The following is a 56566-nucleotide window of genomic DNA, read 5'->3' as shown; positions in this document are numbered from 1 at the left end:
CGCGGCGCGGCGCCGAGCGGCGATTTCCCTGCTTTTTTAGGGGTTTTGCTCTAGATTGGACCGATTCCCGACCAGGCGTGAATCGCCGAGTAGATTGATTTTAAAGAAAAAAATTGATTGGCTCGAAGATTTCCGGAAATTCCGCATTATGGTGTTCGATTTCGTAATGCAAATTTTCTTGTGAAGTCAGCCGCGCATTCGTATAATGAGCCTCATTGGTTGTCGCGCTGCGGCAACTTCCGCATGTCTCCTCCACCCTCCTCCAAAGGTGGATTAAGCCCGAACCAGCCGTTCGGGCTTTTTTTCGTCCCGTGCAAAGATCGGCGCGCAGTTTGCGCGCGCCGAAACCACGCTTTGAACCGATTACGCGGGTTGTCGTGCGGTGGTCTGCGAGGCCGCGTCGGGCGATGCGGGTGCGGAACGGGCGGCCGGCGCGGGGGCGTGTGCGGCGGACGCATGGCCGTGGCCGCGCGCGCAGAAATGGCGCACGCGTTCGCGGACCGCGCGCAGGCGGGCAATGCGATCTTCGGCATGGGCGCCGCGGGCATCGGCGATGCGCGCATCGAGTGCGTCGAGCTTGGCCTCGCAACCAGTGCGGGCGGCGACGGCGGGCGCTGCGGCGGCCAGCAACGCGGCCGCGAGAAAGGGCGTAAGTCGTTGTTTCATCGTGTTTGTTTGTTGTTTTCCTGAGTCGACCGGCCTCGCGCGACAAGGTCCGGCGCCACGCGTCGACGGGTGCCGCCGCCGGGCGCTCGGTTCGCCAGGCTTGTCGGGGCACGATCGAATTCTGGCCCATTTCGCGCCCGCTCGGCACGGGGCGTGGATTCTCTTTGACCGCGCTGCGGTATTTCCTTTATAATTCAGGGCTTTTCCGCATTCATGCCCACGGAAAAAGAACAGGGAGAGCCTGCACCGCGCCTCGAAGCGCACACAGACAAGCAGGAAGAACACATCGGGCAAAGCATTTTTTTTGGATCGATCATGAAGACGTTTTCCGCAAAAGCCCATGAGGTGACGCGTGAATGGTACGTGATTGACGCGACGGATAAGGTTCTCGGCCGTGTTGCCAGCGAAGTGGCACGCCGTCTGCGCGGCAAGCACAAGCCTGAGTTCACCCCGCACGTCGACACTGGTGATTTCATCATCATCATCAACGCAAGCAAGTTGAAGGTCACGGGCAACAAGACTCTGGACAAGAAGTACTACCGTCACTCGGGCTACCCGGGCGGTATCTATGAAACGACGTTCGGCAAGATGCAGGAACGCTTCCCGGGCCGTGCGCTCGAGAAAGCGGTCAAGGGCATGCTGCCGAAGGGCCCGCTCGGCTACGCGATGATCAAGAAGCTGAAGGTCTACGCTGAAGCGACGCATCCGCACTCGGCTCAACAGCCGAAGGCGCTCGAGATCTAAGGGGAGCCCACATGATCGGTAACTGGAACTACGGTACGGGCCGCCGCAAGAGCGCAGTCGCACGTGTCTTCATCAAGGCTGGCAAGGGCGACATCATCGTCAACGGCAAGCCCATCGCTGACTACTTCTCGCGCGAAACGTCGCTGATGATCGTGCGTCAACCGCTGGAACTCACGAACCACGGCCAGACGTTCGACATCAAGGTCAACGTCAACGGCGGCGGCGAAACGGGTCAGGCAGGCGCAGTGCGTCACGGCATCACCCGCGCGCTGATCGACTACGACGCAACGCTGAAGCCGTCGCTGTCGAACGCAGGCTTCGTCACGCGCGATGCACGTGAAGTCGAGCGTAAGAAGGTTGGTCTGCGCAAGGCACGTCGCGCAAAGCAGTTCTCGAAGCGTTAATTTCGCTTCCTGGCCGCGCCGCTTTCGGGCGGTGTTCGCCGAAAAAACCGCCAGTTTTCGCACTGGCGGTTTTTTTATGTCCGTGCGGCGGCGAGCCATGGGCGGCGCCCCGGATTGAAATCAACAAGAACCTATTGATTTCATGGACATCAGCACGATCTTCTGATCGGCCCTACAATAGCGGCTAAAGCTTTTTGGAGAGTTCGCATGAACGCTGTTACCGAATCCGCAGCAACGACCGCCGAAATGCCGGTACCGTTCGTCTTTACCGACGCCGCGGCCGACAAGGTCAAGCAACTGATCGACGAAGAGGGCAATCCCGACCTGAAGCTGCGCGTGTTCGTGCAGGGCGGCGGCTGCTCGGGTTTCCAGTATGGCTTCACGTTCGACGAGGAAGTCAACGAGGACGATACCGTGATGAACAAGAACGGTGTCCAGCTCCTGATCGACTCGATGAGCTACCAGTACCTGGTCGGCGCCGAGATCGACTACAAGGACGACATCAACGGCGCGCAGTTCGTGATCAAGAACCCGAACGCCACGACCACCTGCGGGTGCGGCTCGTCGTTCTCGGTCTGAGCGCACGACGGATCCTGTCCGGTTTCACCGGAATGAAAAACGGGGCTTGATGCCCCGTTTTTTTTCGCCTGTCCGCGGGATAACCGCGCGAGATGCGCGTCAGCGCGGATACAGCGCGCCGAGCACGCGTTCGCCGGCGGCACCGGTCACGCTCGCGAGATTGCCGGGCTGGCGCGCGATGAAGCGGTACCCTAGCCACGCGAACGCGAGCGCCTCGACCTGTTGCGGCGGCACGCCGAGCGCGGCCGTCGTGTCGACGGTCGCCGGTACGCCGGCTTTCTGCAGCGCATCCCTGAGCGCCGCGAGCAGCACCGGATTACGGGCGCCGCCGCCGCACACGAACACGGCCTTGCAGCCTGCCGCGTGCTGTGCGATCTCGCGTGCGACCGAGACGGCGGTGAGCGCCGTCAGTGTCGCCTGCACATCCTCCGGCGCAACCTGCGCAAAACCGGCGAGCTTCGCGTCCAGCCACGCGGGGTTGAACAGGTCGCGCCCGGTGCTCTTCGGCGGCGGTGCGCTGAAGTACGGCTCGTCGAGCAGCGCGTCGAGCAGCGGCGCATGCACGGTGCCGCGCGCGGCGAACTTGCCGCCGTCGTCGTACGCCTTGCCGAGGTGACGGGTTGCCCACGCATCGATCAGCGCATTGGCGGGCCCGCAGTCGAAGCCACGCACGTCGCCGCCTTCGCCGGGCAGGATCGTGATGTTGCTGATGCCGCCCAGGTTGCAGACGACCCGCGTCTCGCCCGGCGCGCCGAACACCGTCGCGTGGAACGCGGGGGCGAGCGGTGCGCCATGGCCGCCGGCGGCTACGTCGCGGCTGCGGAAATCGGCGATCACGTCGATATGGGTGAGCTCCGCGAGCAGTGCCGGATTGTTGAGCTGGCGCGTGTAGCCGCGCTCCGGCCGGTGCCGCACCGTCTGGCCGTGCACGCCGATCGCGCGGATCTCGTCGCGCGACAGCCCGGCGGAGCGCTGCAGCTCGTGGCAGCACACCGCGTAGCGTGCGACGAGCGCGTTCGCCGCGACCGATTCGCGGTCGATCTCGTTGTCGCCGGGCTGCTGCAGCGCGAACAGCGCGTCGCGCAGCGATTGCGCGAAGCCGACGAACGCTTCCGCGAGCACGACCGGCGCGCGGCCAGTCTCGAAACGCACGGCGACGCCGTCGACGCCGTCCATGCTGGTTCCCGACATCAGCCCGAAATAGATGCCGTCGGCAGGATGGGCGGGTTGCGGATGTCGTTGCGGCACGTTGGGTTCTCCTGGATCGTGCGGCGCGGGCCTATGCCGCGCGCCTTGCGCCCGATTATCCGCGCAACCTGATGCGTCGTTAAGCGATGCGCGCGCAAGTTATGGGAAAATCCCTGTTTTTGCGACATTCTTCCTGGCACCGATGAGCACCGAACCCAGTTCCAAGCCTGTTTTCCCGATCACCGACGAAGTCCGGCATGCGCTCGCCGTCACGAAGCGCGGCGTCGACGAACTGCTGATCGAGGAAGAGTTCGCGCAGAAGCTCGCGCGCAGCGCGGCCACCGGCACGCCGCTTCGTATCAAGCTCGGCCTCGATCCGACCGCGCCGGACATCCACATCGGCCATACGGTCGTGCTGAACAAGATGCGTCAGCTGCAGGACCTCGGCCATACCGTGATCTTCCTGATCGGCGATTTCACGTCGCTGATCGGCGATCCGTCCGGCCGCAACGCGACGCGCCCGCCGCTCACGCGCGAGCAGATCGAATCGAACGCGAAGACCTATTTCGAACAGGCCGCGCTCGTACTCGACCGTGACAAGACCGAGATCCGCTACAACAGCGAATGGTCGATGCCGCTCGGCGCGGACGGGATGATCAAGCTCGCGTCGCGCTACACCGTTGCGCGGATCCTCGAGCGCGAGGACTTCACGAAGCGCTTCCAGGGCGGCGTGCCGATCTCGATCCACGAATTCCTGTACCCGCTGATGCAGGGTTACGACTCGGTCGCGCTGAACGCCGATCTCGAACTCGGCGGCACCGACCAGAAGTTCAACCTGCTCGTCGGCCGCGAACTGCAGAAGCAGTACGGCCAGGAACAGCAGTGCATCCTGACGATGCCGCTGCTCGAAGGCCTCGACGGCGTCGAGAAGATGTCGAAGTCGAAGGGCAACTACGTCGGCATCAGCGAGAAGCCGACCGACATGTTCGGCAAGCTGATGAGCATCTCGGACACGCTGATGTGGCGTTACTTCGAGCTGCTGTCGTTCCGCAGCCTGGACGAGATCGCCGGCTTCAAGCGCGACATCGAGGGCGGCCGCAACCCGCGCGACTTCAAGGTGCTGCTCGCGCAGGAAATCGTCGCGCGTTTCCATTCGCAGTCCGACGCCGAGCGTGCGCTGGAGGACTTCAACCACCGCGCGAAGGGCGGCGTGCCGGAGGATATCCCGTCGGTCACGCTCGCGGGCGCGCCGCTTGCGATCGGCCAGTTGCTGAAGCAGGCCGGCCTCGTGCCGTCGACCAGCGAAGCGCTGCGCAACATCGAGCAGGGCGGCGTGAAGATCGACGGTGCCACCGTGTCCGACAAGGGCCTGAAGGTCGAGGCCGGCGAGTTCGTCGTTCAGGTCGGCAAGCGCCGCTTCGCACGGGTCACGCTGACCGCATGATCGCGCTGATCCAGCGCGTGAAGCGCGCCGACGTGCGCGTCGGCGACCGCACGACGGGCGAGATCGGCGCGGGGCTGCTCGCGCTCGTCTGCGCGGAGCGCGGCGACACCGAGGCCGCGGCCGACAAGCTGCTCGCGAAGCTGCTTGGCTACCGCGTGTTCAGCGACGCGGCCGGCAAGATGAACCTTCCGGTATCGAACATCGACGGCGCGGGCCATGCGGGCGGGTTGCTGCTCGTGTCGCAGTTCACGCTCGCGGCCGATACCAACAGCGGGCTGCGGCCGAGCTTCACGCCGGCCGCGCCGCCGGACGAAGGCGCGCGCCTGTTCGACTATTTCGTCGCGGCCGCGCGTGCGCGTCATCCGGTCGTCGAGACGGGCGAGTTCGGCGCCGACATGCAGGTGTCGCTGGTCAACGACGGCCCCGTGACGTTCTGGCTGCAAGTGCGGCCCTGATTCTTCCCCGGAGACGTGCCGCGATGGCCACCACGCAGATTCTGTTCATTCGCCACGGAGAGACGGCCTGGAACCGCATCAAGCGCATCCAGGGCCATATCGACATTCCGCTGGCCGACTCGGGGCTCGCCCAGGCGCAACGGCTTGCCGCCCGGCTCGCGCGGGAAGCGCGCGAAGGCCTGCGGCTCGATGCGGTTTACTCGAGCGACCTGATGCGTGCGCAGCAGACCGCGCACCCCTTTGCCGATGCGCTCGGGTTGCCGCTGCTATTGCGCGAAGGGCTGCGCGAACGCGCGTATGGCGCGTTCCAGGGGCATGACAGCACCGAGATCGAGGCACGCTTTCCGGATGCCTATGCCGCATGGCAGACCCGCGACCCGGGCTTCGCACCCGACGGCGGCGAGTCGCAGCGCGAGTTCTATCATCGTGTGCTGCATGCGCTCGAACCGATCGTCGCCGCGCATCCAGGCGGCCGGATCGCGTGCGTCGCGCACGGTGGCGTGCTCGATTGCGTGTACCGCTTTGCAAACGGTCTCGACCTGTCGGCGCCGCGCAGCTATCAGCTGCTGAACACGAGCATCAACGTCGTCGATTACGTCGATGGCCGCGCGCAGGTCGTGCAGTGGGCCGACGTGTCGCATCTCGATACCGAGAGCGACGACGACGGGTATCGCAAGGTACTTTGATCGTACCGGCCCCGCCCGGCGCAGCCGGCCGGGGCCACTTCCTCGCAGTGCTTACTGCGGCAGCGCGTGGCGCGCCTTGTAGTCGAGCGCGTACGCGATCTTGCCGGGCTTGTCGGCCGTGATCGGCTGGCGCAGCTTGTCGAACTCCCCCTTGTTGTATTTCTTCCCGCCGTTGATTGCATCGGCGCGCCCGAGGTCGGCGCCCGTCTTGCCGTCGATCACCGGGTCCGTTGCCGCGACCATGAGCGTCGACGCATTCCAGACCGCGTTCAGGTAGCCGGTGTCGGCCTTGGCCGGATCGGGATCGGTCGTGCCCGCGCGCGTCACCTCGTAGCTTGCGAGCGAGAACGTGCCCGGCTGCGCGCGCAGCCAGTCGGCCCAGTAGAACTCGAGATAGTCGGTGGATTGCGCGGGCTTGCTGTAGCCGATGTCGCGCGTGAAATAGACGAGCGAACGATAGCGGTCGTTCGTCATCCCGAGCTTCAGGCCTAGGCCGCTCGGCAGTTGCGCGGTCGTGATCGGTTTGCCTTCGCCGTTCTTCAGGCGCACGTAGCCGCGGTTTTGCATCTGCTGCCAGAACGCGTCGCCCGAGTAGTCGCTCAGGTTGTCCTTCACGACGACGTGCACATGCAGCGCAGCACCGCCATCGGGCGTCTCGTAATAGGTCGACAGACCGTGATGGCCGTCGGTCAGGTACAGCGTATCGCCGTTCGGGCCGATCACGACCGGGTTCAGCACCGAGCGGTCGCGTGCGTTCGCGTCGGTCGTCGTGCACGTGTAGCTCGCCGTGTCGCGCAACGTCGACTGTGCCGTGTAGCCGCTCGATGCGACGCCGCCGAGGCCTTCGTCCGCGCAGAAATCGTCGAACTTCTTGTCCGGCTGCAGTTCGTAGCGGCCGAGCTTGTAGTAGATCTGGTCGTAGCCGATCGCGCCTTGCGTCGGGTGCAGGTCGCCGAGCGTCACGTCGACCAGGTCGCCGGCGCGCGCAGTTTTCCATTTGCCCGGTTGCGGCGTGACGGTGGCGGGCGGCGTGGGCGTCGCGGCGTTGCCGTCGGACGGGGTTTGGGTGTCCGTATGCGCGACGGCGGCGACGTCGTCGCCTCCGCATGCGGCGAGCGCGAGAAGGGCGGACAGGCTGGCGGCCAGGGCAAAACGGATCGGCGGACGTGACATCGCGGGCATCGGGAATCGGTCGGGTTGGCGAAACGCCGCGCGGACGATTGACGTGATGAACGTGCGACCGTGCGCGGGTGCGAGCCCGTTAGCTTGTCACAAGTATTTGACAGCAAATTGAAATGATCGGAAGGATCGTCAGCCGGGCTGGTTGCCGCCGGGCGGCGTGGCGCTTGCGCGGCGCCGCGCCCGTTTCGAGACGCCGTTGACGAGCGCCCAGCGCAGCACCGGCGCGACGGCCCGCACGCCGGGCCGCACCAGCACACGCCGCAGCGGCGCGAACGTCGACAGGCCAAGCATCTGTTGCGCCCACGGCGGCAACAGGTCGATGCCGGCGTGCATCACCAGCGTTGCGGCGGGCCGCAGCGCCGGCTTCGCGACGGGGGCGTTCAGCAGGATGCGCATGACTTCAAAGGTGCGCGGGCCCGCGTCGAGTTCGGGCTGCATGCGCTCGAGGTACGCGGCGACTTCCGCGCACGAGCGCGGCACGGCCAGCGCGCCGAGCCGCTCGGCGATCTGCGCGGTTTCCGCGTAGTAGCGATCCTGAAGTTCGCCCGGCAGCGCTGGATTCACATAGCGCAGGTGCGCGGAGAGGAAGCTCGACACCTCGGCGACGTGGACCCACGTGAGCAGCGCCGGATCGTCGGCCCGGTACGTGCGGCCGTCGGGCGCAGTGCCGGACACGCGCATGTGAATCGCCTTCACGCGCTCGAGCAGCGCGAGCGCGTCCGCGCGGCTGCCAAACGTGGTGCCGGAAATGAACGTTGCGGTGCGCCGCAGCCTGCCGAGGATGTCGGTGCGAAACGACGAGTGATCCCAGACGCCCGCGAGCGCGAGCGGGTGGAGCGCTTGCAGCAGCAGCGCGGAGACGCCGCCCGTCATCATCGACGCGAAATCCGCATGCACGCGCCAGCAGACGGCATCGGGGCCGAACAGCCCCGGGTCGCCCGGCGGCGACGAATAATCGAGCGACGGGCCGCTGCCGGTGGTCAGATGCGTGATGCCGGCCGCGACGCGCTTGCGGATCGGTTCGACCCAGCGCGGGCCCGGAGCGGGCGCGGCGGGGTGAGGGCTGGGCGGCGTGGTCATGGCTGAACGATCGTGCTGCCGGTTACTTGCCGGCGGGCGCGTCCCACATTCCGCGTTCGGTGCTGCCGGCGTCGGGCGCGGAAAGCCCGAAGTGGCGGTAGGTGAGCAGCGTCGCGATGCGTCCGCGCGGCGTGCGCTGCAGGAACCCCTGCTGGATCAGGTACGGTTCGAGCACGTCTTCGATCGTGTCGCGCTCTTCGCCGATCGCCGCGGCGAGGTTGTCGATGCCGACCGGGCCGCCGTCGAACTTGTGCAGGATTGCCTCGAGCAGCTTGCGGTCCATCAGGTCGAAGCCGACCGGATCGACGTCGAGCATCGCGAGCGCGGCGTCGGCGACGGCGGCGGTGATCTGGCCGTCGGCCTTCACTTCCGCATAGTCGCGCACGCGGCGCAGCAGCCGGTTCGCGATCCGCGGCGTGCCGCGCGAGCGCTTCGCGATCTCCAGCGCGCCGTTCGGGTCGATCTGCGCGTTCAGCAGCGACGCGGAGCGTCGCACGATGCGCGACAGCTGATCGGCGTCGTAGAACTCGAGGCGCGAGACGATCCCGAAACGGTCGCGCAGCGGATTGGTCAGCATCCCCGCGCGCGTGGTCGCGCCGACGAGCGTGAACGGCTGCAGGTCGAGCTTCACGCTGCGGGCGGCCGGCCCTTCGCCGATCATGATGTCGATCTGGTAATCCTCGAGCGCCGGATACAGGATTTCCTCGACGACCGGCGACAGCCGGTGGATTTCGTCGATGAACAACACGTCGTTCGCTTCGAGGTTGGTCAGCAGCGCGGCGAGGTCGCCCGCGCGCTCGAGCACGGGACCCGACGTCTGGCGCAGGTTCACGCCCATCTCGCGCGCGATGATGTGTGCGAGCGTGGTCTTGCCGAGGCCCGGCGGCCCGAACAGCAGCACGTGATCGAGCGGCTCGGAACGGCGCTTCGCGGCTTCGATGAAGATCTCGAGCTGGCCGCGCACCTTTTCCTGGCCGACGTAGTCGTCGAGCTGGCGCGGCCGCAGCGCGCGTTCGAACACCTCCTCGTGGGACGAGGCGGGCGTGGCGGCGATGATCCGCTCGGTGGCGAGTTTGTCGGTTTCAATCATGCGGCCATTGTACCGCGCACCGTCATCCGGCCGAACTGGCCGAACGGCAGACTGGCGCGCACCGCACGGCGGCGCGACACTGGCCCGGACAGCGCGTTGGAGCGGCCGTTACGCCTTCGACAGGGCCTTGAGCGCGAGCTTGATGCCTTCGGATACGCCGGTGCCGGCCGGGACATTCTTGATCGCCGCGAGGCCTTCCTTTTCGGAGTATCCGAGCGCGAGCAGCGCGTTGAGGATGTCGGTCGCGTGGTCGGACGGCGACGCGGCGCCGGCAAGCGCACCGAGGTCGGCGCCGAGCTTGCCCTTCAGCTCGAGCAGCAGGCGCTCGGCGGTCTTCTTGCCGATGCCGGGCAGGCGCGTGAGGCGCGCGGCGTCCTGCATCGTCACCGCCTGCGCGAGCTCCTGCACGCTCATGCCTGACAGCACGGCGAGCGCCATGCGCGCGCCGATGCCGGTGATCTTCAGCAGTTCGCGGAAGGTTGTGCGCTCCTGTGGCGTCAGGAAGCCGTACAGCAGGTGGGCGTCCTCGCGCACGATCTGCTGCGTGAGCAGCACGACGCGCTCGCCCGTTTGCGGCAGGTTGTAGAAGGTGCTCATCGGCACGTCGATTTCGTAGCCGACGCCGTTGCAGTCGACGAGCAGGTGAGGCGGATTCTTTTCGAGCAGGATGCCGGCGATGCGACCGATCATGGATGGCGGGAAGCGAGGAAGAAAGCGCGAGTGTAGCGCAGGTGCGGCGCGATGCCGACGGATTGGCCGTCAGGCGGGGGCAATGCGTAGCGGGGCGGAGGGCGGGCCCGGCCGGGTGGTCGCGAGGTGTGCGGCATGCGATGCGAATGTCCGCACGCCGCGCCGGCCGATTGCGTGCGACTGTCAGCCGACGAGTCGTCCGCGCCGCACGCGCAGCCCTTTCTTCGCAAGCGCCGGCGCGAGGCCGCTGATCGTGCCGAGCGTGTTGCCGCTGTGCGCGTGGCAGATCGCCATGCCGAGCGCGTCGGCCGCGTCGCTGCCGGGCTGGCCGGACAGGTTGAGCAGCCGCGTGACCATCTCCTGCATCTGCGACTTGGTCGCGCGGCCGTAGCCGACGACGGCCTGCTTCAGCTGCAGCGCCGTGTATTCGGCGACCGGCAGGCCGCCTGCGACGAGCCCGCAGATCGCGGCGCCGCGCGCCTGGCCGAGCAGCAGCGTCGACTGCGGGTTCACGTTGACGAACACCTGCTCGATCGCGGCCTGGTCGGGCGCGTGCTCGCGCACGAGCGTCGAGACGCCCTGGAAGATCGTGCCGAGCCGGGTGGCCAGGTCGGCCGTCGGTGTGCGGATCACGCCGCTGGCGACATAGGCGAGCCGGTGGCCGCTGACGTCGATGACGCCGAAGCCGGTAACGCGCAGGCCGGGGTCGATGCCGAGAATTCGCATGAGTGAGGACAAAAACCTGATGCAGCGATACTACAACGAATGGTGCGGCGCACCGGCCGCGCGGCCGCATGCGCGGGCGCCGCGCAATAAAAAACCCGGCGGGTGCGATGCCGCCGGGTTGTCGTGCCGAGGCCGCGCGGGCCGCGTTCGATCAGTGACGGAAGTGGCGCACGCCCGTCAGGACCATCGCGATGCCGTGTTCGTCGGCCGCGGCGATCACTTCGTCGTCGCGCATCGAGCCGCCCGGCTGGATCACGCAGGTCGCGCCTGCCGCCACGACGACGTCGAGACCGTCGCGGAACGGGAAGAACGCATCCGATGCGACGGCCGAACCCGCCAGCGTGAGGCCCGCGTTCTGCGCCTTGATGCTCGCGATGCGTGCGGAATCGACGCGGCTCATCTGGCCTGCACCGACGCCGAGCGTCATGCCGTTGCCGCAGAACACGATCGCGTTCGACTTCACGTACTTCGCGACGCGCCATGCGAACAGCAGGTCGTCCATTTCCTTCGTGCTCGGCTGGCGCTTCGTGACGACGCGCAGCTCGCTCGGCTGCACGTTGCGCGAATCGAGCGATTGCACGAGCAGGCCGCCGCCGACGCGCTTCAGGTCGAATGCGTTATGGCCGTCGCCGAGTGCGATCTCGAGCAGGCGCACGTTCTGCTTCGCGGCGAACACCTGCTTCGCTGCGTCCGAGAACGACGGTGCGATCAGCACTTCGACGAACTGCTTCGCGACGGCTTGTGCAGCCGCTTCGTCGACTTCGCGGTTGAACGCGATGATGCCGCCGAACGCCGACGTCGGGTCGGTCTGGAATGCCTTCGCGTACGCATCGGCCGAATCGTTGCCGACCGCGACGCCGCACGGGTTCGCATGCTTGATGATCACGCAGGCCGGTGCGTCGAACGTCTTCACGCATTCCCACGCCGCGTCCGAATCGGCGATGTTGTTGTACGACAGTTCCTTGCCTTGCAGCTGGCGGTAGTTCGCCAGCGCGCCGGCCGGCGTCGCGAGGTCGCGGTAGAACGCGGCGCTCTGGTGCGGGTTCTCGCCGTAGCGCAGGTCCTGCACCTTGTCGAACGCCATGTTCAGCGTGGCCGGGTAGGCGCTGCGCGATGCGTGCTGCAGTTCGTCGGTCAGGCTCGTCAGGTAGTTCGTGATCGCGCCGTCGTATTGCGCGGTGTGCGCGAACACCTTCGTCGCGAGACGGAAGTTGGTCGCGTAGCCGACCGCATTGCCGTTCGCCTTCATTTCGTCGAGCACGACTGCGTAGTCGGCCGGGTCGACGACGACCGTCACGTCGCGGTGGTTCTTTGCCGCCGAGCGCAGCATCGTCGGGCCGCCGATGTCGATGTTCTCGATTGCGTCGGCGAGCGTGCAGTCATCCTTCGCGATCGTCGCGACGAACGGATACAGGTTCACGACGAGCAGGTCGATCGTCGGGATGCCGTGCTGCTCCAGCGCCTGCATGTGCTCGGGCAGGTCGCGGCGGGCGAGGATGCCGCCGTGCACCTTCGGGTGCAGCGTCTTCACGCGCCCATCGAGCATTTCCGGGAAGCCCGTGTAGTCAGCCACTTCGGTCACGGGCAGACCCGCGTCGGCGAGGAGTTTCGCGGTGCCGCCCGTCGACAGCAGCTTGACGCCGAGGTCGGACAGCGACTTCGCGAAGTCGACGATGCCGGTCTTGTCGGAAACGGAAATGAGCGCTTGCTTGATCATGATGGAACCACCAATAGCCAGGGAAACGGGGACGGGACGGCTGCCTACAGCAGGCCGTGCTGCTGCAGCTTCTTGCGCAGCGTATTGCGATTGATGCCGAGGTACTCCGCGGCGAGCGACTGGTTGCCGCCTGCCTGTACGAGCACGACCTCGAGCATCGGCTTTTCGACGCAGGACATCACCATTTCATAGACGTCGTGCGGATTGGAGCCGTCTAGATCCCGGAAATACACGTCCAGGCTCTCGCGGACACATTGTTCGATGTTGTGCTTGCTCATGCTGCTAACTGGTTATGGTCGTCCGACTCGCCCTGGCCGTTTTCCTCTTCGTCATCGACGTAGACGAGGTGGTCCGACAGCGCCTTTTGCGCCTCGAAGAATGCATTGACGGCGGCGAGCTGCTCGCGGGTGGAATCGAGCGTGTTCATTCGGTGCCGGAAGCCATTGGCACCGGAAAGGCCGCGAGTGTACCAGCCGATGTGCTTGCGCGCAGTACGGACTCCCGTGAATTCGCCGTAGAACGCATAGTGGTCTTCCAGGTGTTCGTTCATCACGTGCTGGATCTCGTCGATCCGCGGCGGGGGCAGCAGCTCGCCGGTTTGCAGGAAATGATCGATTTCACGGAACAGCCACGGCCGACCTTGCGCTGCACGACCGATCATCAGCGCGTCGGCGCCGGTTGCATCGAGCACGGCCTTCGCTTTTGCCGGCGACGTGATGTCGCCGTTTGCGACGACGGGAATGCGCACGGCCGCCTTCACGGCCGCGATCGTGTCGTACTCGGCGTCGCCGCGGTAGAGGTCGGCGCGCGTGCGGCCATGCACGGTCAGCATCGAGATGCCGGCGGCTTCGGCCAGGCGCGCGACGGTGATCGCGTTCTTGTGTTCGCGATCCCAGCCGGTGCGGATCTTCAGCGTGACGGGCACCGCATCGGGCCCGGTGCCGACCGCCGCGACGACGGCCTCGACGATCCGCTGCACGAGCGGCTCGTTCTGCAGCAGCGCGGAGCCGGCCGCGACGTTGCAGACCTTCTTCGCCGGGCAGCCCATGTTGATGTCGATGATCTGCGCGCCGTTGTCGACGTTGTAGCGGGCCGCTTCGGCCATCATCGCCGGATCGGCGCCCGCGATCTGCACCGCGATCGGCTCGACTTCGCCTTCGTGGTTCGCCCGCCGCATCGTCTTCGCGCTCTTCCACAGTTGCGCGTTGGACGCGACCATCTCGGACACGGCGTACCCGGCCCCCAGCCGTTTGCACAGCTGGCGGAACGGACGATCCGTCACGCCGGCCATCGGGGCGACGAACAGGTTGTTACGCAAAACGTGAGAGCCGATAACGGGCATCGCAATGGCACCGCCCGCGAGCGCGGGGCGTCGCGGGCCAAAAAGGGCGGAGGGAAAACGCGCATTTTACCGTATTCCCATGCCCCGCCGATTTGACCCGGTTTGAGTGGCCCGGCCGCGCGCAATGCGCGGCGCGTCGCGCGTCAGTTGCGCTGGCCGAACATCATCTGGCGCGCGATGGCCTTCTTGAGCGGCGGCACGAATTCGAGCGCGGTGAGTGCCGCGCCACGCAGCAGCGGAAGCGGGCCGGTATCGACCGTGAACAGGCGCGCGAGCGTGTCGGTCGCGCCGATCGTGAAGCGGCGGTCGAGCGCGCGCCGTGCGTTGAAGGTGGCGAGCGCGGTTGCTTCGAAGCCTTGCGCGGATAGCGCATCGACGAGCGTGTGCGCATCGCGCAACCCGAGGTTGAGCCCCTGGCCCGCGACCGGATGCAGCGTTTGCGCGGCGTTGCCGACAATCGCGATGCGTCCGCTGACGAGCGTTTGCGCGGCATTCAACCCGAGCGGGAACGACGCGCGCCCCGCGATCGCGACGAACTGGCCCATGCGCTCGCCGAATGCCGCGCCGAGTTCACGCAGAAACGCGTCGTCGGGCAGGGTGGCGCGGCGTGCCGCCTCGTCGGGCGTGCAGCACCACACGAGCGAGTATTTCTCCTGGCGCGGGCCGCCGAGCGGCAGCAGCGCGAGCGGGCCTTCGTGCGTGAAGCGTTCCCATGCGACGTGCGGGCGCGGTGCCGAGACCGTGACGGTGCCGACGATCGCGGTCTGTCCGTAGTCGCGCTGGTGTTTGCCGGTGTCGGCCTGCTGTTCGTGGAACAGCCCGCCTTCGGCGTTGACGACGAGGCGCGCGCGCAGCGTGCGCTCGCCTTGCGGCCCGTCGAGCGTCAGCGTGACGCCGTCGGCGTCCTGCTGCGGTGCGCGCGCGGTGGTCGACGTGAGCCAGTCGACGCGCGTGCCGTGCACCGCGCTCGCAAGCGCCTGCACGATCGAGCCATAGCGCACGACGTAACCGAGCGCGGCAAGGTCGTGCTCGTCACGGTCGATCAGCGTGCGGCCGAAATGGCCGCGCTGCGAAACGTGGATGTGTTCGATCGGCGTCGCATCGCCGGGCCACGCGAGCGTGTCGAGCAGCACGCGACTGCCGTGCGACACGGCGATCGCGCGCGGATCGTTCGCGCTCGCGGCCGGTTCGCGTGCGTCGATCAGCGCGATCGACGCACGCTGCGTCGCGCTGCGCCGCGCGAGCCAGCCGGCGAGCGCGAGCCCGACGGGGCCCGCGCCGACGATGGCGAGGTCGTAGTCCGGCGTGGCCGGGGAGGAAGCGGTCGTCATCAATGTTCGTGAAACAGGGTAACGGTCAACGGCAGCCGACGGCGGTCCGCTGCCGGCTGACGAAGGCGCGGCGGCCGGCTCATGCGCCGTGCGCCGCGCCCGCGCGCATCAGCGCCTCGATCTCGGCCGCCGCAACGGGGACGTCGCGCGTAATCAGCTCGCAGCCGTGCTCGCGCACGATCGCATCGTCCTCGATCCGGATGCCGATGTTCCAGTATTCGGACGGCACGTCGTCGGCGGCGCGCACATACAGGCCCGGCTCGACGGTGAGCGTCATGCCGGGCTTCAGCGTGCGCCACGGCAGCATGCCGTTCGCGTCGCGCGCGGCGAGCCGCTCGCGGTAGTCGCCGCAATCGTGCACGTCCATCCCGAGCCAGTGGCCGGTGCGGTGCATGTAGAAGCGCGCGTACGCGCGCTCCGCGATCACGTCATCGACGTTCGCAAAGCGCGTTTTCGGAATGATGCCGGTGTCGAGCAGCCCCTGGGCCAGCACGCGCACGGCCGCGTCGTGCGGCGCCTCGAACGGCACGCCCGCGCGCGTCGCGTCGATCGCGGCCTGTTGCGCGGCGAGCACGATGTCGTACAGCGTGCGCTGCGCGGGCGAGAAGCGCCCGTTGGCGGGGAAGGTGCGCGTGATGTCCGACGCGTAGCCGTCGAGTTCGCACGCGGCGTCGATCAGGATCAGGTCGCCATCCTGCGCGGCCGCGTTTCCGGCCGGGTAGTGCAGCACGCATGCGTTCGCGCCGGCCGCGACGATCGAGCCGTACGCGGGCGCCTGCGCGCCATGCTTGCGGAACGTATACAGCAGCTCGGCCTCGAGTTCGTATTCGCGGACCCCCGGGCGGCAGGCCTGCATCGCACGGCGATGCGCGAGCGCGGAGATGTGCGCGGCACGCATCATGGTCGCGAGTTCGTGCTCGTCCTTCACGAGCCGCATGTCGTCGAGCAGCGGCGTGAGGTCGAGCAGCGCGTCCGGCGCTGCGACGCCCGTGCGGGCCTGCGCGCGTACCGCGTCGACCCAGCCGGCGAGCTGGCGCTCGAAGTCGGCCGACGCGCCGAACCGGTAGTGCACGGTGCCCGCGTCGGCGAGCAGGCGCGGTATCTCGGTGTCGATCACGTCGACCGCGTAGGCCGAGTCGAAACCGAATGCGTCGCGCGCGGCTTCGGGCCCGTAGTGGAATCCTTCCCAGATCTCGCGATCGGCATTCTTCGCACGGCAGAACAGGATCGACTCCGGCGCGCCATGCGACGCGGCCGAGTTCAGCACGAGCACGGCATCGGGCTCGGCGAACCCTGTCAGGTAATGGAAGTAGCTGTCGAACCGGTACGGAAATGCCGTATCGCGGTTGCGCAGCACTTCCGGCGCGGTGGGGACGATGGCGACGCCGCCGCCCGCGGCACGCAGTGCGGCAAGCACGCGTTCGCGGCGCTGGCGGTAGACGTCGACGGCGATGGCGGTATCGAGGGGCGCATTCATCGTGCGATTGTAGCGCCGCCGGACGCGGCGCGTGAGAGCGGCGGCCGCGAGCCGCGCCGGCAGGGGCCGAGCGGCGGCTGTTGCAAACCATCCACAGGCCGGACGGGCGATTTTCTACCCGGCCGCGCCTGCCGGTTATGATCGGCGACAACGTATACTCTCGGCAGTTCCCTTAGAAAGGCAGATGATGAAATTAATCGGTTCGCTCAGCAGCCCGTTCGTCCGAAAGGCGCGGATCGTGCTCGCCGAAAAGAAGATCGACTACAAGCTGGAGCTCGAGAACGTGTGGGCGCCGGAGACGGACATTCATGCATCGAACCCGCTCGGCAAGGTCCCGTGTCTCGTGATGGAGGATGGTGCTGCGGTATTCGATTCCCGCGTGATTTGCGAATACGTCGATACGCTGTCGCCGGTCGGCAAGCTGATTCCGCCGTCAGGGCGCGAGCGCGTCGAAGTGCGTTGCTGGGAAGCGCTGGGCGATGGTGTGCTCGATGCCTCGGTCGCGATCCGTCTCGAATACACGCTGCGCGACGAAGCGCAGCGCAGCGCGAGCTGGATCGCACGTCAGCAGCGCAAGATCGACGACGGCCTCGTCGCGATGTCGCAAGGCCTCGGCGGCAAGACGTGGTGCGTCGGTAATCATTACACGCTCGCCGACATCGCACTCGGCTGCGCGCTCGGCTACCTCGACTTCCGGATGCCCGAGCTCAACTGGCGCGACCACCACCCGAATCTCGACAAGCATTTCGCGAAGCTGTCGCAGCGCCAGACGTTCGCCGACACGCTTCCGCAAGGCTGAGCACCGCCGGCTGCGTATTGAGCAGACAAAAAAGCGCCCCGCGGGGGCGCTCTTGTTTTGGTGCGCCCGGCAGGGCGCACTCACTAGGAGGTGAAAGTCCTCTACACGCCCGGCAAGGGGAAGTGTTAGCCAATGGCAAGGGCGTCGCGGGCGACTGCGAGTCTGAAGGAAGCCGGAGGCAAAGCGCTGGCCTGACGAACAGGAAGCGGATAAGAGACGACGCGTTGGGGTGAGGCGGCCCAAACAGCCAAAGCCCGAAACTTGCACGGTCCGACGCGGCGTATATCCGACAGGCATAAGCGTGAAGGTGGGTGCGCAATACCCGGGGAGATCTGCACGGTTGCCGAAGTGCTACTGGCGTCGAGAGGCGTCGGGCGGGGGCGTCCATTCCATTAGCAGAGGGCATGGTAGGCCGCGAGGCTGAAGGCCCGAACATGAAGGACCGCGATTAGGACGGTGGAGGCTCGATGCGAGCCGATGAAGCGCAAGCCCGTGAGAGCGGGGCCATGACGCAGGAGCCGGGGCGGAACCGCACGTACGGTGGTGTGGGAGGGCTGAGGGGGTGACCCCTCTCCCTACCCGATGCGGCCCGCCCGGGCGACGGGCAATCCTGCGCATCCGCCGTTACTCGATCGATGCGTAGACGGTCTCGCCGAGCACGAACGAATCGCTGCGCGAGATCGGCCACCACTTGTCGTACAGCGTATAGCCGCAGGTCTGGCCGTCGAGCAGCGCGCCCGGCTTCAGGTACTTAAGCAACTGCGACATCAGCCGCACCTCGTGCGGCGCGACGCGCTGCACGATGTGATGCGCGCGCAGCTCGGACGGATGGCCGAGGCCGGCCGCCTGCACGAGTTCCTGCAGCGCGTGCAGCGTGTTGCGGTGGAAGTTGTACACGCGCTCGGCCTTGTCCGGCACGACGAGCGCGCGCTGGCGCACCGGGTCCTGCGTGGCGACGCCGGTCGGGCAGCGGTCGGTGTGGCAGTGCTGCGCCTGGATGCAGCCGACCGCGAACATGAAGCCGCGCGCCGAGTTCACCCAGTCCGCGCCGATCGCGAGCGTGCGCGCGATGTCGAACGCGGTGATGATCTTGCCGCTCGCGCCGATCTTCACGCGGTCGCGCACGCCGATCCCGACGAGCGTGTTGTGCACCAGCAGCAGCCCTTCCTGCAGCGGCACGCCGACGTGGTCGGTGAATTCGAGCGGCGCCGCACCGGTGCCGCCTTCCGCGCCGTCGACGACGATGAAGTCCGGCACGATGCCGGTTTCGATCATCGCCTTCGCGATCCCGAAGAATTCCCATGGATGGCCGATGCACAGCTTGAAGCCGGTCGGCTTGCCGCCCGACAGCGTGCGCAGCCGCTCGACGAATTCGAGCAGCCCGCGCGGCGTCGAGAATTCCGAGTGCGTGGCGGGCGAGATGCAGTCCTTGCCCATCGGCACGCCGCGCGTCTCGGCGATCTCGGGCGTGATCTTCGCGGCCGGCAGCACGCCGCCGTGACCCGGCTTCGCGCCCTGCGACAGCTTGATCTCGATCATCTTGACCTGCGGCTCGGCGGCCTGCTTCGCGAACTTGTCCGGGTTGAACGTGCCGTCGTCGTTGCGGCAGCCGAAGTAGCCCGACGCGATTTCCCAGATGATGTCGCCGCCGTTTTCGCGGTGGTACTTCGACAGCGAGCCTTCGCCGGTGTCGTGCGCGAAACCGCCCCTCTTGGCGCCGAGGTTCAGCGAGCGGATCGCGTTCGCGGACAGCGAGCCGAAGCTCATCGCCGAGATGTTGAAGATCGAGATGTCGTACGGCTGCGCGCGGTTCGCACCGACGCGGATGCGGAAATCGTGGTTCGGCAGCTTCGTCGGCGCGAGCGAATGGCTGATCCATTCGTGCGCGACGGCCTTCACGTTCAGTTCGGTGCCGTACGGACGGTTGTCGGCGACGTTCTTCGCGCGCTGGTAGACGAGGCTGCGCTGCGCGCGCGAGAACGGTTTTTCGTCGGTGTCGTCCTCGACGAAGTACTGGCGGATTTCAGGCCGGATGAATTCGAACAGGAAGCGGAAGTGGCCCCAGAGCGGGTAATTGCGCAGGATCGCGTGACGGTCCTGGTTCAGGTCGTACACACCGAGCGCGACGAGGGCGACGGGGATGATGATCCACAGCCAGGAAAGCATGTGGGCAGACGCGAGTGCGGCCGCCGCGACGAGCAGCAGGACGGCACACCACATCGCGAGGTAGCGTCGAGAAAGCATGGGGACTCCGTAAGAAAAATGCCGCCATGCGTACGCTGTGAAGGCGGCGCGCCGGCCGCGGCGCAATCGTGTTCCGCCGGGCGCGGCGTGCCGCAAGTCTAAACCGAATGGATGTCAGCGTGCGTCGGCGAGCGCCGGCACATGGCCTTCCGCTGCGGCCCGGCCGGGCTGGCCGGTGGCCGCGGACTCGATGATGCCGCCGCCTAGGCAGATTTCACCGTCGTACAGTACGGCCGACTGGCCGGGCGTGACCGCCCATTGCGCATCGTCGAACGCGAGCGAGAAGCGTGCTTCGCCTGCCGGGCCGGGTGCCGCGACGCCGAATGCGCATGCCGCATCGGCTTGCCGGTAGCGCGTCTTCGCGCCGCACGAGAAGCCTTCGGCCGGCGGCTCGCCCGCGACCCAGCTCACGTTGCCGGCGACGAGCTGCCGCGACAGCAGCCACGGATGGTCGTGGCCCTGCACGACGTACAGCGTGTTCGACGCGATGTCCTTCGCGGCGACGAACCACGGTTCGCCGCTGCCGTCCTTGCTGCCGCCGAGGCCGATGCCCTTGCGCTGGCCGAACGTATAGAACGCGAGGCCGATGTGCTCGCCGATGACCTTGCCGTCCGGCGTCTTCATCGGGCCGGGTTTCGTCGGAAGATAGCGGTTCAGGAAGTCGCGGAACGGCCGTTCGCCGATGAAGCAGATGCCGGTCGAATCCTTTTTCTTCGCGTTCGGCAGCCCGATCTGCGCGGCGATTTCGCGCACCTTCGTCTTCGGGATCTCGCCGAGCGGGAACATCGTCTTCGACAGCTGCGCCTGGTTCAGCCGATGCAGGAAGTACGACTGGTCTTTCGTATGATCGAACGCCTTCAGCAGCTCGAAGCGACCGTCGCGCTCACGCACGCGCGCATAGTGGCCCGTCGCGATCATTTCCGCGTCGAGCGACATCGCGTGATCGAGGAACGCCTTGAACTTGATCTCGGCGTTGCACAGCACGTCCGGGTTCGGCGTGCGGCCGGCCGAGTATTCGCGCAGGAATTCGGCGAACACGCGGTCCTTGTATTCGGCCGCGAAATTCACGGCTTCCACGTCGATGCCGATCAGGTCGGCCACCGACACGACGTCGATCCAGTCCTGGCGCGTCGAGCAATATTCGCCGTCGTCGTCGTCTTCCCAGTTCTTCATGAACAGGCCGACCACGTCGTACCCCTGTTCCTTCAACAGCCACGCGGTCACCGACGAATCGACGCCGCCCGACATGCCCACTACTACACGGCGCTTGCTCATTTGTTTACCGCCTGACGGTCGAATGCGTCCGGACGCGGCGCGACCGAATGCGTGTGCACGAAATCGAGCGGAATGCGCCGCCCGGCGAGATAGTCGTCGACGCAGCGCATCACCGCGGGCGAGCGATGCCGCTCGCTGCATGCGCGCAGTTCGTCGGCGCTCATCCACAGCGTGCGGACGATGCCGTCGTCGAGCGCGTGGCCCGGCAACGGCTCGCCGACCGTGCCGCAGAACGTGAAGCGCAGGTAGGTCGCGCCGGCGGTGCCGGGGCGCTCGTAGTGCGCGAGATAGACGCCGACGAGCGCGTCGGGAGCGAACGGATGCGCGGTTTCCTCGAGCGTCTCGCGGATCACGGCGTCGGCGAGCGTCTCGCCGGCTTCGAGATGGCCGGCCGGCTGATTGATGCGCAGGCCCGTCGAGGTTTCTTCCTCGATCACGAGAAAGCGGCCGGCGCGCTCGATCAGCGCTGCAACGGTCACGTGCGGGGTCCAGATTTCGGGTTTCATGGTTCAGCATTTTACCGGTTGCGCCCGGTCGCTGCCGGCCATGTGGTTAGACGAATCCGACCCTGATCGTTCGTCCGGCGCAGGCGGCTCGCCTGCATCGTCGCGCCGCGAGCGGATGGCCCGGCCTGCCGGTGGCAGCGGCGAGCCGGGGGCACGGGAGCCGGATTCGCAAGCCGAATCTTGCCCTGTTTTTCACGGTGCGACGATCCGGGCGATGCACGCGGCGATCGTATCCCGCACGCGCACGATCGCCGGGTCGCGCTGCGTGCTCGTGCGCCAGCCGATCTCGACCGGGTAGCGCGGCAGCTCGACCGGGCACGCGAGCGCGCGCAGCGACGTCGAGCGAGCGATGGCGCGGGCGGCGTGCGCCGGAATCGTCGCCACCGCATCGGAGCCGGCGAGCAGGTACGGCAGCGCGGCGAAATGCGTGGTCGACGCCGCGACGCGCCGCTTGTGACCGAGCGCGGCCAACGCCTCGTCGACGATTCCGATCACACCGCCCGACGACACGAGCAGGTGGTCGCGCTGGAGGAAATCGTCTAGCGCCAGCGTGCGCGGCGCGCGAGCGCGGCCGGCCGGATCGATCAGGCACGCGTAGCCGCCGGTGGCGACCGCCCGCCGGCTGAGCCCGTTCGCCGAAAACCCGCCCGACGCGATCGCGAGATCGACGCCGTGCCGCAGCAGTGCGTCGCCGGCGATGCCGCTGTGCGTCTGCCGGAAGATCAGCCGGATCCCCGCGGCTTCCTGCGCGACCGCGTCGATCAGCGCACGGCCGAGCGCGATCTCGAAGTCGTCCGACAGACCGATCGAGATCGTGCGGCCGATGCGTTCGCCGCCGTCGGCCGCGATCGCGAGGCTTTCGCGGCAGCGGTCGAGCGCATCGGACAGGATGGGCTTCAGTTCGTCCGCGCGCGGCGTCGGCGCGAGCCCGCGGCCGGTGCGCACGAACAGCGGATCGGCATAGATCACGCGCAGCCGCGCAAGCGCCGCGCTGACGGCGGACTGCGTGAGACCGAGCCGCAGCGCCGCGCGGCTCGCGCCGCCTTCCTCGTACAGCGCCTCGAACACTTTCAGCAGGTTCAGATCGAGGTCGGCGATATCATCTGAATTCATGTCAGTTATCGTTGTATCGATTTGATCGATGACATCATATCGATAAAGATGGCGTCACCCCATTCATCTGGAGACGCCCTCATGTCCACCTCAGTCATCGCCGCGCTGCAGATCGGCGCCTCGCCCGCCGGCACGCGCGCCACGCTCGACACGATCCTCGGCTACGAAAGCGCGATCCGCGACAGCGGCGCATCACTTGTCGTGCTGCCCGAGGCCGTGCTCGGCGGCTATCCGAAAGGCGAGATCTTCGGCACGCGGCTCGGCTACCGGTTGCCCGAGGGGCGCGATGCGTATGCGCGCTACGCCGCGCAGGCGATCGACGTGCCGGGGCCGGAAACCGACGAGCTGGCCGCGCTGTCGCAGCGCACGGGCGCGAGCCTCGTGGTCGGCGTGATCGAGCGCGGCGGCAGCACGCTGTACTGCACGGCGCTCTTTTTCGATCCGCGTGACGGGCTCGTCGCGAAGCACCGCAAGCTGATGCCGACCGGCACCGAGCGGCTGATCTGGGGGCAGGGCGACGGCTCGACGCTGCCGGTGGTCGACACCGCGGCGGGCCGCGCGGGCGCCGCGATCTGCTGGGAGAACCACATGCCGCTCCTGCGCTGCGCGATGTACGCGAAAGGCGTGCAGATCTGGTGCGCGCCGACCGTCGACGAGCGCGATCTGTGGCAAAGCTCGATGCGGCACATCGCGCACGAAGGGCGCTGCTTCGTCGTGAGTGCATGCCAGGTGCAGCCGTCGCCGCGCGCGCTCGGCATCGACGTGCCGGGCTGGGATCCCGAACGGCCGCTGATCCGCGGCGGCAGCGTGATCGTCGGGCCGCTCGGCGACCTGTTGACGGAGCCGCTGATCGGCGAACCCGGGCTCGTGACCGCGCGTATCGATACCGACGAACTGGTGCGCGCGCGTTATGACTTCGACGTGGTGGGGCACTATGCGCGCGCCGACGTGTTTTCGCTGCACGTCGACGAGCGGCCGAAGCGTCCGGTGGTGTTCGGTGAATGACGGGCGTTGCCGGGGCTCGCGGGCGCCGGCGAACGAACAGCGGCAGCGGCCGACGTGCGTGTCAGCGCATCGGCGCTTCCGCGATCCGCATGTAGTCGGCGATGCGCCTTCCTTCCATGTCGGGAAACTGCTCGTGCACGGTGATGTCGCCCATTCGCGCGATGTCGAAGGTGCGGAAGTCGTCGCGCAGCTCGCACCACGCGCCGATCGTCCAGCGTCCGCCCCAGTAGACGAGCCCGAGCGGCCACACGCGGCGTTGCGTATGGGCGCCGAGCCGGTCACGGTAGCCGAAGCTGACGACGTGGCGCGTGTCGACCGCCTGGTGGATCGCGTCGACCTTCCCGCAAAACGTCTCGTCGATGTGGAACGACGGGGCGAACACCGGCAGGCGATCGAGCGCCGTGCGCTTGTCGGCCGGCATCGCTGACGCAATCTTCGCGAGCGCCGAGCGGGCGCCGCCGGCAAAGCGCGCGCCTCCCCAGGTTTCGAGCATGCGTGCGCCCACCGCGAGCGCCGCGAGCTCCTCGGCGGTGAACGTGAGCGGCGGCAGGCTCGCGTTGCGGTTCAGCCGGTAGCCGATGCCGGCTTCGCCTTCGATCGGCACCCCTGACAGTTGCAGGTCGCGCACGTCGCGATAGACCGTGCGCGGCGACACCGACAGCCAGTCGGCGAGCTGCTGCGCGGTCGTCAGACGCCGTCCGCGCAACAGCTCGGCGATCTGGAACAGACGGTCGGCACGGCGCGTCATGGCTGCACCTCGACTCCAACGGCTACGGGGACTTCGCGATGATAGCGCCGCGCCGGCCCGGTCGTCGGTGCGCTCAGTGGCATTTCGGCGCGTGCAGGCCGACGCGGTTGCCTTCGGTATCGATCAGATAGCCGATGTAACCATAGTTGTTCGGCAGCTCGACGACCGTACCCTGCACGATGCCGCCCGCGCGTTTCACGCGTTCGAGCGCCGCAACGACCGATTCGCCGGCGTTCAGGTAGACGAGCACGCCGTTCGCGCTCGGCTTCATCTGCTGCGGATCGAACACGATGCTGCCGCCCGTGCTCGACGCTTCGTGATCGAACATGGCCATCGGCACGCCTCCGATGACTTCGCGCTGCAGCGTGGTTTGCAGCACGGTTTCGTAAAAACGGATCGCGCGATCGAAATCCAGGGATGGGATATCGAACCACGCGATCGCGCGTTCCAGGGTTGCGGTTGCAGTTGCGGACGTCACGACGAGCTCCTTGTTGTTCGGGTTCTTGATGGAAACCAGCCTTGCATTGCGCCGGGATTGCAGTGTGATCGCGTGCTGCTGACAGCGTGCTGTCAGTAGTCATCGCGGCGCTGACACGAGGCGATTCCGGTGGGCAGCTTCGGCGGGGGCCGGCCGGGGGCGCCGTGCAGGGGCATCGAAGGGGACTGGTGCGGCACCGCGAGCATCGGCGCCGCGCAAAGCAAAACGCCCGGCGGGAGCCGGGCGTCGTCAGGATATCAGCAGGCGGCCGCAGCGGCCGTCCGGCGAGTCTCGTGCGTCACGCGTCGCCTTCCGGCGTAGCCGGGCGCGCCTTCACGCTGCCGGCGATCAGGTCGAAGCGGAACAGCCGGCATTCGAGCGCGCCGTTGAACAGCGGCGTCTTCGCCGATTCACGCAGCCGCAACTGGCCCGGCAGCGAACGGTCCGACGTCAGCAGGAACGCCTGCCAGCCGGTGAAGCGTTGCTTGAGCGCATCGCCGAGCGCGTTGAAGAACTCGCTGTCCGGCGCGTCGGTGTGCGTACGGCGGAATGCGTCGTCGTTGCCGCGGTTGCGGCCCGTTTCACGCACCTCGCCGCGCGCGCTGCGACCGCGCACTTCGATCCGCTCGCCGTACGGCGGGTTCGCGAGGATGATGCCCGGGCCGTCGCACGGCGGCGTCATCCCGCGCGCGTCGACCTGCTTGAGCCATACCGACGGCACGCCCGCGCGTTCGAGGTTCGCGCGTGCCTTCTCGAGCATGTCGCCGGAGATGTCGCTGCCGTACACGCCGAGCGAATCGCGCTTGCCGCGCGCCGCGCGCTTCGCGTCGAGTGCGGGGACCTTCAGGCCCTGCCATGCGGTGATGTCGTATTGCTTGAGCTTTTCGAAGCCGAAGCGGCGCTCGACGCCCGGCGCCACGCCGAGCGCGATCTGCGCGGCTTCCGCGAGGAACGTGCCGCTGCCGCACATCGGGTCGTACAGCGCCGTGCCGGGCGTCCAGCCCGTCAGGCGCAGGATGCCGGCCGCGAGGTTCTCGCGCAGCGGAGCCGCGCCCTTGTCGAGACGCCAGCCGCGCTTGAACAGCGGCTCGCCCGACGTATCGAGGTACAGCGTGCATTCGGTGGCCGTCAGGAACGCGAACACGCGCACGTCCGGCGCACCGGTGTCGATGCTCGGCCGCGAGCCGGTCTTCTCGCGCATCCGGTCGCAGATCGCATCCTTCACGCGCAGCGTCGCGAATTCGAGGCTTTTCAGCGGCGACTTGATCGCGGTGATGTCGACGCGCAGCGTCTGCGTCGATGCGAACCAGCGTTCCCACGGCTGCTCGAGCGCGAGCGCGTAGACGTCCTGTTCGTTGCGGTACGGGCGGTGCGCGATCTTCAGCAGGATCCGGCTCGCGATCCGCGAATGGAGGTTCGCGGCCATGCCGGCAGCCCAGCCGCCGCGGAAATGGACGCCGCCCGGCACCTGCGCGCCCGCGGTGAACGGCGCGCCGTCCAGATGACGGCCGGCGATCTCGGCCAGCTCGGCGGCAAGCGCCGCTTCGAGGCCGCGCGGGCAGGGAGCGAAGAATTCGTACAGGGTGGGCGAGGACATAAGGCGGGTGAGGACGTGCAAAAGTCCACTATTGTACGCGGCGCGGGCGGCGGGAGCCGGCGTTGCGTCCGATTCGGGACGCGGGCGGCCGATATGCAGGCCGCGCGGGCGCGCCGGGTGGCCCGCGCGGCGATGCCCGGCGGGGCGCCGCGCGGGCGTCGGGCGGTCAGTGCGAGCCGGGCTGGCCGGCCTGCGCTGCGGGGCCGCCGGCCGGCCAGAACAGCGCGGACGGCTTCGACAGCACCGTGCGGACGATCGCGGCGACCAGCGCGCGCACCTTGGTGCGGCGCAGGCTGCGCGAGCGCACGGCCATCGTGAACGCGAGCGCGAAGCTCACGAGCACGTTGAGGATCGCCATGCTCAGCACGCCGGCGCACGCCCACCACAGCTCGGGCGTGCTCAATGCGTTCTTGCCGAGCACACCGAGCGCGACGCCGATCGAGCCGGCCGACAGCGTCACGTGCCGCACTTCGAACGGGAACAGGAACACCGTGACGATCGCCGGGATCAGGCCGAGCATCAGGCCGAGGCCGACGTTCGCGACCACGCCCGCGACGTTCGAGCGGCAGAAGTGCGCGAGTTTCGCGGCGCCGGCCGCGCCGAGCGTGAGCCGCAGCCGGCGGTTGTACGCGAGCGCGTCGCCGACCCGGTGCAGCACGAACCAGTTGTCGGCCCAGCCCGCGAGCAGGCTCGACGCCCACAGCAGCACGCCCGTGAGCGCCGCATAGAACGGTGTCGGCCCCATCAGCGAGAACGAGTGCAGCGTCGCGTGCGCCTTCTCAGGCGAGATCAGGTTCGCGTGCAGCACGTTGCCCGCGAACAGCTGCACGAGCAGGCAAACGGGGAGCACGACGAGCACGTTGCCGGAGATCGCCGCGGCCTGGGTGCGGATCAGTGCGATCACCGACGCGACGAACGCTTTCACGCCTTCTTCGTGGGCGGTGTCGTCGAGCTCGCGCGCGAGCGTCGGTGCGGTCATCGCGGGCTGCTTGGTCGCGAGCGTGAAGTGCAGGAAGTGCATCAGCATGAAGCTCGCCGCATAGTTGACGCCGGCGAGCAGCCCTTCGAGCATCGACTGCAGGTGCGCGCCCGTGATCGCGAACTTCACGCAGACCGTCGCGACGGTGACGAGGCCGCCGCCCGCGGCCATGCGCAGCATCTTTAGATACTCGGCGCGGCCGCGCGAGATGTAGTGCTCGCCGGTATCCGCGTTCGTCTCGACGAGCTTGCGCGCGAACAGCGAGAAGTTGCTGCGCACGAGGTGCGACACGCTCTGGCTGTTCTGGTTCGCGTCGACGAGTTCGGCGGTCAGGCGCGCCATGCCGCGCAGGTCGTCGCGGGCCATCCACGCGTTGAGCAGCATCTCGGCGCGCAGGATCCGCATGCGCATGCGCTCGACCTGGAACACGATGTCGACCGACACGCCGTTGCGGTACAGGTGCGCGAATACGTCGTCGACCGCGATCCGGCATTCGTCGAGCAGCACGCGCAGGTAGTTCACCTCGTGCAGCAGCTTGTTCTGGTCGCCGCCGTCCTCGACGGCCGCGTGCGCGGTCTCGACCGCGAGCATCGCACGCGTGAGGCGGTAGAACGGCTGCGTTTCGAGCGGCTTGCGCGCGTCACCGTCGGACAGGCGGCTGCGCACCGTCTGCGACAGGCCGGTCGAGCTGATCTGGCAGGTCAGGTTGTGCAGCGCGGCCAGCAGGTCGCGCGAGAACGAGCCGGGCTCGTGGCGCTCTTCTTCGGTGACGTCGAACGAGATCAGCTCCGCGAGGCGTGCGAGCAGGTCGTCGGGCAGCGCGTCGATCCATTGCGCGTCTTCCGGCGTCGGGAACATCAGCGTGAACAGCGCCGTCAGCTCGCGGCGGTTCGGCGCGGGCGGGATCAGCGACGAGTCGATCCGCTCGAACAGCGCGCCGAAGAAACCGGAGTGCACCGGCATGCCGGCGTCGCACAGCAGCGAGATGCCGTCGCATTCGCGCAGGACGCCGCGCACGATGCGCGCCGCGTGCGACTTCCACGCGGGATTGCGCTCGAGCACGTGGAACAGATAGCGCAGCCGGGCGTGCGCCGGATACGCGCGTGTGCCGGCGTCGCGTTCGGCAGGCGCATCCTGCGCGGCCTGCATCGAACCGTTGCGGCGCAGCCAGTGCGCGAGCTCGATCAGCCATTCGCTGCGCTCGGCGTACGACGCGTCCGCGTCGGCGTGCGCGAGCAGGGCGTCGAGCTGGTGGGCCGCATTGCGCGACGCGCGCCACTTCTTGATCAGGGTCGTCAGGGAACGAAACATAAACGGAATAGCGAAAGCCCTGGACGGGCGGGTTCGGGATGCCGGCCGGAAATGCGGCGCGGCGCCGGGAGAACGGATGAGGCTGGCCGGGTTGCCGGGCGATGCGCGGCAACCCGCGATGCGGCTGCCCCGACGCGGTGCACGCGGACACGCGTGCGAGCCTCGGGAGACACGACGATCGGACCGGACGCGGCCCGATTGCCGCTGGCTGACGCGCACGACCGACGGGCGGCGCGAGCCTGGAAGTGCGTAGGATCGTCAATCGGGCGCGAAAACGCAAGCTGACCGCGTTGCGTGGTGCCGGTTCCGGCGGATTTTGCCAAACAATGCAAAGCGGTCGTTCGGCCGATGCGTGCCATCGGATGCGCGGCGGGGGCCGCAGCAGCCACACGGGCGAACGCATCGCACGTTCGTCCGTGTGTCGCGCGCTTACGCGCCGGACTTGCCCGTCGCGCCCGCGTCGCTGCCGGCCATCGGGTTGGCCGGGCACGGCACGACGGGCGCCGTGGCCGTCTTGCTGCCGGATGCAGTTGCCGTACCGCGCCGTGCCGCCATGGCGCGCACGCCGGCCGCGGCCTGCGATGCAATCACGTCGAGCGCGCGCCGGTGGCCGGCGACGAGCGCGTCGTAACCGTCGGCGACGGGTTCCGCGACGCTCGTGCGGCACGTCATCACCGCCTGCGTGGCGAGCGAACGCACGCTCCACACCGCATCGATCGCCGCCCGCTTGCCGGGCCACGATTCGAAGCGCTGCACGTTCACGCTGATGCGATAGACGGGCACGCCGGGCGGATACGCGGAGTTCGCGACGTCGATCGTGCCGAGCTGCGCGGCGAGATCGTCCGACAGCGCGCGGCGGATCTCGTCGGCGGGCGGCGCGGCCCAGCGCTCCTGTTCGAGCACGTCGACCTGCGCGGCATTCTTCTGCACGACCAGCTGGTTCTTCGCGACCTGTTCGGGCACGCCGACGGACGGCACCTCGATCAGGAATGCCGGATTGGCGGGCGCGGTGCGCACGGCCGTCGTGGCGTCGGCCGGGCTCAGCGTATAGAACCGCGCGGGCGGCGAGCTGCATGCGGCGAGCGCGAGCGCGGCGCAGATTGCCGCCGCGCCGCTCGCGAGCGCGTTCATGCGGGTCGTCGTCATTGTTGATCTCCTGGCTTGCCCTTGATCAGCGATTCGGGATGGCGCTCCAGATAGTCGGCGAGCGCATTCAGCGATTGCAGCGTGCGCGTAAGTTCCTTCAGCGCGCCGCGCACGTCGGATTGCAGCGGCGAATCCTGCTGCAGCGTCGCCTCGGCGGTCGAGAAGGTCTGCTTCGCGGCCGACAGCGTGTCGCGCGCTTCCGGCGCGACCTGCGTGTCGAGCTGCTTGAACAGCTTGTCGGCGTTCGACAGCGCGCTGTTCAGGTTCGCGCCGATCTGGTCGAACGGCACCTTGTCGAGTTTCTTCGCGATGTCGGCGACCTGCAACTGCAGCTCGTCGAGCGTGTTCGGCACGGTCGGCAGCTCGAGCGGCTGGCGCGTCGCGTCGATCTTCGCGGCCGGCGCCTTCGGGAAGAAGTCGAGCGCGACGTACAGCTGGCTCGTCAGCAGGTTGCCGGTGCGCAGCTGGCCGCGCAGCCCGTGCTGGACCAGACGCTCGACGATCTCGCGGCGGGCCGGTTCGCCCTTGCTCTCGATCGCTTCGCGGAAGCGTCGGCCAAGCCGCTCCGGATACACGTTCATCGTCACCGGCATCAGGAAGTTCTTCGTCTTCGGATCGTAGTCGATGCCGATGTTCGTGACTTCGCCGAGCACGATGCCGCGGAAGTCGACCGGCGCACCGACGCCGAGCCCGCGCAGCGACTGATTGAAGTTCATCACGACCTGCAGCGGCTGGCCGTCCGGGTCGCGCATCGCGTCGGTCTCGTCTGAGCCGAGGCGGAACGTCGTGTTGTTCGGCGCGGTGGCGCCGCTGTCCTGGTTCGGCGGCGTCTGGAACGCGATGCCGCCGAGGATCACCGTCGCGAGCGACTGCGTGTTCAGCTTCAGCCCGCTCGAATCGAGCCGCAGGTCGACGCCGCTCGCCTGCCACCAGCGCGAGTTCATGCCGACGTACTGGTCGTACGGCGCATTGACGAACACGTTGAACGTGACGCCCGTGCCGTCCTTGTCGAGCGAGAAGCCGACCACCTGGCCGACCTGTACGCGGCGGTAGTAGATCGGCGAGCCGATGTCGACGGAGCCGAGCGAATCGCCACGCAGTACGTACTGCGTGCCCTTCTGGTCGCCCGTCACGGCCGGCGGTGTCTCGAGGCCGGTAAAGTCGGTCTGCGAGTCCTGCCCGTGGCCGGCGTCGACGCCGATGTATGCGCCCGACAGCAGCGTGCCGAGCCCGGACACGCCGGTCGCACCGACGCGCGGCCGCACGATCCAGAAGCGCGAGCCCTTGACCGCGAAGTCCTCGGCCTCCTTTTTCAACTGAACCTGGACGAGCACGCGCGACAGGTCTTTCGACAGCTTGATCGTCTTGACCATGCCGATCTCGACGTCCTTGTACTTGACCTGGGTCTTGCCCGGCTCGAGCCCTTCGGCGCTGTGGAAGCTGATCGAGATTTCCGGGCCGCGCTCGCGCACGGACTTGATCACGAGGCCGATGCCGATCAGCGCGGCGATCAGCGGCACGAGCCAGACGAGCGACGGCAGCCAGCCGCCTTTCGTCGAGATCGTCGGATCGGGCGGCCGGGACGCGTCGTTCTGCGGGCCTTGCGGACTATTCATGGTGTTTCCCTGAGGTTTCGACTGGATCCCAGATCAGGCGGGGATCGAACTGCATCGACGCGAGCATCGTCAGGATCACGACCGAGCCGAACGCGAGCGCGCCGGGGCCGGCCGTGATGACGGCGAGCGAGCGGAAATGGACGAGCGCGACGGTGAGCGTCACGACGAAGATGTCGAGCATCGACCAGCGACCGATGCGCTCGACGATCCGGAACAGGCGCGTGCGTTGCAGCGGCCGCCAGGCGGTACGTCGCTGCGCGCTGATCACGAGGATCGTCAGTACGCCGAGCTTGAGCATCGGCACGAGGATGCTGGCGACGAACACGACGACCGCGAGCGGCCAGTCGCCAGTGGTCCAGAACAGCACGACGCCGCTCATGATCGTGTCTTCCTGCGAACCGACGATCGACGACGTGCGCATGATCGGCAGCAGGTTTGCCGGAATGTACAGAATCACTGCCGCGAGCAGCAGCGCCCACGTGCGCATCAGGCTGTTCGGCGTGCGGAAATGGAGCGCGGCGCCGCAGCGCGTGCAGTGCGCGTGCGGTGCATCGATCGTCTGCACGAGCCCGCAGACATGGCAACTGGCGTAACCCTCGCGGGCGGCGGTGGGCGTCGTCATCGGCGGGCGGCTTCCGGCAGCGGCGCGGCATCGTCGGGCGCGGCGGGCGAGCGGCCGGCGCGCAGGTCGTCGGCGATGTCCCACAGCGTGCGCGGATCGAACATCAGCACGACGGCGATCATCAGCGTGAGCGCGCCGAACGCGAACAGCGCGGCTTCCGGCACGACGCGCGCGAGGCTTACCATCTTGACGATCGTTACGAGGATGCCGAGCATGAACACCTCGATCATCCCCCACGGGCGCACGAGCTGGATCGCGCGCAGCACGGCATTGAAGCCGGGCGGCACGACGCCGCGGCGCATCGGCAGCAGCAGGTACAGCAGCGCGGCCATCTCGACGAGCGGAAACAATACGGTCGAGCAGAACACCATCACGCCGACGATCGCCATGTCCTGGCGCCACAGCGAATCGATCGCGCCGATCAGCGTCGTCTGCACGCGATTGCCGTTCACGTCCATTTCGAGGATCGGAAACGTCTGCGCGATGACGAACGTGATCAGTGCGGCGAGTGCGAGTGCGCAGATGCGCTCGAGTTGCGCGGCGCTGTTGCGGTAAAGCAGCGCGTCGCAGCGCGGACAGCGCGCGATTTCACGGCCGCTGAGACGCGGTTTATGCAACAGTGCGTCGCATTCGTGACAGGCAATCAGGTCGTATCGTTGCATGGGAGAAGCGGTTGTGCGACGGGCGGGGGGACGCGTCGACGGGGCCGGAACCCGCGCCAATCTTACCAAAACGCCTTTTTCGGCGTGTCAACGTTCGGTTACCGGGTGACTGGTCGGTAACATGGCGTAAACATGGCGGCCCGCTGACATGCCTGTCGTCAGAGTCCGCGCCCTTCAAAAGGTTGCGGTAGCATGGCGCCCTTGACGAGCGTCGGATGCATTTTCCGGCGCAGCCGTTCGCTCAACTGAGGAATCCAGGATGACATCGAATCCGCTGTCGGCCAAGCCGACACGTTATACGCAGACGGCGATCGCGTTGCACTGGCTGATCGCGCTGCTGATCGTCTGCGGCTTCGCGCTCGGCTGGGTGATGACGGACATTCCCGGTTTCACGCCGACGAAGCTGAAGTACTTCTCGTGGCACAAGTGGATCGGCGTGACGGCGTTCGCGCTGGCCGTCGTGCGCGTGCTGTGGCGCGCGACCCACGCGGCGCCGCCGCTGCCGGGCAGTACGCCGGCGTGGCAGCGTGCGGTGTCGCATGGCGTGCACATCCTGCTGTACGTGCTGATGCTCGTGATTCCGGTCACCGGCTACCTGTACAGCTCGGCGGCGAACATCCCGGTCGTCTACCTCGGCGTCGTGCCGCTGCCGCGCCTGATCGATCCCGATCCGGTGCTGAAGGAAACCTTCAAGACGCTGCACGTGTCTTTGAATTACATTTTGCTTGCACTCGTCTCGCTGCACGTGCTCGCGGCGATCAAGCACCAGGTGTTGGACCGCGACGGCCTGCTGTCGCGAATGCTTCCCTTTGCCAAATGAAGGATCTCATGAAAGTGTCTTTCTCCCGTTCCATGCTGACCGCGTTCGCCGCGGTGTCGCTTGTCGCGTCGGCCGCGGCGCACGCCGACGTCGATCTCGCGAAGAGCAAGGTGTCCGCCGTGTCGAAGCAGATGAACGTGCCGACCGAAGGCGTGTTCAAGAAATTCTCCGCGCAGGTGAAGTTCGACCCGGCGAAGGCCGCGCAGGGCAGCGCGCAAATGACGATCGACGTGGCCAGCTACGACCTCGGTGACAAGATGTACAACGACCAGGTCGCGGGCAAGGACTGGTTCGACGCGAAGACGTATCCGCAGGCGACTTTCGTGTCGTCGGCGATCGCGCCGGCGGGCGGCAACAAGTACAACGTGACCGGCAAGCTGACGATCAAGGGCAAGGCCGAGACCGTCACGGTGCCCGTCACCGTCACGCAGAACGGCGCGACGCAGACCTTCGACGGCGTGCTGCCGATCAAGCGTTCGACGTTCAACGTCGGCACCGGCGAGTGGAAGGACACGTCGGTCGTCGCGGACGAAGTGCAGATCAAGTTCCATCTCGTCGCCACGAAGTAAGCGACGAGTGTCGCATGACCCGAATGCCGCGCGAGGGCGCGGCGCCGTTCCAAGGAGAAAGAGTTGAAAAAGCATCTGATCATCGCAGCGGGCGCGCTGGCTGCTTCGCTGTCGTTCCCGGCCTTCGCCGATAGCGCGACGTACCAGTTCGATCCGAGCCATACGTACCCGAGCTTCGAGGCCGACCACTTCGGCGGCCTGTCGGTCTGGCGCGGCAAGTTCGACAAGTCGAGCGGCACCGTGACGCTCGACCGCGCGGCGAAGACCGGCACGGTCGACGTGACGACCGACATCGCGTCGATCCACACCGGCAGCGCGAAGCTCGACGAGCACCTGCAGACCGCCGATTTCTTCGACGCGGCCAAGTACCCGCAGGCGAACTACAAGGGCGCGATCAAGTTCGACGGCGACAAGCCCGTGGAAGTGGTCGGCAACCTGACGCTGCATGGCGTCACGAAGCCGTTGACGCTGAAGATCGATTCGTTCAAGTGCATGCCGCATCCGATGCTCAAGCGTGAAGTGTGCGGCGTCGACGCGGTCGGCGAATTCAACCGCGACGATTTCGGCCTCGACTACGGCAAGCAGTACGGCTTCAAGATGAAGACGAAGCTGCTGATCACGGCAGAAGCCATCAAGCAGCAGTAACGCGCCCGGCCGGGCCGGCCGTTGCACCAGATCGCCGGCCCGTCGCATGCCAGCCGCCGCGCTTCCTTTCCCGGGGGGCGCGGCGGTTTTTTTGCGCGCCTATAATCGTCGGCACAGTTCGCGGCGCGACACCGGGCGCGTCGTGCAGAACATACAACGACAAGGAGATCGCCGATGCACGCCGTCATGCAATCCAGCTCCGTTGCCTCGTCGCCGCGCGTGTGGCGCGCGGTGGTCGCCGCGTCGATCGGCAACGCGCTCGAGTGGTTCGATCTCGTCGTCTACGGCTTCTTCGCGGTCACGATCTCGAAGCTGTTCTTCCCGTCCGGCAACGACACCGTGTCGCTGCTGCTCACGCTCGGCACGTTCGGCGTGTCGTTCTTCATGCGCCCGCTCGGCGCGATCGTGCTGGGCGCGTACGCCGACCGCGCGGGCCGCAAGGCCGCGCTCACGCTGTCGATCCTGCTGATGATGGCCGGCACGCTGATCATTGCGGTGCTGCCGACCTACGGGACGATCGGCGTCGCGGCGCCGCTGATCCTCGTCGCCGCGCGGCTCATGCAGGGCTTCTCGGCCGGCGGCGAATTCGGCAGCGCGACCGCGTTCCTCGCCGAGCACGTGCCTGGCCGGCGCGGCTTCTTCGCGAGCTGGCAGGTCGCGAGCCAGGGGCTCACGACACTGCTCGCCGCCGGCTTCGGCACCGTGCTGAACGCGCAGCTCACAGCCGACCAGATGGCCGCGTGGGGCTGGCGCGTGCCGTTCTTTTTCGGGCTGCTGATCGGGCCCGTCGCGTACTACATCCGCTCGAAAGTCGACGAGACGCCCGAATTCCTCGCGGCCGAAAGCACCGCGAGCCCGTTGCGCGACACGCTCGCGTCGCACAAGGCCCGACTCGTCGCCGCGATGGGCGTGGTGGTGCTCGGCACCGTCGCGACCTATCTCGTGCTGTTCATGCCGACCTACGGCGTGAAGCAGCTCGGCCTCGCACCGTCCGCCGCGTTCGCGGCGATCCTCGTCGTCGGCGTGATCCAGATGGCGTTCGCGCCGCTCGTCGGCCACTGGTCGGATCGTTACGGCCGCGTGCGCGTGATGCTCGCGCCGGCGGTTGGCATCCTCGTGCTGATCTATCCGGCGTTCGCGTATCTGGTCGCGCATCCGGGCTTCGGCACGCTGATCGCGCTGCAAGTGCTGCTCGCGTTCCTGATGACCGGCTATTTCGCGGCGCTGCCGGGCTTGTTGTCCGAGGTGTTTCCGGTGCAGACGCGCACGACCGGGATGTCGCTCGCGTATAACGTCGCGGTGACGATTTTCGGCGGCTTCGGGCCGTTCATCATCGCGTGGCTGATCCGCGCGACCGGGATGAAGACCGCGCCGAGCTTCTACCTGATGTTCGCGGCCGTGCTGAGTCTCGCGGCGCTGATCGTGCTGCGCCGGCGGTTCGGGTTCCGGTGATCGGGCGCGCGGCGGCGCGTCAGCTGTCGCCGCGCTCGCAGACCGGCCGAGCCGGCATCAGTTGCGCGGGCGCGTCGATGGTCTGCACCGGCCGGCCGGCGAGCGCAGCGAGCGCCTGCTGCAACTGCCAGTCGGCGGCCGTGCCGAATTCGCGTTGCGGCAGCGCCGCGCTCTTCGCCGTATCGACCTTTGCGCGCGTTCGCTCGTCGCGCAGCTTCTGCCGCGCGGTGCGCACCTGCGCGAATGGATCGGGCGCCAGCCGGTCCGCATACGGCGCGCGGGCGAGATCGACTTCCCGGTACCACAGCAGCACGCCGTCGACGTCCGCGTCGCGGCGCGGCGGCACGAGCCAGTCCGGCACGACACCGTAGCCGTCCATCGGGCAGCCGTTCGGCCGCAGGTTGCGCGCGAACGTGAAATTGAGCCGCGTGCCGTCGATCAGGTCGACACCCGTCTGCGCCAGCCCCTTGCCGTAGGTCGGCATCCCGAGCAGCCGCGCGCGGCCGAGATCCTTCAGTGCGGCCGCGGTCGCTTCGGCGGCCGATGCGCTCTGGCCGTCGACGAGCACGACGAGCGGCACGGTACGCCACCAGTCGTCGGCCTGCAGCGGCGCAAGCGGATCCTGGCCGTGCATCACCGGCAGCTCGTAGTCGGGCCAGTTGGTCGTGAAGCGGCGGCGTTTCGTCCCGTCGCGTTCGAGCGTCACCATCGCGGTACGGTCGCGTCCGGCGAACAGCGCGGTGATGCCGATCGCCGCATTCAGCGCGCCGCCGCCGTTGATGCGCAGGTCCAGGATCACGCCTTTCACCGGCGGCCCCGCGCGGCGGGCGGCCTGCACCGCGTCGATGTAGCTGCCGACTGCAGGCTCCGGGAAGCTCGACAGCCGCGTGTAGAGGATGTCGCCGTCGAGCCGCTTCGCGGTCGCCGGATGCGGCCTGACGATCGCTCGCACCGGCGCGAAGGTCAGCGTGGCAGCGTCCGGGCCGCGCCGGACCGTGAGCTTCAGCGGCACGCCCGCGTCGCCCTTTGCGAGCTTCACGACTTCGCTGCTGTCGACGCCGACCACGCTCTGGCCGTTCATCGCGACGACGAGATCGTCGGGCCGCACGCCGGCCCGCTCGGCGGGCGCGTCGGGGATCACGTCGATGATGTGCATGCCGTCGGGCCGTGTCTCGAACACGATGCCGATGCCCGGCGTGCCGTCGCGTGCGCGGCGCTCGTCTTCGAGCTGTTGCAGGCGCTCCTTCGCGTTGAAGAAGCGAGCGTACGGCAGCGTCTTGATCCCGTCGTGCACGGTGGCGTCGAGCAACGCGCCGATGTCGACGTTGGTCAGGTGCTGCTTCTTCAGCACCTCGACGGCGGCCTTCAGTTCGCAGAGCTGCGGTTCCCAGTCGGGCGGGCAGGGTGACGGTTGCGGCGCGGCAGCAGGCGGGGAAGCGGGGGGCAGGGTTGCGGCGGGTACGGACGCGGGTTGCGCCCGGGCAGCCGATGCGCATGCAACGAACGCAGCCGCGGCGGCGGCACCGGTACTCCAGGCGACGATGCGACGAACGACACGTGTGGCAGGCATCATGAGACCGCGGCTTTGACGGGTGGCGTGGCGGGATGGTCACGCGATTGTAGCCGACGGCCCGTGCCGGCGCGCCGGGGGCAGCGGGCCGCGGCGCGCGCATGAAAAAAGGCCGGCCCACGCGGGACCGGCCTTCGGGTATCCGTCGAAACGGCGCGGCGCTTAAACCTGCGCGCCCGCGTTCGGATCGTCCGGATCGTGAGCGGCCTTCTTTTCCTTCAGCAGGTCTTCGCGCTTGATGCCGAGCCACATCGCGAGCGAGCCCGCGACGAACACCGACGAGTAGATACCGAACATGATGCCGACCGTCAGCGCGAGCGCGAAGTAGTGCAGCGTCGGGCCGCCGAAGAAGAACATCGACAGCACCATCATTTCCGTCGACGTGTGCGTGATGATCGTACGCGACATCGTGGTCGTGATCGCGTGGTTGATCACTTCCTGCACGTTCATCTTGCGTTCGCGGCGGAACGTTTCGCGGATCCGGTCGAAGATGACGACCGACTCGTTGACCGAGTAGCCGAGCACTGCGAGCACCGCCGCGAGCACCGCCAGCGAGAACTCCCACTGGAAGAACGCGAAGAAGCCGAGAATGATCACGACGTCGTGCAGGTTGGCGATCACGCCGGCGACCGCGTACTTCCATTCGAAGCGGAACGACAGGTAGATGACGATGCCGATCACGACGCACGCGAGCGCGAGCAGGCCGTCGGTCGCGAGCTCCCGGCCGACCTGCGGGCCGACGAACTCGACGCGCTGCAGCGTGACGTCCGGACTCTGCGCCTTCAGCGCGCTCATCACCTGGTCGCTCTGCTGCGCGGACGTGAGGCCCTGCTTCAGCTGCAGGCGGATCAGCACGTTGCGCGACGTGCCGAAGCTCTGCACCTGCGCGTCGGCGTAGCCGAGCTTGCCGAGCGTATCGCGCACGGGTTCGAGCTGCGCGGCCTGCGGGTACTGCACCTCGATCACCGTACCGCCGGTGAATTCGACGGACAGGTGCAGCCCGCGGTGGAACAGGAAGAACACGGCGGCGAGGAACGTGACCAGCGAGATCACGTTGAACACCAGCGCGTGCCGCATGAACGGAATGTCTTTACGGATGCGGAAAAATTCCATGGCTTCTTCTCCGGGGCCTTATTGGGTCGAGCCCGGTTTCTTCGGCGACACGCCGTGCTGCGCGCGATTGCGCAGCTGCGGCTTGCCGGCGCGCGGTGCGTTGCCCTTCGCGGGAGCGGCGAGCCTCGCGGCGCGTGCCGTGTCGGTCGATTCGTCCGCCGCGGCGAACGACGCGCCGGCAGCGGCGCCTTCCGGCTTCCACACCTGGCCGATCGCGAGCGACTTCAGCTTCTTGCGGCCGCCGTACCAGAGGTTGATGATCCCGCGCGAGAAGAACACCGCGGAGAACATCGACGTCAGGATGCCGAGGCAGTGCACGATCGCGAACGCGCGAACCGGGCCCGAGCCGAACGCGAGCAGCGCGAGGCCGGCGATCAGCGTCGTGACGTTCGAGTCGAGAATCGTCGCCCATGCATGCGCGTAGCCGGCCTGGATCGCGAGCTGCGGCGGCTGGCCCGCGCGCAGTTCTTCACGCACGCGTTCGTTGATCAGCACGTTCGAGTCGATCGCCATACCGAGCGCGAGCGCGATTGCGGCGATACCCGGCAGCGTCAGCGTCGCCTGCATCAGCGACAGCACCGCGACGAGCAGCAGCAGGTTCACCGACAGGCCGATCACCGACACCACGCCGAACAGCATGTAGTACGCGATCATGAACACGGCAATAGCGCAGAAGCCCCAGATCACCGAGTGGACGCCCATCTTGATGTTGTCCGCGCCGAGGCTCGGGCCGATCGTGCGTTCCTCGATGATCTCCATCGGGGCGGCGAGCGAACCGGCGCGCAGCAGCAGCGCGAGGTCGGCGGCGGCCTGCGGCGTCGGCTGGCCCGTGATCTGGAAGCGGTCGCCGAGTTCCGACTGGATCGTCGCGACCGTCAGCACTTCGCCCTTGCCCTTCTCGAACAGCACCATCGCCATCGGCTTGCCGATGTTGTCGCGCGACACCGAGCGCACGGCGCGGCCACCGGCCGAGTCGAGGCGGATGTTGACCGACGGACGCTGGTGTTCGTCGAAGCCGGCCGACGCGTCGATAATGCGGTCGCCGGTGAAGATCACGTCCTTCTTCAGCAGCACGGGCACCTGGTTGCCCTGCGTGAACAGTTCGTCGCCCGGCGGCACCGGGTCGTTCGGGTTCGGGTGCGTGTTGAGCGGGTCGGCGAGACGCGCTTCGAGCGTTGCGGTGCGGCCGATGATGTCCTTCGCCTTCGCGGTGTCCTGCACGCCCGGCAGTTCGACGACGATGCGGTCGCTGCCTTGCTGCTGCAGGATCGGCTCGGACACGCCGAGTTCGTTCACGCGGTTGTGGAGCGTCGTCAGGTTCTGCTTGAGCGCGGCGTCCTCGACGGCCTTCTGCACGGCCGGCGTGAACGTGCCGACGACTTGCGTGCCGCCGCCGCCGGGCTGCGTCGCCCATTGCAGTTCGGTGACCGATGCGGCGAGCACCTTGCGGGCGTCGTCCGCCGTTTGCTGGTCGCTGAAGTTGACGACGACGGACTGGTCGACGCGGCTCACGCCGCCGTCGCGGATGTTCTTGTCACGCAGCAGCGTGCGGGCGTCGGACGCGTCGGAGTCGAGCTTCTTCGTGAGCGCGCCCGTCATGTCGACCTGGAGCAGGAAGTGCACACCGCCGCGCAGGTCGAGGCCGAGATACATCGGCAGCGCGTGCAGTGCGGTCAGCCAGCGCGGCGACGCGCTCTGCAGGTTCAGTGCGACGACGTACTGCGGATCGTTCGGGTCGGCGTTCAGCGACTTCTGCAGCAGATCCTTGACGCGCATCTGCGTATCGGTGTCCTTCACGCGCACGCGGATGTTCGCGTTGGACGCGGTGTTCTCGAAGGTGACGTCGTCCGGTTTGATCTGCGCGGAGGCGAGCGCGGATTCGACCTGGGTCAGCGTGGTCGAGTCGAGCTTGACCGTGGCCTTGCCGCTCGACACCTGCACCGCCGGCGCTTCGCCGAAGAAATTGGGCAATGTGTACAGAAGGCCGATGGCGAGCGCCACGACCATCACGACATATTTCCAGAGTGGATAACGATTCATGAGGGGGCCGAACGGGTGGTTGGCGTGAAAGCGTCGCGTCCGGCGCCGCGGCGGCCCGCTCTCTCAGGCAGGCACGGCGCGGGGAGCCGGACGCTCGGTGAAAGCCTTACAGCGACTTGATCGTGCCCTTCGGCAGAATGGTCGTGACAGCAGCCTTCTGCACGGTGATTTCGGTGCCTTCGGCGATTTCGACGCCGATGTAGCCTTCGCTGACCTTCGTCACCTTGCCGACGAGGCCGCCGCTCGTGACGACTTCGTCGCCCTTCGCCATGGCCGCGAGCATGTTGCGGTGTTCCTTCTGGCGCTTCATCTGCGGGCGGATCATGATGAAATACAGCACCGCGAACATCAGGATGAGCGGCAGGAAGCTCATCAGGCTCGATTCGGCGCCACCGGCACCTTGCGCGAAGGCATTGGAAATGAACGGCACGTTGGTCTCTCCGTAGGGGAAGATCGAAAAATAAGCCGGTTATTCTACCACCGGCCCCATGTGCAAACGGCGTGGCAAATGCGCTTTCGGATCAAGCTGTTAAAGCGCGAACCGGCACCGTCGCGACGCGTTTGGAAAGGCGATTGTAATATTCGGCGGTCGTGACCGGCACGTGGAACGCATTATTTAGTACGCGTCCTATGTGGCGGACCGCCGCGCGAGCCGCGGGCAGCGGGCCCGTCAGTCGACCCCTCTCGCGCGATCCTCCGCGAAGCGCTGGCGGAACGCGTCGAACGTGTGGGTTTCGATCGCGTCGCGCATTTCGCTCATCAGCTGCAGGTAGTAGTGCAGGTTGTGGATCGTGTTCAGCTGCGCGCCGAGGATTTCGCCGACGCGGTGCAGGTGGTGCAGGTAGCCGCGCGAGAAGTTCCGGCACGTGTAGCACGTGCAGGTGGAATCGAGCGGCTTCAGCGAGTTCTTGTGCGTCGCGTTGCGGATCTTCACGTCGCCGAAGCGCGTGAAGAGCCAGCCGTTGCGCGCATTGCGGGTCGGCATCACGCAGTCGAACATGTCGACGCCGTTCGCGACGCCCTCGACCAGATCCTCCGGCGTGCCGACGCCCATCAGGTAGTGCGGCTTGTTGGCCGGCAGCTTCGGGCCGACGTGCCGCAGCACGCGCATCATGTCTTCCTTCGGCTCGCCGACCGACAGCCCGCCGATCGCGAGGCCATGGAAGCCGAGTTCCGACAGGCCCGCGAGCGATTCGTCGCGCAGGTCCTCGAACATCCCGCCCTGGACGATCCCGAACAGCGCGTTCGGGTTGCCGAGCCGGTCGAACTCGTCGAGCGAGCGCTTCGCCCAGCGCAGCGACATGCGCATCGAGTCGGCCGCTTCCTTGTGCGTCGTCGGCACGCCGTTGGTGGCGTACGGCGTGCATTCGTCGAACTGCATCACGATGTCGGAGTTCAGCACCTTCTGGATCTGCATCGACACTTCCGGCGACAGGAACAGCTTGTCTCCGTTGATCGGCGACGCGAACGTGACGCCGTCCTCGGTGATCTTGCGCAGGTCGCCGAGCGAGAACACCTGGAAGCCGCCCGAGTCGGTCAGGATCGGCTTGTTCCAGCCCATGAAGCCGTGCAGCCCGCCGTGCGCATCGATCGTGTCGAGGCCGGGGCGCAGCCACAGGTGGAACGTGTTGCCGAGGATGATCTGGGCCTTGATCTCGTGCAACTCGCGCGGCTGGATCGCCTTCACGGTGCCATACGTGCCGACCGGCATGAAGATCGGCGTTTCGACCACGCCGTGGTTGAGCTTCACGCGGCCGCGGCGCGCATGGCCGTCGGTCGTCAGCAGTTCGAATTCGAGCCCGTTGGCGGGGCGGTCCTGCACGGGAGCGTGTGTATCGTGGGATGAACCTTCGGTCATCGCGTCATTCTCCTTGCTACCGGAAATGCTTTGCATGGGACCGGAGTATGCGCTAAAGCGCTGACTCCGGATCGACAAGTCCGGCGCATGTTGGAAGCGCCGCCGGCAAGCCGGCGGCGGGGAAAAGCGGATGCGCGCCATCGTAGCGCGCAGCGGGAAAACGGGTGTCGCGGCACGATGGCGGACGCGCGTGCGCGGGCCCTCGTGCCTGCCGCGCTTACGCGCCCGGCGCTTCCGGCGTGTCGCGTCGCGTGAGCAGCATCGCGTCGCCGTAGCTGAAGAAGCGGTAGCGCGCGTCGATCGCGTGCCGGTACGCGGCGCGGATCGTCTCGACGCCCGCGAACGCGGACACCAGCATCAGCAGCGTCGACTTCGGCAGGTGGAAGTTCGTGACGAGCCGGTCGACCACACGGAAACGGTAGCCGGGCGTGATGAAGATGTCGGTCTCGGCCTGTGTCGCCGCGAGCGGGCGGCCCGCTTCGTCGGCGCTGCGCGCCGCGGCTTCGAGCGCGCGCATCGACGTCGTGCCGACCGCGATCACGTTGCCGCCGCGCGCGCGGGTCGCGGCGATCTTGTCGACGAGCGATTGCGGCAGGTCGTACCACTCGCTGTGCATCTTGTGCTCGGCGATGTTCTCGACGCGCACCGGCTGGAACGTGCCGGCGCCCACGTGCAGCGTGAGCGTCGCGCGCTCGACGCCCATCGCGTCGAGCTTCTCCAGCAGCGGCTGGTCGAAATGGAGCCCGGCCGTGGGCGCGGCGACCGCGCCCGGGTTGCTCGCATAGACTGTCTGGTAGCGTGTCTCGTCGTTCGCGTCGGGGTCGTGCTCGATGTACGGCGGCAGCGGCAGGCGGCCGTACTGCTCGATCAGCGTGAGGCACGGCTCGGGGAAGTGCAGCGTGAAGAACGGCTCGACGCGCTCGCCGACCGTCACGTCGAACGCATCGGCGAGGCGCAGCGTCGTGCCGGCGCCGGGCGACTTGCTCGCGCGGATTTGCGCGAGCGCCGTGTGCGTGCCGGTCACGCGCTCGATCAGCACCTCGATCTTGCCGCCGCTGGCCTTCTGGCCGAAGAAGCGGGCCTTCAGCACCTTGGTATCGTTGAAGACGAGCAGGTCGCCGGGTGAGATGCACGACGGCAGCTCGGCGAAACGGCGGTCGACGAGGCGCGCGGGCTCGACGGTGCGATCCACCTCGAGCAGGCGGCTCGCGGTGCGATCGGGCAGCGCGGTTTGCGCAATCAGCTCGGGCGGCAGATTGAAATCGAAATCGGAAAGCGTGAACATGCGGGCTGGTTCGAAACGGCCGGCGGGCGCCGCCGACAGGGCGGAAACGCATAAATGGGGCGCGCGAGCCGCTATGATGGCGGGATGCGCGGCCTGGCCGGCGTCGTTCGTTCGGACGACGTGAAAGCCGCTATTGTACTTGTCTTGCGAAGCCCCCAGACGATCCGATGCCTGTGTCACCACGACGTTCCACCGCCGCCGTTGCAGATTCCGCCGATCCGTTCGACGCGGAGGATGCCGCGCTACCCGCGCGAGGCGCGGGGGAGCGCGGTTCCGTGGAGCGCGCGGAGCCGCGCAGTGCCGCACCGCGTCGCGCCGGCCCGAAGCGCGGTGCCGACGGGCGGCTCGCACAGCCGGCGGCCGTCGCGCCCGACGTCGAACCGGGCACGGGCGGCGACGAAGCGGACGCGTCCGGCGCATCCGGCACGAAACGCAAGAAGAAGCCGGCTGCCGACAAACCGGTGAAGACCGTCGACAAGCTCGCGAAGCTGGGCCTCACGCGCTCGATCGATCTCGTACTGCATCTGCCGATGCGTTACGAGGACGAAACCACGCTCACGCCGATCGGCGAACTGCTGCCCGGCGGCATCGCGCAGACCGAAGGCGTCGTGTTCGACAACGAGGTCGCGTACCGGCCGCGCCGCCAGCTCGTCGTGAAGATCCAGGATGACGACGGTGAGCATCTCGTGCTGCGGTTCCTGAATTTCTACGGCTCGCAGGTCAAGCAGATGGCCGTCGGCCAGCGGCTGCGCGTGCGCGGCGACGTGCGCGGCGGCTTCTTCGGGATGGAGATGGTGCATCCGGCGGTGCGCGTGGTCGAGGCCGACGCGCCGTTGCCGCAGGTGCTTACGCCGGTCTATCCGAGCACGGCGGGCGTGTCGCAGGCGTATCTGCGCAAGGCGATCGAGAATGCGGTCGAGCGTACGCCGCTGCCCGAGCTGCTGCCGCCGGAGATCGTGCGCGACTACCTGAAGCCGCTCGGCGTGCCGTCCCTCGAGCAGGCCGTGCGGATCCTGCATCACCCCGGCGTCGATTCGGACGAAGCCGCACTGATGGACGGCTCGCACCCGGCGTGGACGCGCATCAAGTTCGAGGAGCTGCTCGCGCAGCAGTTGTCGCTCAAGCGCGCCCACGAGGAGCGCCGCACGCGCGCCGCGCCCGCGATGCCGCGCCGCACCGCGAGCGACGCCGACGCGCTCACCACGCGCCTCTACGCGGCGCTGCCGTTCACGCTGACGGGCGCGCAGGCGCGCGTCGTCGACGAGATCGCGCACGACCTCACGCTCGCGCACCCGATGCAGCGGCTGTTGCAGGGCGATGTCGGCAGCGGCAAGACGGTCGTCGCGGCGCTGGCCGCCACGCAGGCGATCGATGCCGGCTACCAGGCCGCGCTGATGGCGCCGACCGAAATCCTCGCGGAGCAGCACGCGCGCAAGCTGCGCGCATGGCTCGAGCCGCTCGGCGTGACGGTCGCGTGGCTCGCGGGCAGCCTGAAGGCGAAGGACAAGCGCGCGGCGATCGAGGCCGCGGCGCTCGGCACCGCCCAGCTCGTGATCGGCACGCACGCGATTATCCAGGACACCGTCGAATTCGCGCGGCTCGGCCTCGTGATCGTCGACGAGCAGCATCGTTTCGGCGTCGAGCAGCGTCTCGCGCTGCGTGCGAAGGCGGCGAATGCGGCCAACGGCGCACGCGATTTCCAGCCGCACCAGTTGATGATGTCGGCCACGCCGATCCCGCGCACGCTCGCGATGACGTATTACGCGGATCTCGAGGTGTCGACGATCGACGAGCTGCCGCCGGGCCGCACGCCGGTGCTGACGCGCCTCGTCGGCGACGCGCGGCGCGAAGAGGTGATCGCCCGCGTGCGCGAAGCCGCGCTGACCGGCCGCCAGGTGTACTGGGTGTGTCCGCTGATCGAGGAGAGCGAGACGCTGCAGTTGCAGACCGCCGTCGAGACCTACGAGACGCTGGCCGCCGCACTGCCCGAACTGAAGGTCGGCCTCGTGCACGGCCGCTTGTCGCCGGCCGACAAGGCGGCGGTGATGGAAGCGTTCACGCGCAACGAGGTCCAGCTGCTGGTCGCGACGACCGTGATCGAAGTCGGCGTCGACGTGCCGAACGCATCGTTGATGGTGATCGAGCACGCGGAGCGCTTCGGCCTCGCGCAGTTGCACCAGTTGCGCGGCCGCGTCGGGCGCGGTACCGCGGCGTCGGTGTGCGTGCTGCTGTACACCGGTCCGCTGTCGCTCACGGGCCGCGAACGGCTGAAGACGATGCGCGAGACGACCGACGGCTTCGAGATCGCGCGGCGCGACCTCGAAATCCGCGGCCCCGGCGAATTCCTCGGCGCGCGCCAGTCGGGCGCGGCGATGCTGCGCTTCGCGAACCTCGAAACCGATGGCTGGCTGATCGACCCGGCCCGCGATGCCGCGTCGCGGCTGATTGCCGCGTATCCCGACATCGTCACGCAGCATCTCGCGCGCTGGCTCGGCGCGCGCGAGCAGTATCTGAAGGCCTGATTCGCCCATTCAGGGTTGGATCCGCGCCGCCGGCGGGCGTATCCCGATGCAGAGAAACTTGGCGAACCGGTGTCAGTAGGTGTATAAATTAAACCTATCGCCTGTATATCCCTGATTGACCCACAATGACGCTGACTGAATTGAAATACATCGTCGCGGTCGCGCGCGAGCGGCATTTCGGCCGCGCGGCCGAAGCATGCTTCGTGAGCCAGCCGACGCTTTCGGTGGCGATCAAGAAGCTGGAAGACGAGCTCAACGTGCAGATTTTCGAGCGCGGCGCGAGCGAGGTGAGCGTGACGCCGATCGGCGACCAGATCGTCACCCAGGCGCAGCGCGTGCTCGAGCAGACCTTCGCGATCAAGGAGATCGCGAAGCAGGGCAAGGATCCGCTCGTCGGCCCGTTCCGTCTCGGCGTGATCTATACGATCGGGCCGTACCTGCTGCCGACGCTCGTCAAGCAGATGATCCAGCGTGTGCCGCAGATGCCGTTGATGCTGCAGGAGAACTACACGCTGAAGCTGCTCGAACTGCTGAAGCAGGGCGAGATCGACGCCGCGATCATGGCGCTGCCGTTCCCCGAAACCGGCCTGATGGTGCGGCCGCTGTACGACGAGCCGTTTGTCGTCGCGCTGCCGGCAGGACATCCGTGGGAGAAGCGCGAGGAGATCGACGCCGAGGATCTGAAGCAGGAAACCATGCTGCTGCTCGGCAACGGCCACTGCTTCCGCGATCACGTGCTCGGCGTGTGCCCGGAGTTGATGCGTTTCTCGCAGACGGCCGACGGCATCCAGAAGACCTTCGAAGGCTCGTCGCTCGAGACGATTCGCCACATGGTCGCGAGCGGCGTCGGCATCACGGTGCTGCCGCGCATGTCGGTCGCCGAGATCGGCCCGCGCGCGAACGGCCCCGATGCCGAGCTGTTGTCGTACGTGCCGTTCAACGAACCGGTGCCCGATCGCCGGGTCGTGCTGGTTTGGCGCAAGAGCTTCACGCGGATGCCGGCGATCGACGCGATCAGCGAGGCGATCGCCGCGTGCGATCTGCCGGGCGTCGCGAAGCTCGACATGCCGGCGACGATGAACTGACCCTGACCGGGCACGGCGAGTACCAAGGCCGGCCGGTGAACGGGGTCTTGCGACCCCGTTTATTTTTCCCTATCGCATAGATGAAATTAATTAAATTCAAATATTCGATAGATGAACATAGAATCTTCCATATGGATCGGCGTTGCAGCGAAGGCCGATCCGCACGCTGAATGCAAGCGTCAAAGGAGGATGTCATGATGCGGTCGGTATTGCAGCACGCGCAGCGGAACATCCCGTCGCGCGACGAGGTCGTAAATCGAGCCAGGGCCGCGGCCCGCAGCCTGCGCCCGATTGCGTTCGCGTATCTGGCGGATCGTGTGTATGGCGGATGAGTGCCGCCGCACGCCGGTCCCGTGTTCCCCCGATTCACCCGCGATCCAGCCATGAGGGAGCCTTGCATGTCCGAAGTCACGAAACCCGCACCGAAGGCCGCGCCTGACACCCCGTAGCACGACAGGACCAACCTGTTCCGTTTCACCCCCGCAATGCTCCACGAACCGTGCCACGGCACGTGGGGGCCTACGAGCAAGCAAAGGAGAAAAAGCATGTCGACCGAATCGAAATGTCCGTTCAACCATACGGCGGCCGGCGGCACGTCGAATCAGGACTGGTGGCCGAATCAGCTGAACCTGAACATCCTGCACCGGCATTCGGCGTTGTCCGACCCGATGGACAAGGATTTCGACTACGCCGAGGCGTTCAAGAAGCTGGACCTTGCGGCGGTGAAGCGGGATCTGCATGCGCTGATGACTACGTCGCAGGACTGGTGGCCGGCCGACTTCGGCCACTACGGCGGCCTGTTCGTCCGCATGGCATGGCACAGCGCCGGCACGTACCGGATCGCCGACGGCCGCGGCGGCGCGGGCGGCGGGCAACAGCGCTTCGCGCCGCTCAACAGCTGGCCGGACAACGTGAGCCTCGACAAGGCGCGCCGGCTGCTGTGGCCGATCAAGCAGAAGTACGGCCGCAACATCTCGTGGGCCGACCTGCTGATCCTGACCGGCAACGTCGCGCTCGAATCGATGGGCTTCAAGACCTTCGGTTACGCAGGCGGCCGCGTCGACACGTGGGAGCCGGACGACGTCTACTGGGGTTCGGAAAAGATCTGGCTGGAACTGAGCGGCGGCCCGAACAGCCGTTACTCCGGCGACCGCAATCTCGAAAACCCGCTCGCCGCCGTGCAGATGGGCCTCATTTACGTGAACCCGGAAGGCCCGGACGGCAATCCCGACCCGGTCGCCGCGGCGCGCGACATCCGCGAGACGTTTGCGCGGATGGCGATGAACGACGAAGAGACGGTCGCGCTGATCGCGGGCGGCCATACGTTCGGCAAGACGCACGGCGCCGGTCCGGCGTCGAACGTCGGCCCCGAGCCGGAAGCCGCAGGCCTCGAAGAGCAGGGTCTCGGCTGGAAGAGCACGTTTGGCACGGGCAAGGGCAAGGACGCGATCACGAGCGGTCTCGAAGTCACGTGGACGTCGACGCCGACGAAGTGGAGCAACGACTTCTTCAAGCACCTGTTCAGCTACGAATGGGAACTGACGAAGAGCCCGGCCGGCGCGCACCAGTGGGTCGCGAAGGGCGCCGACGAGGTGATTCCGGATGCGTTCGATTCGTCGAAGAAGCATCGCCCGACGATGTTGACGACCGACCTGTCGCTGCGTTTCGACCCGGCCTACGAGAAGATCTCGCGCCGCTTCTACGAGAACCCGGCCGAGTTCGCCGATGCGTTCGCGCGCGCCTGGTTCAAGCTCACGCACCGCGACATGGGTCCGCGTACGCGTTATCTCGGCCCGGAAGTGCCGGCCGAGCATCTGCTGTGGCAAGACCCGGTCCCGGCCGTCGACCACAAGCTGATCGATGATGCCGACGTCGCGGCGCTGAAGGCGCAGATTCTCGCGACGGGGCTGACCGTGTCGCAGCTCGTGTCGACCGCGTGGGCGTCGGCCTCGACGTTCCGCGGTTCGGACAAGCGCGGCGGCGCGAACGGTGCGCGCATCCGCCTCGCGCCGCAGAAGGACTGGGAAGTGAACCAGCCCGCGCAGCTCGCGACGGTGCTCGAGAAGCTCGAAGGCGTGCAGAAAGCGTTCAACGACGCGCAGACGGGCGGCAAGAAGGTGTCGCTCGCCGACCTGATCGTGCTGGCCGGTGCGGCCGGTGTCGAACAGGCCGCGAAGCACGCGGGCGTCGCGGTGACGGTGCCGTTCGCAGCGGGCCGGACGGACGCATCGCAGGAGCAGACCGACGTCGAAGCGATGGCCGTGCTCGAGCCGGTGGCGGACGGTTTCCGCAACTACCTGAAGCACGCGTACAAGACCCCGGCCGAAGCGTTGCTGGTCGACAAGGCGCAGTTGCTGACGCTGAGCGGGCCGGAGCTGACGGTGCTCGTCGGTGGCCTGCGTGTGCTCGGCGCGAACGTCGGCGAATCGAAGCATGGCGTGTTCACCGATCGTCCGGGCGCGCTGACCAACGACTTCTTTGTGAACCTGCTCGACATGGGTACGGAGTGGAAGCCGGTGTCGGCCGCGAACGACGTGTTCGAGGGGCGCGACCGCGCGACGGGTCAGGTGAAGTGGACCGGCACGCGCGTCGACCTGATCTTCGGCTCGCACTCGCAGCTGCGTGCGCTCGCCGAGGTGTACGGCAGCGCGGACGCGAACGAGAAGTTCGTGCGCGATTTCGTCGCGGCCTGGAACAAGGTGATGAACCTCGACCGCTTCGACCTCGCGTGAATGTCGCGATGCGGTAGTGCAGTCACGTTGTAACGTGAAACGGCCGGTCGCACGACCGGCCGTTTTTTCTTCCACTGTTTCTTGAAGGAGTGACGACCATGACGCAAATGATGCTGCACATGCGTGCCGCGGCTGCGGCGCCCATCCTGCGATCCCCGGGTGAGCTGGCGCGGCGCATCGTCGGTTTCGCGATCGTCATCGGCGGCGCCGCGGAGCTGATTGCGCATGCGCTGCACGCGATTGCGCCGCTTTCCGGCGGCTGAGCGCGGCGATCGCCCCGCCGGCCCGCCACGCCGGACTGGCAAGTCGCGAACGAATGCCGCGCGACGCGGCACGCGGATTGCTCGACGCATTTTCGCCGGTTCAACATTTCGAATGAGGAGTCCCGAAGATGGCCAAGAAAGGCAACGCAACGCAGATCAACATCGGCATCAGCGACAAGGACCGCAGGAAGATCGCGGACGGCCTGTCACGCCTGCTGGCCGATACGTTTTCGCTGTACCTGAAGACCCACAATTTTCACTGGAACGTCACGGGTCCGATGTTCAACACGCTGCACCTGATGTTCGAAGAGCAGTACAACGAACTGTGGCTCGCGGTTGATCTGGTCGCGGAGCGCATTCGCACGCTCGGCGTCGTTGCACCCGGCACGTTCGCGGATTTCGCGAAGCTGTCGTCGGTGCCGGAAGCGAACGGCGTACCGGCAGCCGAAGAGATGATCCGCCAACTCGTCGAAGGGCACGAGACGGTCGTGCGCACCGCGCGCGAAATCTTCCCGGTCGCCGACGCGGCGAGCGACGAGCCGACCGCCGACCTGCTGACGCAGCGCCTGCAGACGCATGAAAAGACCGCGTGGATGCTGCGGTCGCTGCTCGCGTAAGCCCGCGCCGTCCGGCCGCGATGCGCGGCCGGACGGCGCGGCGCGGGCCCCTTCAACACTCAAGCCCGGGCCGGCTTGCATTCCGGCCGCGCACACGCTGCGCCGCAGGCCATCTGTCCCTTGATCGACCCGTACCGCGGACGGTCCGCGCGCGGCGGCTTCAAGGGACTCCAATGGGTCTCAAGGGGTCTCACCGGGCCTCCGGCGGCTCATGCGGGCCCGGCGGCAACCGGGCGCGAGCCGTGTCGACATGACGCGAACCACCGCTCGGCTCTAAAATGCCGGGATTATCTTCCCGGTGCTTCACCATGCTTGCCCGCTTCCCCCTGTACCTGCGGCTCGTCCGGATGGACAAGCCGATCGGCAGCCTGCTGCTGCTGTGGCCGACGCTCAACGCACTGTGGATCGCGTCGGACGGCCATCCGCGCTGGTCGCTGCTCGTGATCTTCGCACTCGGCACGCTGCTGATGCGCTCGGCCGGCTGCGCGATGAACGATTACGCCGACCGCGATTTCGACCGCCACGTGAAGCGCACGGCCGACCGGCCGCTGACGTCGGGCAAGATTCGCGCATGGGAAGCCGTCGCGATCGCGGTGGTGCTGTCGTTCATCGCGTTCCTGCTGATCCTGCCGCTCAATACGCTGACGAAAGAGCTGTCGGTGGTCGCGCTGTTCGTCGCCGGCTCGTATCCGTTCATGAAGCGCTTCTTCGCGATTCCCCAGGCGTATCTCGGCATCGCGTTCGGCTTCGGCATTCCGATGGCGTTCGCGGCCGTGCAGGACACGGTGCCCACGCTTGCGTGGGTGATGCTGATCGCGAACATTTTCTGGTCGGTCGCGTACGACACCGAATACGCGATGGTCGATCGCGACGACGACATCAAGATCGGCATTCGCACGTCCGCGCTGACGTTCGGCCGCTTCGACGTCGTGGCCGTGATGGCCTGCTATGCGGCGACGCTCGGCATCTACGTGTGGATCGGCGTGACGCTCGGCTTCGGGCTCGCGTACTGGGCCGGCTGGGCCGCGGCGGTCGGCTGCGCGCTGTATCACTACACGCTGATCAAGGACCGCGAGCGGATGCCGTGCTTCGCGGCATTCCGGCACAACAACTGGCTCGGCGGCGCGCTGTTCGCGGGAATCGCCGCGCATTACCTGCTGACGGGCATGGCAGGCAACTGACGCGGCCCCGCGCCGCGCGCAGCCAACAAAAAAGCAGCCTTGGGCTGCTTTTTTGTTGGCGCTGCCGGGCGAGCCCGGCGGACGTCGTAACGCTTATGCGCGACCGAGTTCGTCGCCCATTTCCTTCGCGCGCGCTTCGGCTGCGAGCGCGCCGCGCACGATCGCTTCCTTCACGCCCTGCGCATCGAACGATGCGAGCGCGGCGGCCGTCGTGCCGCCCTTCGACGTCACGCGCTCGCGCAGCACGCTCGCCGGCTCGCCCGATTGCGCGGCGAGTTGCGCGGCGCCCGTGAACGTCGCGACCGCGAGCGCGCGGCCCTGTTCGTCGTTCATGCCGAGACGGCGTGCGGCTTCCTGCAGCGCTTCGATGAAATAGAACACGTAGGCCGGGCCGCTGCCCGAGATCGCCGTGACCGCGTCGAGTTGCGCTTCGTCGTCGAACCATACGATCTCGCCGACCGCGCCGAGCACGTTCGATGCGAGTTCGCGACCGGCCGGGTCGACGCCCGGCAGCGCGGCGAGACCCGTCACGCCCATGCCGACCAGCGCGGGCGTGTTCGGCATCGTGCGCACGACGCGGGCGTAGTCGCCGAGCCAGCGGGCGAGATCGGTGGCGCGGATGCCGGCTGCGATGCTGATCACGAGCTGCGACTTCAGATGCGGTGCGAGCGCCTGCGCGACGTCCTTCAGCACTTGCGGCTTCACCGCGAGCACGATCGCGTCGTACTCCGCGAGCGTCGCGTCGACGGCCGCGCCGGTGCGGATGCCGAATTGCTGCGCGGCGCGCGCGCGGACGTCTTCGTTGACGTCGATGGCATACAGGCCGTCAGCGGCCACACCGCGTTTGATCAGGCCGCCGATCAGGGCCGCGGCCATGTTGCCGCCGCCGATGAATGCGATTTTCATGATGTCGAATTGAGCGAGTAGGTGAACGGAAAAGAGCGTGGGGTTCAGTGCGAATAGTCGCGCGCGCCGAAGATCGCGGTGCCCACGCGCACGATCGTCGCGCCTTCGAGCACGGCCGCTTCGAGATCGGCGGACATGCCCATCGACAACGTATCGAGCGGCAGCCCGTCGGCGCGCAGCGTGTCGAACAGCGCGCGCAGCGCGCGATGCGGCGCGCGTTGCGCGTCGGTGTCGCCCGCCGGTTCGGGAATCGCCATCAGGCCGCGCAGGCGCAAGGTTGGCAGCGCGGCGACCGCGCGCGCGACGTCGGCGACCTCGGCCGGCGCGACGCCGCTCTTCGACGCCTCGCCGCTGATGTTCACCTGCACGCACACGTTCAGCGGCGGCAGGTGAGCGGGGCGCTGTTCGGCGAGGCGCTGCGCGATCTTCAGCCGGTCGACCGAATGAACCCAGTCGAAGCGCTCGGCTACGGGGCGCGTCTTGTTCGATTGCAGCGGCCCGATGAAATGCCATTCGAGTGCGGCGCGCAGGTCGGCGAGCGCGTCGATCTTGTCGATCGATTCCTGCACGTAGTTCTCGCCGAACGCGCGTTGTCCGGCCGCATGCGCGGCGCGCACGTCGTCGGCGGGAAACGTCTTCGATACGGCGAGCAGCGAGACGGTGGCGGGATCGCGGCCGGCCGCGCGGGCGGCGTCGGCGATGCGGCGATGAACGGATTCGAGACGGGCGGCGAAATCGGGCATGACGGACACGGAGGCTGGCACGGGAAGCGAATGCGGCACGGCACGCACCGCATCGATCCGACCATTATACGGACGGGGCGCCCGGCGGGGCCGGCCGTCCGCGCTAGCCGTACAGCAGATGCTCGACGAGCTGGATCCAGTGCGCGACCGGAATCTGCGTGCCGCTTTGCAGGTGCGCGATGCAGCCGATGTTGCCGGACACGATCATCTGCGGCTCGAGCGCCTGGAGCTTCAGCAGCTTCTGCTTGCGCAGCCGGTACGACAGCGATGGCTGGGTCAGCGAATACGTGCCCGCGGAACCGCAGCACAGATGGCTGTCGGCCGGCAGCCGCACATCGATGCCGAGCGTCTCGAGCAGGCGCTCGACCTTGCCGCGCGACTGCTGGCCGTGTTGCAGCGTGCACGGCGGGTGGTACGCAACGGTGTGGATCGCGCGGCGCCGCGCGAGCGTCGCGATCTCGGCCTCGAACGCCAGCAGCACGTCCGAGATGTCGCGCGTGAGCGCGACGATGCGCTGCGCCTTCTCCGCGTAGGCCGGATCGTCGCGCAGCAGGTGCGCGTATTCGAGCACCGTCGCGCCGCAGCCCGATGCGTTCATCACGATCGCCTCGGCGCCTTGCTCGACATGCGGCCACCACGCGTCGATGTTGCGACGCGCGTCGGCGAGCGCTTCGTCGTGATAGTTCAGGTGCAGGCGGATCGCGCCGCAGCAGCCCGCGTCGGGCGCGACGATCGTCTCGACGCCGAGTGCATCGAGCACGCGCGCGGTCGCGATGTTGATGTTCGGCAGCATCGACGGCTGTACGCAGCCGCCGAGCATCAGCATCTTGCGCGGATGCGTGCGCTGCGGCCATTCGAGCAGCCGCGTGCGCGGCGGCACCTTGTCGCGTAGCCGTTTCGGCAGCAGCGGCCGCACGTGCTGGCCGAGCCGCATCACGGGGGAGAACAGCGCTGCGTTCGGCACGAGGCTCGCGAGCACGCGGCGCACGAGCCGCTGCTGCACGGGGCGCTCGACCTGCGCCTCGACGTGCTTGCGGCCGATCTCGACGAGGCGGCCGTACTGGACGCCCGACGGGCAGGTCGTCTCGCAGCTGCGACACGTGAGGCAGCGATCGAGGTGCTGCTGCGTGCTGCGCGTGACGGGCGCGCCTTCGACCATCTGCTTGATCAGGTAGATGCGCCCGCGCGGGCCGTCGAGTTCGTCGCCGAGCAACTGGTAGGTCGGGCACGTCGCGGTGCAGAATCCGCAATGCACGCACTTGCGCAGGATCGCGTCGGCCTCGTCGCCGTCGGGCGTGTTGCGGATGAAATCGGCGAGGTTGGTTTGCATCGCTCAGGGCTCAGAGATCCGGGTAAAGCCGGCTGCGGTTGAAGATGCGCGCGGGATCGAACGCGGCTTTCAGTCCGCGATGGATTTTCATCAGCGGCGCGGGCAGCGGCGTGAACACGCCCGCGCTACGGTCATACGAATCGCCGGCGCGGAACAGCGTCGCATGGCCGCCGGCCTGCTTCGCGCTCATGCGCACCGTCTGCGCATCGGCGTCGGTGATCCACCAGCGCTGCGCGCCGCCCCATTCCATCAGCTGGGTGCCGGGCAGGTGCATCGGTTCGGTGATCGACGGCAGCGACAGGCGCCACAGCGCGTAGCCGGGCGGAATGCCGTTGAAGAACGGGTCGGTGTGTTCGCGCAGGCCGGCCCAGAAACGCTCGGCCTCGACCGCGTCGACGACTTCGCCGCCGAGCAGCGTCTTCGCGGATTTCACGGCGGCCTCGGCACCCGACAGGCGCAGCACGAGCGTGCCGTTGCGCCAGCCGCTCGCGCTCACGGGCAGCGGATGCCCACCCCATTCGTTGAGCTTGCGCACCGCATCGGTCGCGGTCATCTCGAACTTCAGCGTGACTTCGGCGACCGGCACCGGCAGCACCTTGATCGACAGGTCGAGCATCAGCCCGAGCGTGCCGAGCGAGCCGGCCATCAGCCGCGATACGTCGTAGCCGGCGACGTTTTTCACGACTTGTCCGCCGAAGCGCAGCAGTTCGCCGCGCCCGTTCATCAGCGTGACGCCGAGCACGAAATCGCGCGGTGCGCCGCAGGTCGCGCGGCGCGGACCCGCGAGGCCGGCCGCGACGCAGCCGCCGACGGTGGCCGCGCGGCCGAAGTGCGGCGGCTCGAACGGCAGCATCTGGCCGCACTCGGCGAGGACGGTTTCAAGCTGCGCGAGCGGCGTGCCCGCGCGGACCGTGACGACGAGTTCGGCCGGGT

The 56566-nt window shown here is 67.5% G+C and carries 51 protein-coding genes and 1 pseudogene (1 of these 52 running past the window's edge); 18 read left to right on the top strand and 34 right to left on the bottom strand.

Annotated elements, in window-relative coordinates; all coding sequences use genetic code 11:
• Positions 1-363: 363 nt before the first annotated feature.
• On the bottom strand, positions 364-666 hold the full coding sequence (locus DIE13_RS33390; protein ID WP_124827127.1) for a DUF1090 family protein: 303 nt from the start codon (positions 664-666) through the stop codon (positions 364-366).
• A gap of 315 nt (positions 667-981) precedes the next feature.
• Between DIE13_RS33390 and rplM the strand changes: the two genes are divergently transcribed.
• The 3 genes from rplM to erpA all read left to right on the top strand — a co-directional run bounded on the left by rplM (position 982) and on the right by erpA (position 2393).
• Positions 982-1410: a 50S ribosomal protein L13 gene (gene rplM, locus DIE13_RS10780; RefSeq protein WP_009687896.1), complete on the top strand. Its 429-nt coding sequence runs from the start codon at positions 982-984 to the stop codon at positions 1408-1410.
• Between the two features lie 11 nt (positions 1411-1421).
• Positions 1422-1814, top strand: a complete 393-nt coding sequence (rpsI, locus tag DIE13_RS10775) for a 30S ribosomal protein S9 (RefSeq protein ID WP_011883283.1) — start codon at positions 1422-1424, stop codon at positions 1812-1814.
• Between the two features lie 207 nt (positions 1815-2021).
• A complete protein-coding gene (gene erpA / locus DIE13_RS10770) occupies positions 2022-2393 on the top strand; it encodes an iron-sulfur cluster insertion protein ErpA (protein ID WP_124827126.1) in 372 nt (123 codons plus the stop codon).
• A 99-nt stretch (positions 2394-2492) separates the two neighbouring features.
• Here the strand turns inward: erpA and DIE13_RS10765 are convergent, their stop codons facing one another.
• A complete protein-coding gene (locus DIE13_RS10765) occupies positions 2493-3641 on the bottom strand; it encodes an anhydro-N-acetylmuramic acid kinase (protein WP_124827125.1) in 1149 nt (382 codons plus the stop codon).
• A gap of 142 nt (positions 3642-3783) precedes the next feature.
• On the opposite strand from DIE13_RS10765, the gene tyrS reads away from it, so the two are divergent.
• The 3 genes from tyrS to DIE13_RS10750 are packed head-to-tail and all read left to right on the top strand — an operon-like array spanning position 3784 to position 6166.
• Positions 3784-5025 carry a tyrosine--tRNA ligase gene (gene tyrS / locus DIE13_RS10760; protein WP_124827124.1) on the top strand — a complete coding sequence of 414 codons (1242 nt, stop codon included), beginning with the start codon at positions 3784-3786 and terminating at the stop codon, positions 5023-5025.
• Positions 5022-5480, top strand: coding sequence for a D-aminoacyl-tRNA deacylase (dtd, locus tag DIE13_RS10755; protein ID WP_096506374.1), 459 nt, complete (start codon positions 5022-5024; stop codon positions 5478-5480). Before tyrS ends, dtd begins: the two co-directional genes overlap by 4 nt.
• Positions 5481-5503: 23 nt before the next feature.
• Positions 5504-6166: a histidine phosphatase family protein gene (locus DIE13_RS10750; RefSeq protein WP_124827123.1), complete on the top strand. Its 663-nt coding sequence runs from the start codon at positions 5504-5506 to the stop codon at positions 6164-6166.
• 51 nt (positions 6167-6217) lie between these two features.
• Here DIE13_RS10750 and DIE13_RS10745 read toward each other — a convergent pair whose 3' ends face one another.
• The 10 genes from DIE13_RS10745 to DIE13_RS10700 all read right to left on the bottom strand — a co-directional run bounded on the left by DIE13_RS10745 (position 6218) and on the right by DIE13_RS10700 (position 16801).
• Positions 6218-7339, bottom strand: a complete 1122-nt coding sequence (locus DIE13_RS10745) for a ParB/Srx family N-terminal domain-containing protein (RefSeq protein WP_124827122.1) — start codon at positions 7337-7339, stop codon at positions 6218-6220.
• A 138-nt stretch (positions 7340-7477) separates the two neighbouring features.
• A complete protein-coding gene (locus DIE13_RS10740) occupies positions 7478-8428 on the bottom strand; it encodes an oxygenase MpaB family protein (protein WP_124827121.1) in 951 nt (316 codons plus the stop codon).
• A gap of 22 nt (positions 8429-8450) precedes the next feature.
• Complete coding sequence (ruvB, locus tag DIE13_RS10735; RefSeq protein WP_124827120.1) at positions 8451-9518, bottom strand: Holliday junction branch migration DNA helicase RuvB; 1068 nt, start codon at positions 9516-9518, stop codon at positions 8451-8453.
• A gap of 108 nt (positions 9519-9626) precedes the next feature.
• The gene (gene ruvA / locus DIE13_RS10730; RefSeq protein ID WP_021162490.1) at positions 9627-10208 is read right to left on the bottom strand and encodes a Holliday junction branch migration protein RuvA; all 582 of its coding nucleotides are present in this window, start codon (positions 10206-10208) and stop codon (positions 9627-9629) included.
• A gap of 183 nt (positions 10209-10391) precedes the next feature.
• On the bottom strand, positions 10392-10934 hold the full coding sequence (gene ruvC, locus DIE13_RS10725) for a crossover junction endodeoxyribonuclease RuvC (RefSeq protein WP_096506379.1): 543 nt from the start codon (positions 10932-10934) through the stop codon (positions 10392-10394).
• A gap of 151 nt (positions 10935-11085) precedes the next feature.
• Positions 11086-12651 carry a bifunctional phosphoribosylaminoimidazolecarboxamide formyltransferase/IMP cyclohydrolase gene (gene purH / locus DIE13_RS10720; RefSeq protein ID WP_124827119.1) on the bottom strand — a complete coding sequence of 522 codons (1566 nt, stop codon included), beginning with the start codon at positions 12649-12651 and terminating at the stop codon, positions 11086-11088.
• 44 nt (positions 12652-12695) lie between these two features.
• Positions 12696-12929 (bottom strand): Fis family transcriptional regulator, encoded by a 234-nt coding sequence (locus tag DIE13_RS10715; protein ID WP_006476892.1) that lies wholly within the window; start codon positions 12927-12929, stop codon positions 12696-12698.
• Positions 12926-13993 (bottom strand): tRNA dihydrouridine synthase DusB, encoded by a 1068-nt coding sequence (dusB, locus tag DIE13_RS10710; protein ID WP_006751898.1) that lies wholly within the window; start codon positions 13991-13993, stop codon positions 12926-12928. The genes DIE13_RS10715 and dusB overlap by 4 nt, the downstream gene beginning before the upstream one ends.
• Positions 13994-14136: 143 nt before the next feature.
• Positions 14137-15324 carry a UbiH/UbiF/VisC/COQ6 family ubiquinone biosynthesis hydroxylase gene (locus tag DIE13_RS10705; protein WP_124827118.1) on the bottom strand — a complete coding sequence of 396 codons (1188 nt, stop codon included), beginning with the start codon at positions 15322-15324 and terminating at the stop codon, positions 14137-14139.
• Positions 15325-15403: 79 nt separating this feature from the next.
• On the bottom strand, positions 15404-16801 hold the full coding sequence (locus tag DIE13_RS10700; protein ID WP_124827117.1) for an aminopeptidase P N-terminal domain-containing protein: 1398 nt from the start codon (positions 16799-16801) through the stop codon (positions 15404-15406).
• 184 nt (positions 16802-16985) lie between these two features.
• Between DIE13_RS10700 and DIE13_RS10695 the strand changes: the two genes are divergently transcribed.
• A complete protein-coding gene (locus tag DIE13_RS10695) occupies positions 16986-17600 on the top strand; it encodes a glutathione S-transferase family protein (protein ID WP_124827116.1) in 615 nt (204 codons plus the stop codon).
• Between the two features lie 624 nt (positions 17601-18224).
• Here the strand turns inward: DIE13_RS10695 and DIE13_RS10690 are convergent.
• The 4 genes and pseudogenes from DIE13_RS10690 to DIE13_RS10675 all read right to left on the bottom strand — a co-directional run bounded on the left by DIE13_RS10690 (position 18225) and on the right by DIE13_RS10675 (position 22738).
• A pseudogene (locus DIE13_RS10690) lies at positions 18225-19911 on the bottom strand (FMN-binding glutamate synthase family protein).
• A 47-nt stretch (positions 19912-19958) separates the two neighbouring features.
• Positions 19959-21119: a tRNA 2-thiouridine(34) synthase MnmA gene (gene mnmA, locus DIE13_RS10685; RefSeq protein ID WP_124827114.1), complete on the bottom strand. Its 1161-nt coding sequence runs from the start codon at positions 21117-21119 to the stop codon at positions 19959-19961.
• Positions 21116-21625, bottom strand: a complete 510-nt coding sequence (locus DIE13_RS10680; protein WP_124827113.1) for an NUDIX hydrolase — start codon at positions 21623-21625, stop codon at positions 21116-21118. Before DIE13_RS10680 ends, mnmA begins: the two co-directional genes overlap by 4 nt.
• Positions 21626-21817: 192 nt before the next feature.
• Positions 21818-22738, bottom strand: a complete 921-nt coding sequence (locus DIE13_RS10675) for a LysR family transcriptional regulator (protein WP_124827112.1) — start codon at positions 22736-22738, stop codon at positions 21818-21820.
• An 81-nt stretch (positions 22739-22819) separates the two neighbouring features.
• Between DIE13_RS10675 and DIE13_RS10670 the strand changes: the two genes are divergently transcribed.
• Entirely contained in the window at positions 22820-23743 is a 924-nt protein-coding gene (locus DIE13_RS10670; protein WP_124827111.1) for a carbon-nitrogen hydrolase family protein, read from the top strand.
• A 61-nt stretch (positions 23744-23804) separates the two neighbouring features.
• On the opposite strand, the gene DIE13_RS10665 is transcribed toward DIE13_RS10670, so the two are convergent.
• From DIE13_RS10665 to DIE13_RS10630, 8 genes are all read right to left on the bottom strand, one after another.
• On the bottom strand, positions 23805-24491 hold the full coding sequence (locus DIE13_RS10665; RefSeq protein ID WP_096506390.1) for a helix-turn-helix transcriptional regulator: 687 nt from the start codon (positions 24489-24491) through the stop codon (positions 23805-23807).
• A gap of 73 nt (positions 24492-24564) precedes the next feature.
• Positions 24565-24969 carry a VOC family protein gene (locus DIE13_RS10660; protein ID WP_124827110.1) on the bottom strand — a complete coding sequence of 135 codons (405 nt, stop codon included), beginning with the start codon at positions 24967-24969 and terminating at the stop codon, positions 24565-24567.
• Between the two features lie 298 nt (positions 24970-25267).
• Positions 25268-26566, bottom strand: coding sequence for a class I SAM-dependent RNA methyltransferase (locus DIE13_RS10655; protein WP_124827109.1), 1299 nt, complete (start codon positions 26564-26566; stop codon positions 25268-25270).
• Between the two features lie 166 nt (positions 26567-26732).
• Complete coding sequence (locus DIE13_RS10650; RefSeq protein ID WP_124827108.1) at positions 26733-28856, bottom strand: site-specific recombinase; 2124 nt, start codon at positions 28854-28856, stop codon at positions 26733-26735.
• A 429-nt stretch (positions 28857-29285) separates the two neighbouring features.
• The gene (locus tag DIE13_RS10645) at positions 29286-30002 is read right to left on the bottom strand and encodes a membrane integrity-associated transporter subunit PqiC (protein ID WP_124827107.1); all 717 of its coding nucleotides are present in this window, start codon (positions 30000-30002) and stop codon (positions 29286-29288) included.
• Positions 29999-31618 carry an intermembrane transport protein PqiB gene (locus DIE13_RS10640; RefSeq protein ID WP_124827106.1) on the bottom strand — a complete coding sequence of 540 codons (1620 nt, stop codon included), beginning with the start codon at positions 31616-31618 and terminating at the stop codon, positions 29999-30001. Before DIE13_RS10640 ends, DIE13_RS10645 begins: the two co-directional genes overlap by 4 nt.
• Positions 31611-32240, bottom strand: coding sequence for a paraquat-inducible protein A (locus tag DIE13_RS10635; RefSeq protein WP_124827105.1), 630 nt, complete (start codon positions 32238-32240; stop codon positions 31611-31613). The genes DIE13_RS10640 and DIE13_RS10635 overlap by 8 nt, the downstream gene beginning before the upstream one ends.
• On the bottom strand, positions 32237-32902 hold the full coding sequence (locus DIE13_RS10630) for a paraquat-inducible protein A (RefSeq protein ID WP_098549722.1): 666 nt from the start codon (positions 32900-32902) through the stop codon (positions 32237-32239). Before DIE13_RS10630 ends, DIE13_RS10635 begins: the two co-directional genes overlap by 4 nt.
• A gap of 259 nt (positions 32903-33161) precedes the next feature.
• On the opposite strand from DIE13_RS10630, the gene DIE13_RS10625 reads away from it, so the two are divergent.
• The 4 genes from DIE13_RS10625 to DIE13_RS10610 all read left to right on the top strand — a co-directional run bounded on the left by DIE13_RS10625 (position 33162) and on the right by DIE13_RS10610 (position 36388).
• A complete protein-coding gene (locus tag DIE13_RS10625; RefSeq protein ID WP_124827104.1) occupies positions 33162-33722 on the top strand; it encodes a cytochrome b in 561 nt (186 codons plus the stop codon).
• Between the two features lie 8 nt (positions 33723-33730).
• Positions 33731-34291: a YceI family protein gene (locus tag DIE13_RS10620; RefSeq protein ID WP_124827103.1), complete on the top strand. Its 561-nt coding sequence runs from the start codon at positions 33731-33733 to the stop codon at positions 34289-34291.
• A gap of 63 nt (positions 34292-34354) precedes the next feature.
• Positions 34355-34936: a YceI family protein gene (locus DIE13_RS10615; RefSeq protein ID WP_124827102.1), complete on the top strand. Its 582-nt coding sequence runs from the start codon at positions 34355-34357 to the stop codon at positions 34934-34936.
• A gap of 174 nt (positions 34937-35110) precedes the next feature.
• Positions 35111-36388 carry an MFS transporter gene (locus tag DIE13_RS10610; protein ID WP_124827101.1) on the top strand — a complete coding sequence of 426 codons (1278 nt, stop codon included), beginning with the start codon at positions 35111-35113 and terminating at the stop codon, positions 36386-36388.
• Positions 36389-36407: 19 nt separating this feature from the next.
• Here DIE13_RS10610 and DIE13_RS10605 read toward each other — a convergent pair whose 3' ends face one another.
• From DIE13_RS10605 to queA, 6 genes are all read right to left on the bottom strand, one after another.
• The gene (locus tag DIE13_RS10605; protein WP_124827100.1) at positions 36408-37961 is read right to left on the bottom strand and encodes a S41 family peptidase; all 1554 of its coding nucleotides are present in this window, start codon (positions 37959-37961) and stop codon (positions 36408-36410) included.
• A 159-nt stretch (positions 37962-38120) separates the two neighbouring features.
• Positions 38121-39071, bottom strand: coding sequence for a protein translocase subunit SecF (gene secF, locus DIE13_RS10600; protein ID WP_096505089.1), 951 nt, complete (start codon positions 39069-39071; stop codon positions 38121-38123).
• Positions 39072-39089: 18 nt separating this feature from the next.
• Positions 39090-41111 carry a protein translocase subunit SecD gene (gene secD, locus DIE13_RS10595; RefSeq protein ID WP_124827099.1) on the bottom strand — a complete coding sequence of 674 codons (2022 nt, stop codon included), beginning with the start codon at positions 41109-41111 and terminating at the stop codon, positions 39090-39092.
• 106 nt (positions 41112-41217) lie between these two features.
• Positions 41218-41541 (bottom strand): preprotein translocase subunit YajC, encoded by a 324-nt coding sequence (gene yajC, locus DIE13_RS10590; protein ID WP_006401647.1) that lies wholly within the window; start codon positions 41539-41541, stop codon positions 41218-41220.
• A gap of 240 nt (positions 41542-41781) precedes the next feature.
• Positions 41782-42969, bottom strand: a complete 1188-nt coding sequence (gene tgt / locus DIE13_RS10585; protein WP_124827098.1) for a tRNA guanosine(34) transglycosylase Tgt — start codon at positions 42967-42969, stop codon at positions 41782-41784.
• Between the two features lie 217 nt (positions 42970-43186).
• On the bottom strand, positions 43187-44254 hold the full coding sequence (gene queA / locus DIE13_RS10580) for a tRNA preQ1(34) S-adenosylmethionine ribosyltransferase-isomerase QueA (protein ID WP_124827097.1): 1068 nt from the start codon (positions 44252-44254) through the stop codon (positions 43187-43189).
• 167 nt (positions 44255-44421) lie between these two features.
• On the opposite strand from queA, the gene recG reads away from it, so the two are divergent.
• The 6 genes from recG (at position 44422) to ubiA (ending at position 52654) form a co-directional block, all read left to right on the top strand.
• On the top strand, positions 44422-46776 hold the full coding sequence (gene recG, locus DIE13_RS10575; protein WP_124827096.1) for an ATP-dependent DNA helicase RecG: 2355 nt from the start codon (positions 44422-44424) through the stop codon (positions 46774-46776).
• 125 nt (positions 46777-46901) lie between these two features.
• Positions 46902-47861: a hydrogen peroxide-inducible genes activator gene (locus tag DIE13_RS10570; RefSeq protein ID WP_096505078.1), complete on the top strand. Its 960-nt coding sequence runs from the start codon at positions 46902-46904 to the stop codon at positions 47859-47861.
• A gap of 545 nt (positions 47862-48406) precedes the next feature.
• Positions 48407-50593: a catalase/peroxidase HPI gene (katG, locus tag DIE13_RS10565; RefSeq protein ID WP_124827095.1), complete on the top strand. Its 2187-nt coding sequence runs from the start codon at positions 48407-48409 to the stop codon at positions 50591-50593.
• Between the two features lie 98 nt (positions 50594-50691).
• On the top strand, positions 50692-50856 hold the full coding sequence (locus tag DIE13_RS32850; RefSeq protein ID WP_175750742.1) for a hypothetical protein: 165 nt from the start codon (positions 50692-50694) through the stop codon (positions 50854-50856).
• Positions 50857-50984: 128 nt separating this feature from the next.
• Positions 50985-51473, top strand: coding sequence for a non-specific DNA-binding protein DpsA (gene dpsA / locus DIE13_RS10560; protein WP_124827094.1), 489 nt, complete (start codon positions 50985-50987; stop codon positions 51471-51473).
• Positions 51474-51781: 308 nt separating this feature from the next.
• Positions 51782-52654: a 4-hydroxybenzoate octaprenyltransferase gene (ubiA, locus tag DIE13_RS10555; protein WP_124827093.1), complete on the top strand. Its 873-nt coding sequence runs from the start codon at positions 51782-51784 to the stop codon at positions 52652-52654.
• Between the two features lie 93 nt (positions 52655-52747).
• Here ubiA and proC read toward each other — a convergent pair whose 3' ends face one another.
• The 4 genes from proC to glcE form a co-directional block, all read right to left on the bottom strand.
• Positions 52748-53560, bottom strand: coding sequence for a pyrroline-5-carboxylate reductase (gene proC, locus DIE13_RS10550; protein ID WP_124827092.1), 813 nt, complete (start codon positions 53558-53560; stop codon positions 52748-52750).
• Between the two features lie 44 nt (positions 53561-53604).
• A complete protein-coding gene (locus tag DIE13_RS10545; RefSeq protein WP_124827091.1) occupies positions 53605-54303 on the bottom strand; it encodes a YggS family pyridoxal phosphate-dependent enzyme in 699 nt (232 codons plus the stop codon).
• Between the two features lie 103 nt (positions 54304-54406).
• Entirely contained in the window at positions 54407-55633 is a 1227-nt protein-coding gene (gene glcF / locus DIE13_RS10540; protein WP_124827090.1) for a glycolate oxidase subunit GlcF, read from the bottom strand.
• Between the two features lie 10 nt (positions 55634-55643).
• Positions 55644-56566, bottom strand: the 3' portion of a protein-coding gene (gene glcE, locus DIE13_RS10535) for a glycolate oxidase subunit GlcE (RefSeq protein ID WP_124827089.1). Its footprint extends 166 nt past the window's final position; the window shows 923 of its 1089 coding nt (coding positions 167-1089); its start codon lies beyond the right edge, outside the window; the stop codon is at positions 55644-55646.

It is taken from the genome of Burkholderia sp. Bp9016, from assembly GCF_003857765.1.
In the GTDB taxonomy this organism is placed as follows: domain Bacteria; phylum Pseudomonadota; class Gammaproteobacteria; order Burkholderiales; family Burkholderiaceae; genus Burkholderia.
Note: the sequence above shows the minus strand (reverse complement) of the source record. Positions and strands in the feature narration are given on the sequence as shown.

Bases quoted from the DNA above. Each gene is read 5' to 3' on its own strand.
- DIE13_RS33390 (WP_124827127.1), bottom strand. From the start codon at position 666: ATGAAACAACGACTTACGCCCTTTCTCGCGGCCGCGTTGCTGGCCGCC.
- rplM (WP_009687896.1), top strand. From the start codon at position 982: ATGAAGACGTTTTCCGCAAAAGCCCATGAGGTGACGCGTGAATGGTAC.
- rpsI (WP_011883283.1), top strand. From the start codon at position 1,422: ATGATCGGTAACTGGAACTACGGTACGGGCCGCCGCAAGAGCGCAGTC.
- erpA (WP_124827126.1), top strand. From the start codon at position 2,022: ATGAACGCTGTTACCGAATCCGCAGCAACGACCGCCGAAATGCCGGTA.
- tyrS (WP_124827124.1), top strand. From the start codon at position 3,784: ATGAGCACCGAACCCAGTTCCAAGCCTGTTTTCCCGATCACCGACGAA.
- dtd (WP_096506374.1), top strand. From the start codon at position 5,022: ATGATCGCGCTGATCCAGCGCGTGAAGCGCGCCGACGTGCGCGTCGGC.
- DIE13_RS10750 (WP_124827123.1), top strand. From the start codon at position 5,504: ATGGCCACCACGCAGATTCTGTTCATTCGCCACGGAGAGACGGCCTGG.
- DIE13_RS10745 (WP_124827122.1), bottom strand. From the start codon at position 7,339: ATGTCACGTCCGCCGATCCGTTTTGCCCTGGCCGCCAGCCTGTCCGCC.
- DIE13_RS10740 (WP_124827121.1), bottom strand. From the start codon at position 8,428: ATGACCACGCCGCCCAGCCCTCACCCCGCCGCGCCCGCTCCGGGCCCG.
- ruvB (WP_124827120.1), bottom strand. From the start codon at position 9,518: ATGATTGAAACCGACAAACTCGCCACCGAGCGGATCATCGCCGCCACG.
- ruvA (WP_021162490.1), bottom strand. From the start codon at position 10,208: ATGATCGGTCGCATCGCCGGCATCCTGCTCGAAAAGAATCCGCCTCAC.
- ruvC (WP_096506379.1), bottom strand. From the start codon at position 10,934: ATGCGAATTCTCGGCATCGACCCCGGCCTGCGCGTTACCGGCTTCGGC.
- purH (WP_124827119.1), bottom strand. From the start codon at position 12,651: ATGATCAAGCAAGCGCTCATTTCCGTTTCCGACAAGACCGGCATCGTC.
- DIE13_RS10715 (WP_006476892.1), bottom strand. From the start codon at position 12,929: ATGAGCAAGCACAACATCGAACAATGTGTCCGCGAGAGCCTGGACGTG.
- dusB (WP_006751898.1), bottom strand. From the start codon at position 13,993: ATGCCCGTTATCGGCTCTCACGTTTTGCGTAACAACCTGTTCGTCGCC.
- DIE13_RS10705 (WP_124827118.1), bottom strand. From the start codon at position 15,324: ATGACGACCGCTTCCTCCCCGGCCACGCCGGACTACGACCTCGCCATC.
- DIE13_RS10700 (WP_124827117.1), bottom strand. From the start codon at position 16,801: ATGAATGCGCCCCTCGATACCGCCATCGCCGTCGACGTCTACCGCCAG.
- DIE13_RS10695 (WP_124827116.1), top strand. From the start codon at position 16,986: ATGATGAAATTAATCGGTTCGCTCAGCAGCCCGTTCGTCCGAAAGGCG.
- mnmA (WP_124827114.1), bottom strand. From the start codon at position 21,119: ATGAGCAAGCGCCGTGTAGTAGTGGGCATGTCGGGCGGCGTCGATTCG.
- DIE13_RS10680 (WP_124827113.1), bottom strand. From the start codon at position 21,625: ATGAAACCCGAAATCTGGACCCCGCACGTGACCGTTGCAGCGCTGATC.
- DIE13_RS10675 (WP_124827112.1), bottom strand. From the start codon at position 22,738: ATGAATTCAGATGATATCGCCGACCTCGATCTGAACCTGCTGAAAGTG.
- DIE13_RS10670 (WP_124827111.1), top strand. From the start codon at position 22,820: ATGTCCACCTCAGTCATCGCCGCGCTGCAGATCGGCGCCTCGCCCGCC.
- DIE13_RS10665 (WP_096506390.1), bottom strand. From the start codon at position 24,491: ATGACGCGCCGTGCCGACCGTCTGTTCCAGATCGCCGAGCTGTTGCGC.
- DIE13_RS10655 (WP_124827109.1), bottom strand. From the start codon at position 26,566: ATGTCCTCGCCCACCCTGTACGAATTCTTCGCTCCCTGCCCGCGCGGC.
- DIE13_RS10650 (WP_124827108.1), bottom strand. From the start codon at position 28,856: ATGTTTCGTTCCCTGACGACCCTGATCAAGAAGTGGCGCGCGTCGCGC.
- DIE13_RS10645 (WP_124827107.1), bottom strand. From the start codon at position 30,002: ATGACGACGACCCGCATGAACGCGCTCGCGAGCGGCGCGGCGGCAATC.
- DIE13_RS10640 (WP_124827106.1), bottom strand. From the start codon at position 31,618: ATGAATAGTCCGCAAGGCCCGCAGAACGACGCGTCCCGGCCGCCCGAT.
- DIE13_RS10635 (WP_124827105.1), bottom strand. From the start codon at position 32,240: ATGACGACGCCCACCGCCGCCCGCGAGGGTTACGCCAGTTGCCATGTC.
- DIE13_RS10630 (WP_098549722.1), bottom strand. From the start codon at position 32,902: ATGCAACGATACGACCTGATTGCCTGTCACGAATGCGACGCACTGTTG.
- DIE13_RS10625 (WP_124827104.1), top strand. From the start codon at position 33,162: ATGACATCGAATCCGCTGTCGGCCAAGCCGACACGTTATACGCAGACG.
- DIE13_RS10620 (WP_124827103.1), top strand. From the start codon at position 33,731: ATGAAAGTGTCTTTCTCCCGTTCCATGCTGACCGCGTTCGCCGCGGTG.
- DIE13_RS10610 (WP_124827101.1), top strand. From the start codon at position 35,111: ATGCACGCCGTCATGCAATCCAGCTCCGTTGCCTCGTCGCCGCGCGTG.
- DIE13_RS10605 (WP_124827100.1), bottom strand. From the start codon at position 37,961: ATGATGCCTGCCACACGTGTCGTTCGTCGCATCGTCGCCTGGAGTACC.
- secF (WP_096505089.1), bottom strand. From the start codon at position 39,071: ATGGAATTTTTCCGCATCCGTAAAGACATTCCGTTCATGCGGCACGCG.
- secD (WP_124827099.1), bottom strand. From the start codon at position 41,111: ATGAATCGTTATCCACTCTGGAAATATGTCGTGATGGTCGTGGCGCTC.
- tgt (WP_124827098.1), bottom strand. From the start codon at position 42,969: ATGACCGAAGGTTCATCCCACGATACACACGCTCCCGTGCAGGACCGC.
- queA (WP_124827097.1), bottom strand. From the start codon at position 44,254: ATGTTCACGCTTTCCGATTTCGATTTCAATCTGCCGCCCGAGCTGATT.
- recG (WP_124827096.1), top strand. From the start codon at position 44,422: ATGCCTGTGTCACCACGACGTTCCACCGCCGCCGTTGCAGATTCCGCC.
- DIE13_RS10570 (WP_096505078.1), top strand. From the start codon at position 46,902: ATGACGCTGACTGAATTGAAATACATCGTCGCGGTCGCGCGCGAGCGG.
- katG (WP_124827095.1), top strand. From the start codon at position 48,407: ATGTCGACCGAATCGAAATGTCCGTTCAACCATACGGCGGCCGGCGGC.
- DIE13_RS32850 (WP_175750742.1), top strand. From the start codon at position 50,692: ATGACGCAAATGATGCTGCACATGCGTGCCGCGGCTGCGGCGCCCATC.
- dpsA (WP_124827094.1), top strand. From the start codon at position 50,985: ATGGCCAAGAAAGGCAACGCAACGCAGATCAACATCGGCATCAGCGAC.
- ubiA (WP_124827093.1), top strand. From the start codon at position 51,782: ATGCTTGCCCGCTTCCCCCTGTACCTGCGGCTCGTCCGGATGGACAAG.
- proC (WP_124827092.1), bottom strand. From the start codon at position 53,560: ATGAAAATCGCATTCATCGGCGGCGGCAACATGGCCGCGGCCCTGATC.
- DIE13_RS10545 (WP_124827091.1), bottom strand. From the start codon at position 54,303: ATGCCCGATTTCGCCGCCCGTCTCGAATCCGTTCATCGCCGCATCGCC.
- glcF (WP_124827090.1), bottom strand. From the start codon at position 55,633: ATGCAAACCAACCTCGCCGATTTCATCCGCAACACGCCCGACGGCGAC.